A 43877-nucleotide genomic window follows, 5' to 3' on the forward strand; every position below is an offset into this window, starting at 1 on the left:
TGATCCCTTTCGGCAAACGGTGTCATGACAGCAACAAAGGAGCGATCGTACCCTTCTGCCGTTGCCCGGCTGGAGGCTGCCCTTGCGCGCATCCGCTCGCCGGAAGCAAACAACGTCTTCACGACTGTGCTCGCGGATAACGCCCGCTGGGAGGCTGAGGCCGCGGACCGGCGCGCCGCCACAGGTCGCTCTCGCGGTCAGCTCGATGGCCGCATCGTTTCGGTGAAGGCGTTGTTTGACGTCGCCGGAACGGTCACGAGCTCTGGATCTGCTGTGCTGCGTCATCTGCCGCCCGTCGTTGAGGACGCTGAAGTCGTGAAACGGTTGCGGGCTGCGGGCGCCATCGTCATCGGTAAGACGCAGATGACCGAGTTTGCCTTCTCCGCGCTCGGTACGAACCCGCACGACGGGATGCCGGCCAATCCGCGAGACCGCACCCGCGTTTCCGGAGGTTCGTCGTCGGGCGCTGTGGTATCCGTGATTGGCGGCATGGCCGATATCGCCATCGGCAGCGACACCGGTGGCTCGATCCGAATCCCGGCCGCGCTGTCGGGTGCGGTCGGCTTCAAGCCCACCAGCAGCTTCGTGCCGACCACCGGCGCGTTCTCATTGTCATCGAGCCTCGACACGATCGGTCCGATCGCCTCGAACGTCGAAGACTGCTTCGTGGCTGACCAGGTGCTTTCCGGGGAAGGCGCGCCGCCGCGGCTAAGGGCAGCCCCTCCAGGCACTTTCCGTCTCATCGTGGCCCGCGGACGCCTGTTTGACCGCTGTGAACCCGAGGTGATCAGCGCGTTCGAGAATGCCATGGAGCGGCTTCGGTCAGGTGGCTTGCAGATCAAGGACGGATCAATCGAGGCGGCACTCGATGATGTCGCACGAATCGACAGGATCGGCACGTTCCCATCGATCGAGGTCGGCGCAACCTTGCGCAGTTTGGGGCTCTCGGATCTGGACGGTGTCGATCCTCGAACGCGCCTACGCATCGAAGCCGGGGCCGGCATCCTCGGCACGGACTATGTCCGCATGGTGCGGCTCCGGCAGGCTGCGATCCGTTCCTTTGAACAGTCTTTCGGCAACAATGAGGTTTTCATCCTGCCGACGGTACCAATCCGTGCGCCGCTTCTCTCCTCTGTTGCGGACGACACCGCGTTCCATCAGCTCAATGCGCTCGTGCTGCGCAATCCTCGTGTCGCCAACATGCTCGACTGCCCGTCGATTTCACTGCCTCTGCCGGCAGGCGATCTTCCCGCCGGACTGATGCTGATCGGTCGCAGGAACGCCGATCGGCACTTGCTAGAGATCGCATCCAGTGTGGAGACGATGCTTCGAAGCTATTCGCATGCTCTTTAGCCTTTTCGCGCGAAAGGGTCGTCGACCTATGATTGATTGGAGAGGTCGTGGCGGGGGCGCGACAGGTGACCGGATCCTGGCGGCCATCGCGCAGGCAGCGGGAAGCGCGGGCTGATTCAATCCAAGGTCGGACATGGGGCCTTCGTGCGTGACAAGCCGCGAGACAGGCGCGCCCGGGCGAGGTCTTCGTCGAGCCCGCCGGACGGGACCAGCGTCTTCGTCAGGCGGCTGACCGAAGAGCGCGGCAGGCCGGTTCGCTCGGCTGTCTCGCCATTGCCGAGCGCATCGACGCCGGGCCGGAACGCGCGCAGGTTTCCGATGCCGAAGTCGGCTTGGCGCGCTTCGTGATCAAGTCCAATTTCGGATGAGCGGCGCGGCAGTCGACGTCGATCCTGATCCGCTCGAGATTCGCGCTCGCGCCATCGTACTTGCGGGCCATCAGCTCAATTCCTTCATTCGGGAATAACGAAATTCGCCGTGAATGTTTGTTTGCGCGATACCAGCAAAAATGCCAGCAAACCGGACGGCTGCGGTGAATTTTTACGGGTGTTTTCAACGTGTCGCGAAAACTCTGCCGTGAAAACCGGAATCGAGCCAACGATTTAAGTTATTGTTATTATTGGTATTTTTCGTGGTGCCCCTGGCCGGCAGTCGCTCATTCCCGTAACCATCTGAATTTTATGTCATTTTGTCTGTTAGTTGCTGCCGATACCAGCACAAATACCAGCAACGTGAGATCCGTATTAGCTGGCAAAAAATAAGTGCGCGGCTTCCCGACAGCGCCCGCTGCCGCTCCGGCTTCCACAAGGGCTTGGACCGAATCGGGACTAGCTCTGGCTCCCCGCTGAGACAGACGCCGAGCGCGCGAGAACGGTCCGCGCCCTCGTGAACCGCGGGATTACTTGCGGTCCGGCTCCTTAATAGCAGGCCCACTCTTGTTGCCCGGCAGGCCTTTGACATTTGACGTGTCCTGCTGCTGGACAGTCGAATTGCGCTGAGCGTCGCCGGAGGCGCCAACCATTTGGCCGGGTTTGGCTGCGGGACCGCTTTTTCCGCCGGGCTGACCGGCTATTCCCGTGCCTGAACTCTGCGCGCTAGGTGCCCCCGAAACGTCTGACTTACTCGTCTGGGCAAACGCAAACGCCGTAGAAAGAATGAACGCGATCGCGAGGGTAGCCGAGGTCCACCTCATGTCGTGTCTCCTCCTGGAATTGTTTTCCGCTCACGCTCGATGAGGGACCTGAACCCGCAACGCCGAGATACGCGGCCCGTTCCTCGCGCACCACCGAATGCAGCGAAGTCACGCCTGCGACGGGGCTGCAGGTCCAAGGACTGCCCCGGTGCGCCATCAGCAGAGCACGCGCTGACGCATAGGAACGAGGCCATGTCGGACATGGTTGTCCTTCATCGACAATCCAAAGCGGAGCCCACCATGGAAACGGAACGACGGGAAACAGGAACACTGATCGGCAGCGACAAAGTCGAAGGCACCGCCGTCCACGGCGCCGACGCCCAAAAGATCGGTTCGATCGAGCGCGTGATGATCGACAAGATCAGCGGCCAGGTATCGTATGCAGTTCTTGGCTTCGGCGGCTTTCTCGGCATCGGCGACGATCACTATCCGCTGCCTTGGCAATCGCTGAAATACGACACCGGCCTCGGCGGATACCGAACCAGTCTCACCGCCGACAGGCTCAAGGGCGCGCCAAAGTACGGCAACGACAATGCTTGGGACTGGAATGATCCAGGACGCGCAAGAGCGGTCAATGATTATTATGCCGGTTTCTGACGCGTCCCGCGCAAAACACGTGTGAGAAGAAGACCGCGATTTGAGCACGAAGAAGATGTCGCCCGCCAAGCCCGACAAGGATCGGGAGCGCGAGATGGGACAGGCCGTCGTCGAGGACGCCGACAAGACGGAAGGCAAGGATCGCGACCTCGAGCATGGCGACGGCGGGACGCTCGGACTTGACGACGGCGAAAGCCTCAACAAGGACGATTAGGATATCGACATGAAGGATCGCTTCGAAGGCAAGGTCGTCATCGTGACGGGCGCGGCGTCTGGCATCGGCGAGGCGACGGCGCGCCGCTTTTCGTCCGAAGGCGCGAAAGTCGTGCTCGTCGATCGCGAGGGCAAGGCGCTCGAAAAGGTCGCCGGCGAGCTCCCATCCGACCGCACGCTCATGCAGATCGCCGATGTGTCGGACTCGCGGGCCGTGGACGACATGGTGACATCGGCCGTGAAGCGTTTCGGTCGACTAGATGTGCTGGTGAACAATGCGGGCGTTCACGAAGGCGGCGATCCGGCCGAAATCACGAACGAGCAGTGGCGCAAGGTGATGGCGACCGATGCCGACGGCGTATTCTTCGGCTGCCGCGCCGCCATCCGTCATCTCGAAAAGACCAAGGGCTCTATCGTGAACACTGCATCGGTCTCCGGGACGGGCGGCGACTGGGAGATGAGCCCTTACAACGCCGCGAAGGGTGCTGTCGTCAATCTGACGCGCGCGCTCGCGATGGACCTCGGCAAGAAGGGCATTCGCGTGAACGCGGTCTGCCCCAGCCTGACGCGCACCGGTATGACCGAGGATATGATGGGCGACAAGGATTTGCTCGCGAAGTTCGCCGAGCGGATTCCGCTGGGCCGCGTCTGCGAGCCTCGGGAAGTCGCGGCCGTGATCGCCTTTCTCGCGAGCGAGGACGCCAGCTTCATGACCGGCGCGAACGTCGCGGTGGATGGCGGCGTGTCCGCATCGAACGGTCAGCCGCCGCAGTAGCGGCAGGCAGGATCGTCGTTTCCACTCCCTTGCGGACATGCCGCGCATTGGCCCGTAAACGGAATTGTTCCGCCAACTCAAACTGGCGCCACATTGAGGGCGAAGCCCGATAGGAGCCAATGGGTCGTCTAAGCGTTCCAAATTCATCGATTAGAGATCAATCGGGAGAGCACGGAATTAGCGTCAAGGGCGAGATCAAGGAAGGTGCCGACTACATCAAGGAAGAGTTGAACGAGCACGGCAAATCGCCGGAAAGCCAACGCAAGGCTCAGGAAGGTCGCGACCTGCGCAACCAAGGCAGGGTGGAGGACGGCAAGACGCCGAAGACCACACCGCCCGGCAGCGGCCATCCCGAGAAGTGAGCCAGAGACGCCGCCTCGCTAAAGCGAGGCGGCGTGAGTTCGTTGCGTCAATAACGTAAATGGAGGCGACCATGCCCCGTGGTGACAAATCGAGTTACACCGACAAGCAGAAACGCCAGGCCGAACACATCGAGGAAGGCTACGAAGGCCGCGGCGTTCCGGAAAAGGAAGCCGAGCGGCGTGCCTGGGCAACTGTGAACAAGGAAACGCACGGGGGCAAGAAGAGCGGGGCCGGCCGCGTTACGAAAGAGGATCACTCTCCCTCGCGCAAGGGCGGGCGACTCGGCGGCGCCGCGTCGGCCAAACGGCCGGCGGCGGAACGGTCGCGATCGGCGAAGAAGGCCGCGAAAACCCGAAAGCGGCGTGCCGCCTGAATTCGTCGAGGGAGATCGAGATGGGCGAAATCGTCTATTTCATGGGAGCGTTCGTACTATTGGCGGCCTTGATCTACGGCACCTTGAGCTATCGCTATCGAAACCGCGCGTTGGATCACGTGGCGGAGGAAGTTACGCGCGAGCGGTATCGCAGGAATCAGACTTAGCGAGCGGACATTGGACCAGAGGCGTACCAAATCCGCGGCGCTATACCGAATGGTGACGCCGGAGCACATCTGTCCGTTCGGCCTCAAGTCGCTTGACCTCCTCGAGCGCCGAGGGTTCGAAATTGAGGATCACCAGCTCAAGAGCCGAGCCGAGACTGACGCGTACATGGCGCGCGAAGGCGTCGACACAACGCCCCAGACCTTCATCGGCGGCAACCGAGTTGGTGGCTACGACGATCTCCGCCGCTATTTCCATGAACCGGTCGCCGATCCGGTGGCGACCAGCTATCAACCCGTCATCGCGGTCTTTGCAACAGCGCTGGCGATGGCTCTGGCAGCGACCTGGGCCGCGAGCGGAACCTTGGCTACTCTGCGCGCCGCAGAATGGTTCGTTGCCTTCAGCATGTGCATCCTCGCGATCCTGAAGCTGCGCGACCTCGAGACCTTCTCGAACATGTTCCTGGGTTACGATCTCCTGGCCCAGCGGTATGTGCGATATGCGTACATCTACCCGTTTGGTGAGGTGATCGCCGGCGTCCTGATGATCGCGGGCGGCCCGCTGAAGTGGATCGCCATTCCGATCGCCTTTGTCATCGGCAGCAGCGGGGCGGTTTCGGTTTTCAAGACGGTCTACGTGGATCGACGCGAACTCAAATGCGCTTGCGTCGGTGGCGACAGCAAGGTCCCTCTCGGCTTCATTTCGCTGACCGAGAATCTCATGATGGTGGCTATGGCCCTGTGGATGGCGATTCGGTAATCGTCCAAGACGGCAAGCGAAGCCTGTCATGCAAGCGCGGCCGCCTCTTCGTTATTTACCCGGCTTGGGAGGCCGTAAGCGCAAGTGCCTTGCGCCGAGGCCGTTTCGGCACCTCAACGAAGAACTCCGGCAGGATGGCTGAATATCTCGAAATCACTTCCGCGTGCGATTCCGATCAACGTCACCTGGGCAGCTTGAGCGGTGCGAATTGCAAGCGCAGTTGGCGCGGAGACTGCGATGACGAATCCGGCATCGATCGCAGCGGCCTTTTGCACCATCTCGACCGATATCCGGCTCGTGAGAACGACGGCGCCAGTGCGGCCGGAAATGCCCTCAGATGCCAGCGCGCCAGCGAGCTTGTCGAGCGCATTGTGGCGCCCGACGTCTTCGCGCAGGATCATGTCATGATCGCCGGGTCTGAAAAGGCCGGCGGCGTGAGTAGCGCGGGTCGCGCGGTTCAAAACTTGAGCTTCGCCAAGACTTTCGATCGACATCCGGATCTGTTCCGGCGTGAGGCTGATCCGCCGCTCAACGGGGCGGCGTGTCCGGTTGGCCTCGGCGAGGCTTTCGATGCCGCATAAGCCGCAGCCTGTCGGGCCAACCAGTCGCCGGCGCCGATCCTTCAGGAGACGCCCCGCACCCGGGCGCAACCAGGTTCGGACCTCAATGCCGTCCAAGCCGGGAACGACCGACAGTTCCGCGATCTCGCCAACATCTTCGATAATTCCTTCCGTCAGACTGAACCCGAGCGCGAGATCGGTCAAATCGGAAGGCGTGGCCATCAGGACGGCGACAGTTGTTCCGTCATAGACGAGCGCGACGGGGCATTCCTCGGCCACCACCCGTTCGTCCTGCGTCCCGTTCGAGGTCAGGCGCGGCAGTTTCACTGTCGATTCGTACGCGCAATCGCGCTGCGCGAAGTGGGAGCCGTGCATGAGGTCCGTCCAGCGACGACGTATCGACGCGCGAGTGGATGCTATGTTCCTGTTGCGGAGGAACCAGCGATGCCGGCTCCGGTTTCCCGTTGGGGGCTTGCAATCGAAGGGCCCGCCATGCGGCAAAAAGCAAAAGTCGAAACCTATGATGCGCCGGCTGGTGGCTGGGGCTCGCTCAATGCCGTCATGCACATTCTCACGCAGGAAGAGGTCGCGATCCTCGGCAGCGAGATCCTGCTGAAACAGAACAAGCCCGGCGGCTTCATGTGCGTGAGCTGCTCCTGGGCCAAGCCTGCAAGCCCGCATCCGTTCGAGTTCTGCGAGAACGGCGCCAAAGCGACTGCTTGGGAAATAACAGGCAAAACCGTCACGCCGGAGTTCTTTGCACAGCATACGCTCACCGAGTTGAGGAACTGGTCCGATCACCAGCTGGAAGAGCAGGGACGGCTGAGCCATCCGATGCGCTACGATTCGGCCAGCGACAAATATGTGGCGGTTGATTGGTCCGAAGCATTTCGCGAGATCGGCAGCGAGCTCAACAGGCTCGATCCCCGCTCGGTCATCATGTACACGTCCGGCCGCGCCTCGTTGGAAGCGAGCTACATGTACCAACTGTTCGGCCGCATGTACGGTACGAGCAACTTTCCTGATAGCTCCAACATGTGCCACGAGACGACGTCGGTGGCGCTGCCGCAGGTGATCGGATCTCCGGTCGGTACGGTGCTGTTGAAGGACTTCGAGCACACCGATTGCATCTTTTTCTTCGGCCACAACACCACCACGAATGCGCCCCGCATGCTGCATCCGTTGCAGGAAGCGGCCCAGCGCGGCGTGCCGATCGTGACCTTCAACCCGCTCCGCGAACGTGGGCTGGAGCGTTTCGTCAATCCGCAAAGCCCCGTACAGATGATCGCGGGCGGTACGCGCATCAGCTCGCAATACCATCAGGTTCGGATCGGCGGAGACGCTGCGGCAATCGTCGGCATCTGCAAATGGGTGATCGAGTCCGACGATCTGGCTCTGGCAAACGGAAGCGCGCGCGTCGTTGACGTCGATTTCATTCAGCAACACACCGCCGGATATGAGGAGTTTGCCGCCTTCTGTCGCGCCCAGGATTGGCACGAGATCGAGCGCGTATCGGGGCTCTCCCGGGGGGCCATGCTCGACGCCGCGAACACCTACATGGCTGCCAATGCGGTGATCGCCAATTACGGGATGGGGGTGACCCAACACAAGCACGGCGTGGAGACTGCCAAGATGATCGTGAACCTGCTGCTGCTCCGCGGCAATATCGGCAAGCCCGGGGCCGGCATCTCGCCGATCCGCGGTCACTCCAACGTCCAGGGTCAGCGCACCGTCGGCATCTCCGAAAAGACAAAACTCGTGCCACTCGACAAGCTCGCCGAGCTCTATGGGTTCGAACCGCCGCGATGGGATGGACTGACGACCGTGGACGCCTGCCAGGGCATTTTGAAGGGAGATGTGCGCGGCTTCGTCAGCCTTGGCGGCAATTTTGTGCGCGCCATCCCGGAACGGTCGCTGATGGACCCGGCCTGGTCCGGCCTGCGCCTGTCGGTGCAGATCGCGACCAAGCTCAATCGCAGCCATATCGTGCCGGGAGAAGTCACCTATCTCCTGCCGTGCCTTGGCCGCATCGAGATCGACGAGCAAGCAAGCGGCGCCCAGGCGGTCTCGATGGAGGATTCCACCGCGTGTATTCATGGCTCGCGTGGTCAGCGCAAGCCGGTGGCCAAAGACGCTCTGTCCGAGCCGGCAATCGTCGCAGGCCTCGCCAAGGCGACGCTGAGGCCCAATCCAAAGATCGACTGGGACGCCTGGACTGGCGATTATTCGAAAGTGCGTGATGCCATAGAGCGGACCTATCCCGACCAGTTCAAGGACTTCAACAAGCGCATGTTCGAGCCCGGCGGCTTTCCACGGCCGCTGGGGGCGCGAGAACGCAAGTGGAAGACGCCAAACGGCAAGGCGAACTTCACCGTTCCGAAGACCGCCTTTGCGCCGCCACAGGAGAGCGACGGCGTCTATGAATTGATGACCATGCGCGCCGACGGGCAGTTCAACACGACGATCTATAACGAGGACGACCGCTTTCGCGGCATCCAGGGCAGCCGCTACGTCATCCTGATGAATTCCGCCGACATGGAGGCGGATGGCCTGAAGTCGGGCGATACCGTCACCCTCGTGACTGAGGCTGGTGACGGCGTCGAGCGCAGCCTGAGCGAGCTTCAGGTCGTGCCTTACGACATCCCGCGCAGGACGATTGCAGGCTATTACCCTGAATGCAACGGCTTGATCCCGTTGTGGCACTACGCGGCAGGCAGCAAGGTGCCTGCGGCCAAATCGGTTCCGGTACGGGTTTTCAAGGATGTTCCTCCGGAGATCATCGAAGGCGGAGAGATTCCTATCGCGACCGACTGAATGCCAGCCTCCAAGATGGAATGCCCGATGAAATCAAAATCGTTCAATGACGGCGCCGAGCGAACCTTCGTTCTCGTGCTCGATCCAGGTGAGGAAGCCTTCAAGTCGATCACGGAGTTTGCGGAGCGTGAGAAGATCACGGGCGCGTCCGTGTTCGCGATCGGAGCCTTTTCGCAAGCCAAAGTGGGCTGGTTTGACTTTGCTGCAAAAACCTACAAGCCGATCGAGGTCGGCGAGCAATGCGAGGTGTTGAGCCTGCTCGGTGACGTCGCACAGGGAGACGATCGCAAGGCCAGCCTGCATCTTCACGCGGTGCTTGGGCTGCAGGACGGCACGGTGCGCGGTGGCCATCTTCTCTCCGGCCTGGTGCAGCCGACGCTCGAGGTGACGATCACGGAGACGGTGGTGCATTTGCGTCGCAAGAAGCGTCCTGAACTCGGCATCGCGCTCATCAGCATCTAGCCATTGGAGGCATTATGTACGCCTTGTTTGAAGGAGATCGGCAGATCGGCAATCCGTTCGCGACCGAAAAGGAAGTCTGGGAGGCGGCGTTGATCGAAGGCCTTGTGACGGATGTTCCCGTCGCAGATGAGGAAGGTGGTCGTCTGCTTCCAGCCGGCTATCACGTCCAACAGGTGAACGACAAGTCGCCCCCTCAGGCTCAACGGGACTAGAAGCGGTGAATTGTGAGATCGATCTACTGCGCGGTAGGCGCGAACGAAGGAAGCTGATCCGGAATTGGTCAGGTCCGACTAAAGACTGGGAATGGCGTAGGAACGGGCGCGCCCCGGTTTCGTTGGCGGAACAGCTCACTGGATCCCCCCAATGCGGCGACGGACATTTCTGGTTTCGCTGGCGGCCTGCCTTGCCGGCACAACATCGCTCACGCGGGCTGGCGTCATTCACGGTCATGTGCCATGGTCGCCTTATCCCAGTTCGACGCCCGAATGGGTCCGGCCAGGCCCGTGGCAATTCTTCAGTCTGGACGAGGCTCGTGCGATGCAGGCGATCGCGGATCGGATCATTCCATCCGATCCGGATACGCCGGGCGGCAAGGATGCAGGCTGCGCCGTCTTCATCGACCGTCAGCTCAAGGGGCCCTATGGCGCAAGCCACGGCCTCTACACGCTTGGACCTTTTGTTAAGGGCACAAAAGAGCAAGGCTCGCAATCGGAGCTGACGCCCGGCGAGCTCTATCGCAAGGGATTGGCGGCCCTCGACAGGCACTGCAAGTCAACGCAGAGCGGCAAGACCTTTGCGGAGCTTGATTCCGCTGCGCAGGACGACGTGTTGCGGAAGATCGAGGCGGGCGAGATCAAGTTCGACGGTGTCGACGCCCAAGGCTTCTTCTCCGCGCTTCTGAAGGATATTCCGGAGGGCTTTTTCTCCGACCCCATTCATGGCGGCAATCGCGACATGGTCGGTTGGAAGATGATTGGCTTTCCCGGCATCCGCTACGACTATCGCGACTGGGTCGGTCGCCACAATGAGCGCTATCCGCATCCGCCCGTCAGTATTGCCGGGCGAGCCGATTGGACTCCAGCCAAATCGTGAGTGTTTCAGATGGGCCGCAAGCTTCCGCGCAAGGACGTTGCCATCATCGGACTGGGCTGGACCGGCTCGATCATGGCCTATGAGCTCGCGGATGCCGGCCTGGATGTGATCGCGATCGAACGCGGTCCCTGGCGTAATACGGCCACAGATTATCCACCCGGCTATGCGGCCGACGAATTGCGCTATCGCATTCGCCACGAGCTGTTCCTCAGTCCAAGCCAGACCACGTTTACATTCCGCAACAAGATGGACCAGACGGCGCTGCCGATCAGGAGTTGGGGTGCGTTCATGCCGCCGAACGGCGTCGGCGGAGGCGGCGTGCACTGGAATGCGGAAACTTGGCGCTTCCTGCCGTCGGATTTCGTTCTGAAGACGCATCTGACCGAGCGCTACGGTGCGGGCTTTTTGCCCGAGGACATGACCATCCAGGATTTGGGCGTCACCTATGACGAGCTCGAACCGCACTACGACCGGTTCGAATATCTCTGCGGCACGTCCGGCCAGGCTGGTAACGTCAAGGGCACAATCATGGAGGGCGGTAATCCCTTCGAGGGACCGCGCTCGCGGCCCTATCCAAATCCGCCGCAGGAGCAGCCGTTCGGACACACGCTGTTCGGCAAGGCGGCCCGCGATCTCGGCTACAAGCCGTTCCCGCAGCCTTCAGGGAATATGTCTCGCCCATACCAGAATCCGTTAGGTGTCCGACTTGGGCCATGCACTTATTGCGGCTTCTGCGAATGGTTTGGCTGCGGCAACTACTCGAAAGCGTCGCCGCAGACGACGGTGTTGCCGGCGCTGGTCCGCAAGGTAAACTTTACGGCGCGGGACAACAGCGAGGTCACGCGGATCAACCTTGACAGTTCGGGCAAGCGCGCGACCGGCGTGACGTTTGTGGATGCCGCAGGCGAAGAGTGGCAGCAGCCGGCTGATCTCGTCGTGCTATCCGCATTCGCGATCTTCAACGTCCAGCTCCTTCTGCTGTCCGGAATCGGCAAGGCCTACGACCCAGTGGCCAACACAGGGGTGGTCGGCCGCAATTTCACCCACCAGACGATTTCCGACGTCGTCAGCTTTTTCGACCCTGCCAAGTTCGTCTTCAACCCTTTCATTGCGTCCGGTGCGATCGGGATGTGCATTGACGAGTTCAACGGCGACAATTTCGACCATGGTCCGCACGGCTTCGTGGGCGGCGGCTATATGGGACAGATCCAGACCAATGGCCGGCCGATTGAAACGACCCCGGTGCCGCCGGGAACGCCGCTGTGGGGCGCGCAATGGAAGAAGGCCGTGAAGGAGAACTATCAAAGCGCGATGAAGCCCGGCACCGGTGTCCATGGCAGCATGTACAGCTACCGGGACGTTTATGTGGATCTCGATCCGACCTACAAGGACCGCTTCAACCGGCCGCTGGCGCGGATCACGATGGATTTCCACGACAACGAGATCAAGCAGAACAAATTCCTGACCGACAAATTCGCCGAGATCTTCCAGGCGATGGGCGCAAGACAGGTCGTGAAGGAATACCGCAAGGCGCCGTACGACGTCACGAAGTACCAGACGACCCATCTGTGCGGTGCTGCGATCATGGGAAACGATCCCGGAACGAGCGCGCTCAATCGCTATCTCCAGAACTGGGATGTGCCGAATCTGTTCGTGCTCGGTGCCAGCGCTTTTCCGCAGAACGCCGGTTACAACCCGACCGGAACGGTCGCTGCGCTTGCCTATTGGGCCGCGGATGCGATCCGCTCCAAATATCTCAAGAACCCCGGGCAACTGATCAATGCGTAGAGCCGCGAAGTTCGCCCTCGCCACGCTCGTGCTCGCTTCGGGCATTTGCGGGGCCATGGGCGCGGGCTTGCAGGATTTCGCCGCCGTGAAACGCGGGCGCTATCTCGCCAGCGCAGCGGACTGCGAAAGTTGCCATACCATTCCCGGCAGTGATCATCCCTTCAGCGGCGGTCGCCCGATCGAGACACCGTTTGGCGTGCTGGTCGCACCCAACATCACACCGGATCGCGAGACAGGGATTGGAGCCTGGAGCGACAAAGAATTCGACGCGGCGGTGCGCAACGGACGCCGCCGAGACGGCAAGCGGCTCTACCCGGCGATGCCTTTCCCGTATTTCGCGCGCATGACATCGGAGGATGTGAAGGACATTCGGGCTTACCTGTCGACGATCGATCCGGTGCGCAATCCCGTGACCGTGAACCACCTGCCGTTTCCGCTGAACCAGCGAATGGCCATGGCTGTCTGGGACGAGCTCTATTTCACGCCAGGCACGTTCAAAGACGAGCCGTCGAAGTCGAAGCAATGGAATCGGGGAGCCTATCTGGTCCAGGGCCCCGGCCACTGCGGCGCCTGCCACACGCCGAAGAGCATTCTGGGCGGGGACGAGAGCTCGAAGCCCCTGCAAGGCTATACGCTTCAGGGCTGGGTCGCCCCGGATATCACCAGCGGACAAGGACCGCTCGCGCAATGGTCTCCTGACGATGTCGCGCAATACCTCAAAACCGGTCACAATCGATTTGCCGCCGCGGCAGGACTTATGGGTGAGGTGGTCGAGCTCTCGACGTCCAAGCTGACGGACGACGACGTCAAGGCGATGGCGACGTACCTGAAAGATGTGCCCGGACCCAAGCCCGCGGCCGGCAATTCGGCCGGCGCCAAGGTGCTGACCGCAGGCGGCGCGATTTACCAGGATCTCTGCTCCGCGTGCCACAAGTCGGATGGCACAGGCGTGCCCAACCTCATTCCGGATTTGACCCATGCCGCCACCGTCAACACCGGGGATCCGACGACGGTGCTGCGCGTGATCCTGCAAGGTGCGAAAAGCGTTGCGACCGACCGTGAGCCGACTGGCCCTGCCATGCCGGCCTTTGGCTGGCAATTGAACGATGAGCAGGTGGCTGCCGTGGCAAGCTATGTTCGCAATCATTGGGGCAAGGCCCCGCCGGTCAGCCAGGATGACGTCGGGAAGGAACGCGCGGCACTGGACGCGCGAACCAACTGAAGCTTTACGTCCGCGTCATGAAATCCATCAACCCGAGCCAGAGCATTATGCCGAGCCAGAACAGCCCGGCGCCCGCGAAAACGAGCGTCAAGCCGTTCCGGTGCCGCAACTCCATGAAGATGGCGGCGACCAGCCCTGCCTTGATGGTACCGATACTCAGCGCCACGACAGCATTGCCAGCCCCGAGCGGGACATAGGCGAGTGCGACCGTCAGTGCCAACAAGGCCAGCAAGCCGAGCCACGCACCGACGAGCGCCAGAGGTGGTCGCCATTGTGTCATGGCGCACCTCGCCCGGGCAGGTAGATCAGCGCGAACAGGAAGATCCAGACGACGTCGACGAAGTGCCAATAGAGCGCCGCGCTGTGGAGTGCCGTGTGATGGCGTGTCGTTGGCGCCCTCCGGCTGATGATTGCAAGCGTGAGCAACATGCAGATCCCGATCAGCATGTGCACGGCATGGATCGCCGTCGCGATGAAGTAGAAGACGAAAAACAGCTGGACGCCATTGGCGAGAGGGCCCGCGAACTGGAAATCGACGCCGGGAATCAGATGCTCGTGATATTCCTTGCCGTACTCGATCCCCTTGAGCGCGATGAACGCGAGGCCAAGGCACGCGGCGCCGACGAGAAGCCACGTGACGATTTTGACGGTGGCGGGCGAGAAGATCTCGACGGCCCATGCCACCAGGAAGCTGGATGTTAGGAGAACGGCCGTGTTGATCGTCCCGATCAGGATGTCGGTATGCCGGCTGCCCTCTGCGAAGGCTTGGGGAAACGCGTGCCTGTAGACGAAATAGGCAAGGATGAGACCCCCGAACAACAGAATTTCGGTCGCAATGAACACCCACATGCCGAGCTCGGCACTGTGGTCACGATGAGGCATGGAGACATATTGGGAGGCGAAGGCGCGCGGCTCAGGCATTTTGCGGCTCCGCCTCAAACGCTTCGTTGTATTGGTACGGTTCGCGCGTGACCACGGGCTGTGTCGCGAAATTCTCCTCGGGCGGCGGCGAGGACGTCTGCCATTCCAGTCCGGGTGCGTTCCAGGGATTTGCCGGCGCGCGGGCCCCGAAGAAGGCGGAGTAACCAAGATAGACTAGCGGCATCAGATAGGCGACCGCGAGAATCACGGCGCCTCCCGACGACAGCACATTCCAGACTTGAAATTCCGGCGGATAGACATGATAGCGTCGGGGCATTCCTTCCGCGCCCAGGATGAACTGCGGAAAGAAAGTGAGATTGAAGCCGAAGAAGATCAGGACGGCGGCCGTACGCGCCCAATATTCCGCATAGAGGCGGCCCGTGATCTTCGGCCACCAATAATGCAGGCCGCCGAAATAGGCGGTCACCATGCCCCCGACCATGATGTAATGGAAATGCGCCACGACAAAATAGGTGTCGGTCGCGTGGACGTCGAAGGCAAGGCAGGCTAGAAACAGACCGGTGAGGCCTCCGATCGTGAACAGGCCGATGAACGCCAGTGCATAGAGCATGGGTGCATCGAAACGCAGCGAGCCCTTATGCAGCGTCGCGGTCCAGTTGAACACCTTGATGGCGGAGGGCACCGCAACGATGAAGCTCATGAAGGAAAACACCAGGCTTGCGATCAGCGACTGGCCGCTGACGAACATGTGGTGGCCCCACACCAGGAAGCCGACGCCGGCAATTGCGAGGCTCGCCCATGCCACGAACTTGTAGCCAAACACCGGCTTGCGCGAGAAGCACGAGATCAGCTCGTTGATTACGCCCATGCCCGGCAGGATCATGATGTAGACGGCCGGATGGGAGTAGAACCAGAACAAATGCTGGAACAGCAGCGGATCGCCGCCGATCCGGGGGTCGAAAATGCCGACGCCGAAGAAGCGTTCGGTGGCCATCAGGAGAAGTGTGATCGCCAGCACCGGCGTCGCCAGCACGAGGATGACGGAGGTCGCATAAAGCGACCACAGGAACAGAGGGAGCCGATACCAGGTCAGGCCTGGAGCGCGCAGGCGGTGGATGGTGACGATGAAGTTGAGCCCGGTCAGGATCGATGAGAAGCCTGCGATGAACACGCCGGCCGCCGCGACAATCACATAGCTGTTGGAGTAAAGGCTCGAAAACGGCGTGTAGAACGTCCAGCCGGTGTCGATTCCGCCGGCGAAAATTGCGAACAGAGCGGTGCAGCCACCAAGCATGAAGATGTACCAGCTCAACAGGTTGAGGCGAGGGAAGGCGAGATCGCGCGCGCCAATCATCAACGGGACAATGAAATTGCCGAGCGTATTGGGGATGGACGGGATCAGGAAGAACCACACCATGATGATACCGTGCATGGTGAAAAGGCGGTTGTAGATGTCCGAGCTGACGAGATCGGCTTGTGGAGTGGCGAGCTCGATCCGGATGGCAGTGGCGGCCGCACCCCCGATGAAAAAGAAGAAGATGAGGCTCGCGAAATAGAGGATCGCAATACGCTTGTGGTCCGTGGTCAGGAACCAGGATCTGAGCGTGTAGTCGGTCGTGAGATAGTTCTTCTCGCTCATGATGGGCGCCCCGCGAGCGATTTGATGTAGACGACAAGCCGGAGCAGCTGGTCCTCGGTGACCTTGCCCTCGAATGAGGGCATCAGCGGCTGATAGCTGGCGACGATCTGGCTGCGCGGCAGCAGGATCGAATCCCGGATGTACTTGTCGTCCGCGATCACCGTGCTGCCGTCGGAAAGCGGAACGGGCTTGCCGTACAGTCCTTCCAATGGCGGGGCTCGCACCTGGCTGCCATTGCCGTGGCAGCTGCTGCAGCCGAGCTGACGAAACAACGCGCCGCCTTCGTCGGCAAGCGGGCTTGCGGGGGCCTGCTGCTTCAACCAACGGGAATAATCGGCCGGCTCCATGGCCACGATCTCGCCGATCATGCCGGAGTGATCCGTGCCGCAATATTCCGCGCAGAAGAGATGATAGCTACCCGGTCTGTCGACCTCGATTTCGATGTCCTGATAGCGGCCGGGGACGACGTCATGCTTGAGCCGCAGCGCCGGAATGAAGAAGCTGTGAATGACGTCCTGCGACGCCATGACGAGACGGACCGGCCGCTTGACGGGCAGATGCAGCGCATCGATCTCGGATTGGCCACCGGCGTGTTGCGTCTTCCACATCCACTGCTTGGCGACGACGAAGACCACCAACTCGTCTGTTGGTGTCTTGTACATCTCGAAATAGACGCTCGCGCCCCACACGAACAGGCCGAGAAAGCAGATGAAGGATGCCGCGGTCCAGCTGACTTCCCAGTGCCAGCTCTTGGAGGTGCGGTGCCCACGGTCGATCTCATTGCCGGCGCGATATCGCACGCAAAACAATATGAGCAGGAAGAACAGCAGGCCGAGGACGAGCGCGCTTGCGATCAGAAGGCCGGCAAACAGCAGGTCGACGTCGCCGCTTTGCGGCGACAGCCCGGGGCGCCAGAACGGTATCCATTCACGCCACATTTAAGATGAGCTCCGGCAATACGCCTGGGATCGCGTCATTGCGACGGCCATCCAGCCAAACCTTTCCGTAGCAGGATATCGATCGCGCGGTCGACGGGGATCCGGACAGCTCCGCGCTGGCGATCGCTCCATCCGTAGCTTTGCGCAAAATGCGCATCATCCTCACGCGATCGCCGGAGCGCGTCGCGGGGATCGACCTCGAGCGGCGGCGCGCTCGCGCTCAGCGCGGGTCGGCCCGCAGGCGTGGTCGTTGTCCTAGAAAGGGGAAACATCCACGGCAGCATGAGCGGGGTGACGACGATGAAGATCGCAAGGCCGCCTGCGAGCCATCCGACAAGGCGTATCCCAACGTCCGACCGCTCGTAGTCGAAGCGCTTGCTGTCCGCCATGTTGCTGCCCTCGATCGCGGCAGGACAATGCCGGGGGTCGAATAGCGTTCCTAGTTAGGAACTAACGGGCGGCGGCGGCATTGCCGCCCCGACAACTCGCCACCGGGTCACAGCGGGAATGGTCCAGTTATTCTCTCCTGTGGCGGACACATGGATGCGCCTCTTTCTGATCGGCGGCCTGTCGCTGGTCGGCGGCAGCACAGTTGCTGTCGTCGGCTTTGCGCGCTCGGCCTACATGACCGAGACCGACATCCGTCCGCAGCAACCCGTTCCGTTCAGCCATCGCCATCATGCCGGGGAACTCGGTATCGATTGCCGCTATTGCCATAGCAATGTCGAGACGGGCCCAAGAGCCGGCCTCCCACCGACCGAAACCTGCATGACCTGCCACTCGGAAATCTGGACCAATGCGGCCATGCTGGAACCGGTGCGGGAGAGCCTGGCTCATGACATCCCGATCCAATGGACACGTGTCGCAAAACTCCCCGACTACGTCTTCTTTCGTCACGACATCCACATCGCCAAGGGCGTCGGATGCGAGAGCTGCCATGGTCGCATCGACCAGATGGCGCTGACCTATCGGGCGAAGGCGTTCACGATGGAGTTCTGCATCGATTGTCATCGCGATCCGGCGCCGCGTCTGCGTCCTTCCGATCACGTCACCGACATGGCCTGGCGCCCGCCGGCAAATGCGCGCAAGGAAGGGGAAGCGATTGCGGCCCATGAAGGCATTCGGTTCGGTGAACTGACCCATTGCTATGTGTGTCATCGATGAAGCGCCGCATCGACAATCTATCCCAGGCGACAGCCGAACCGCGGGTCTGGGCAGGCATCGAGGAGCTCTCCAACGATCCCCAGTTTCGCGCGTTCATCGAAGCGGAATATCCCGCCGCCCTGGAGTTACCGACAACGGCGCGCCGTCAATTCCTGAAACTGATGGGTGCCTCTTTCGCGCTGGTCGGACTGACCGGATGCGAGAAGAGCTCGTTTGTCGCCGCGCTGCCCTATGTCGACCAGCCCGAGAGCGAAATGATCGGGCTGCCGCGCTATTACGCGACCGCTGTCTTGCTCGACGGCTACGCGCAGCCTGTGATCGCAACGACCCATGCGGGACGGCCGACCAAGCTCGACGGCAATCCGGATCATCCGGTCACCCGCGGCCGCAGCGACGTCTTCATGCAGAGCGCGGTGCTGCAACTCTACGACCCGGATCGCGCGGCCGCACCGAGCCGGCATGGCGAGCCCGCGAGTTGGGCCGATGTGGAATCGGCAATCGGAACACTGCGCGAGAACTGGCGGGCCGATCAGGGTGATGGGATGCGCCTGCTGCTCGGCCCCACCACGTCGCCGACACTGCTGCGGCAGATCGATGCCTTCCAGAAGCAGTTTCCAAAAGCCCGCGTTCACATCCATGCGGCGACGGGACCTGAAGCCAGGCGGCAGATCACGACTGCGGTCTATGGGCAAGTAGTCGATCTGCATTACGAGCTCTCTAACTGCGATGTCGTGGTCGGCTTCGATGAAGACTTTCTTGGGCCGGGCCCCGACCAGGTACGCAACGCTTTTGGCTGGTCGCAATCTCGGCGACGGTTTGGCGATCGGCCGGGCAACCGGTTGTTCATGGCCGAAAGTGTCCCGTCGGCAACCGGCGCATTGGCAAACCAGCGCCTGATTGCCGACGCGAGGCGAATGCCGGCCCTCGCGCAAGCTCTTGCAGGCGCACTCGGCGTTGCCGACGCATCGAGGCCTGAATTGACGGAAGTCGAAGCCAACTGGATCGCGCGCGTCGCCGATGCCTGCAAGGAGAAGACGGGGCGGTCACTGTTCGTCTCGGGATTGAGCGGCGGCGTTACAACCGCCCTCTGGACCGCCCGGATCAATCAACAGCTCGGCAATGGTGGCGAGACGTTGAAGCTGACTGCGTCGCTTGGGGGCCCCCCGGACACCGGAACGTTGGCCGCGCTGGTGTCGGACATCAATGCCGGACACGTCACCTCTCTCATCGTGCTCGACTGCAATCCGGCTTACACCGGTCCGGGAGAGCTGGAGCTTGGCGCGGCTATCACGCGTGTCCGCTCGTCGCTCCACATAGGGTTGCAGCGGGACGAGACTGGTCAGAAGTGCGAGTGGCAGCTTCCCCTGGCGCATGCGTTGGAGAGCTGGAGCGATGCGAAGGCCCTCGATGGCACTGCGACGATCCTTCAGCCGGTCATTTCGCCGTTCTACGACGTCAGGACGGCGCATCAGATTTTCGCAATGCTGCTCGGGGAGACTGATCCGTCTTCGGATGCCGCTGTCCGCGAGACCTGGCGGCAAAACTTTGGCGACACATTCGAGCTGCGCTGGAAGCAGGCGTTGCATGATGGCTTCGTGGCGGGCGCAGCACCGTTCGTCGCGGTGCCGCCGCCTGTGGCCGACGCGATGGCGCCGCCCGGTACTGCTGGTGACCTCGACATCGTATTCAAGCCGGATCCGACGACCTGGGATGGCCGGTTCGCCAATGTCGGCTGGCTTCAGGAGCTTCCCAAGACGCTCACGACAGTGACATGGAGCAATGTCATCGCGGTAAGTCCGGCGCTGGCAAAGCGCCTTGCGGCGACCAATGGCGACCATGCCGTGGTGGCAATCGGAAAGCGTCGCATCAACGGGCCCCTCTGGGTCATGCCAGGGCAGGCCGACAATACGGTCGCGCTTTATCTGGGTTACGGCAGGACCCGCGCGGGACGCGTGGGTGATGGGCTTGGTTATGATGCCTACCAGGTGCGTCCCGACGCCGACCCGTGGCTGACGCAGGGGAGCCTGCGCAAGCTGGATACGCGTGAGGATCTCCCTGTGACGCAGCTGCATCGTCGCATGGAGGGCTTTGATTTCGCGCGGGAGGTTAGCCCTGGTGAAGTGAAGCAAGCATCCGAGCAGTCGCCGACCGGTCAGGCAAGTCTCTATGCCGCCTGGCCTTCGGCAAAGAATGCCTGGGGCATGGTGATCGACCTCGATAGCTGCATCGGTTGCAACGCCTGTGTGGCGGCCTGCACGGCTGAGAACAATGTGCCTGTCGTAGGGGCGGACCAGGTGAGAGCCGGCCGCGAAATGCACTGGCTGCGCATAGCGCGTTACTACACCGGCGACATCGCTGAGCCTCGCAGCTTCTTCGAGCCCGTGCCCTGCATGCATTGCGAGGATGCGCCTTGCGAGATGGGTTGCCCGGTCCATGCCACGACGCACAGTCCGGAAGGCGTAAATCAGATGGTCTATAACCGCTGTATCGGGACGCGGACCTGCTCCAGCTACTGCCCGTACAAGGTGCGGCGCTTCAATTTTTACGATTATCGCGCGCCAGCGGATTCGCCGACGCATGCTGCGCACAACCCCGATGTCACCGTGCGCTCGCGTGGCGTCATGGAGAAATGCACCTATTGTACCCAGCGCATCGAGGCAGCGCATGTCGCCGCGGACAAGGAGAACCGGCCGATCCGTGATGGCGAGGTCGTCACTGCCTGCCAGCAGGCCTGCCCCACCAAGGCGATCGTGTTCGGCGACATCAATGATCCGAACTCGGAGGTCGCGCGTCTGAAGCGCGATGGACGGCATTACGTCCTGTTAGAAGAGCAGGGAACGCGGCCGCGGACGACTTATCTGGCGCGCTGGCGCGAGGACGAGACGGAATCGAGGCAGGGATGAGCGAGCAATCGGACATTCTGCCGACGCGCCAGAGCATGGGTGGCATTGCCGACCAGCTCACCGGCATTCCCCTTCATTTCCCCGCCGAGCAGCGCTGGCTCATCGCCATGCTGTTTGCGAGCGCCTTGCTGCTGTTGTTGCTGGTCTCAGCGGTCGAACTGTTCGCGCGCGGTGTCGGCATCTGGGGCATCAACATCCCCGTGAACTGGGCTTTTGCGATCCACAACTATGTCTGGTGGCTCGGCATCGGCCATGCAGGCACGCTGATCTCTGCGCTGCTGCTTCTCACCGGCAGCGAATGGCGCAACTCGCTCAATCGTTTCGCGGAGACGATGACGCTATTCGCCGTGGTCTGCGCCGGCATTTATCCGCTGCTGCATCTCGGTCGTCCCTGGTATGTCTATTGGATGTTTCCCTATCCCGCGACGATGGGCGTGTGGCCGCAATTCCGCAGCCCGCTGGAATGGGACATTTGGGCGGTGATGACCTATCTCATCGTGTCGCTCGCCTTTTGGTACACCGGCCTGATCCCTGATCTTGCTGCCGCGCGTGACCGGGCGACCCGACGTGGCTGGCAGATCTTCTTCGGCATCACAGCGCTCGGGTGGCGCGGATCTGCCAAGCATTGGTCGCGCTGGTCGCAAACTTATCGGCTGATGGCCGGGCTCGCTGTCCCACTGGTTGTGTCGGTCCATAGCGAAGTCTCGCTGCTGTTTGCGGCCGGGCAGATCCCGGGCTGGCATTCGACGATCTTTCCGCCGTATTTCGTCCTGGGAGCTGCGTTTTCCGGATTCGCTGTCGTTTCCATCATTGCCGTGACGCTACGCTCCTGGTTCGGTCTCGAAAACCTCGTGACCGACGATCATCTCGATCTGCTCGGAAAAGTCCTGCTGGCGACCGGATTGATGACGGCCTATGGCTACGTCTTCGAAGTGTTCGATGTCTTCTATTCCGGAGACAAGCACGAGCTCCAGACCCTGGCCGACCGCTTTACCGGCGCTTACTCTTGGACTTACTGGGGCGCAGTCATCTTCAATTTCATTCCGCTCCAGGCCCTTTGGTGGCAAACCGTGCGGCGGACGGGATGGGTGCTGCTGCTGATCTCGGTGTCGGTTGCGGTCGGGATGTGGCTCGAGCGCTATATGATCCTCGTCACCAGTCTCTATCGCGACTTTCTGGTTTCCTCCTGGAGCCATTTCACGCCGACGTTCTGGGACTGGTCGACCTATTTCGGCACGATCGGCCTGTTCCTGATGCCATTCCTAATCGCGATCAGGGTCATTCCCATGATTTCGATCTTTGAGACGAAAGAGCTTCTCCACGAGGAACAGGAGGAGCAACATGGCTGATATCGCGTACGGCCTGCTTGCGGAGTTTCGTACGCCCGAAGCGTTGATGTCCGCAGCCCGGGAAGCGCGCGAGGCCGGTTATCGTCATCTCGACGCCTTCACGCCGTTTCCGGTCGAGGGACTGGACCGCATTCTGCACATGCCGCGTCCAGGCATTTCCTTCGTAGGCCTGGCGGGGGCAATTGCCGGGGCGAGCACTGCGCTGCTGATGCAGCTCTACGTCAATTACGATTACCCGCTCAATGTCGGCGGTCGGCCCGTCTATGCGATCTCGGCCTTTGCGGTCGTCACGTTCGAGCTCACGATCCTGTTCTCGGCACTGTCCATGCTGATCGCGATGCTTTGGCAGAACGGGCTACCGAGGCTCAATTACCCCGTGTTCGGCGCGGAACGGTTCCACCGCGCCAGCAGGGACCGCTTCTTCCTTTGCGTGAATGCGGATGATGACCAATTCAGCGCAGGTGAGACGTCGGACTTTCTAAGGGGGATCGGCGCGCTCTCGGTGGAGTTTGTGCCGAAATGACCAGACTTGCGCTCGTCGTTGTGCTGGCCGGACTGGTTGCTGGATGTGACCAGAACATGGACGAGCAGCCGCGCTACAGCGACTATGCCCGCGCGCCCCTATTCCGCGGCAGCGTGCTGCGCCCACCGCCAACCAATACGATCGCCCGCGATGACCCCGAGCGGGAGAAGGCCGCTCAGACCAAGCCGGCGCTCACGCCTGAGCTGCTTGCGAGAGGAAAGGAGCGTTTTGGCATCTTTTGCTCGCCATGCCACGGCGGTGGCGGCGATGGAACTGGCATCATCGTGCAACGCGGCATGCCGCGTCCGACCAGCTATCATGACGAACGTTTGCTTGCCGCTGACGACCAGCACTTCTTCGACGTCATCACCAACGGCTATGGCGCGATGTATTCCTACGCTGCGCGGGTGCCGGCGGCCGACCGCTGGGCGATCGTCGCCTACATCCGCGCGCTTCAGGTCAGCCGCCATGCTTCGCTCGACGATGTGCCGGCGGACGAGCGGTCCAAGCTGGAGGCCGCGCCGTGAGATATCGCGGTAGCGCAACGATTGCAGCCGTGGTTGCGGGTCTCGTGCTGATCGCCGGCTTTGCGGTCGACGCCCGATCGACAGTTGCGGCCTATCTTGTTGCCTGGATCGCCTGGGGCTCAATTCCGATCGGATCGCTGATCCTCTTCATGACCAGCTATCTGGTGCGGCGTCGCTGGACCGAGGCGCTGCATCCCGTCTTCGTCGCGGCGACCGGCCTTTTGCCGGTCGTTGCGCTGACCTTCATTCCGGTTCTGCTCCTCATGAAGGATATTTATCCCGCAATCGCCGATGGAGCTTCCTTGCCACCGTTCAAGGCGCACTGGTTCACGCCGTGGTTCTTTGTGCTGCGGACCGTGTTCTATTTTGCCGTCTGGATCGGGCTCTCTGCATGGCTTAGGAGATCCTGGCGCAATGATGAGGCGATGGTGCGCGCGGCATCGGCTGGTGTGATCGTCGGGGTGCTGCTCATATCGTTCGCCGGCATCGATTGGGTCGAATCTCTGGAACCCGAGTTTCACTCGTCGATCTATGGCCTGATCTATCTCAGCTTCACATTAGTGAACGGAACAGCTTTCGTCGTAGCGGCCGGCTTGTTGTCGCCGCGTCCCATCGGGCCGAGCCGCGGCTATAGCGGCCTGCTGCTCGCGGTGCTGCTGCTGTGGTGCTACATCCATGCCATGCAATACATTGTCATCTGGTCGGGTAACATTCCCAAGGAAGTCACCTGGTATTTGGCGCGGTCGGAGCATGGTTGGCAGTTCGCCCTGGCGGTACTCTCCCTCGGTCAGTTCGTCTTTCCATTCTGCGCGATGCTCAGCAGCAAGGTGCGATCCGATCCGCACTGGCTGCTGGCTCTGTGCACGCTAACGTTGGCGATGCGGGGACTTGAATCGGCGATCCTCATCCTTCCTGCCATTCACGGGCTGTTACCTGCTGTGACCGCTGTAATGCTGATCGCCGCAGGAGTTTTCCTCGGCTTGGTATTCTGGCTGGCGTTCGAAGCGGTCCTCGCGCGAGCGCCGGAAGAGAATGGGCCGATCGTGGCTATCTGGCCGCGAACTCGCGGCGAAACAGAAGTCCGATCAACAGGGCAAGGACAATGGCGCTGATCGAGGAGACGGCGAGCAGCAGCCGGCTCGCTGCCAGCGTGTAGACGCCGCTTGCGGGGTCGAATCCATAGCAGAGCAGGTGGATCTGATCGGTCCAGCGCCCGACGCGCCCTTGGCTCGCCTCGACCAGTGCGAGGCGCAGGCTCGCCGCATCAACCGAGAGGGCCGAGAGAGCGCGCGAGATCCGCCCTTCCGGCGTGACGACGAAAGCTGCCGCGGGATGGGCGAATTGATCATGCTCGCGATCATAGAGTGTCTGAACCCCAAACGCATCGCTCAGCGTCCCGATATCTGGCGCGGCAGCACGCAGGAAATAGCTGTGCTCGGGCAATCCACCCCTCGGGCTTACCTGTTTGCTTTTCATAGTCCGTGCTTCAGCCGCCCCGTCCTTGGGATCAAAGCCGACGACAATCAGCCGATAGTCCTGACCGGCCCTCAGGCCGGTGTCTGCCAGCGCATTGGAAACGATCGATATCGCCGGTCCGCAAAGCGTTTCGCAGGTGAAGTCGGCCAGTATCCAGACGGTCGGGACGCCTCCGAGCCAGCTACGCAATGGCGCGATGCGACCGCTCTCGTCGCTCATGGGAACAAGCAAGGGAAGCAACGCGTTTGCGCGGGGAGCGAGAGCGACCTGGCCGAGCTCGGAGCTGGCGACACCGGCTTGCGCTGGCAAAGAAACGGCCAAGCAGGCGCTGACCATCATGATCCACGTCAAGATCTGGGAGCGGCCCTGCCTGTCAGAAGCCTCGATTGGGCATTCGGTCGGCAAAATTCCCTCGGGATTGCGGATTACCGCGTGACGATGGTTCCAAACGCGCGGCTTTGGAACGCCTCTTTGTCGCGCAGGTTCCTAATTCCGGCCGCGCAGACACCCCCTCAAATGCCGCACGCGCTCATGGTGGAGGACGATGAGAGACACCAAATCCGAGGTCGCCGAAATTCGGAACGCGGTCCATCTCTGCATCGACATGCAGAATATCTTCGCTCCGGGCGGGCTCTGGGAGACGCCGTGGATGGAGCGCGTTCTACCGACGATCGTCGACATCGTCTCGCGGCATCAGTCGCGGACGATTTTCACGCGCTTCATCACACCGCAACATCCAGAAGACCGTCCAGGACAGTGGCAAAATTACTTCCGGCGCTGGCGCCAGGCGACCCGCGATCATCTTCCGCCGTCCGCACCCGAGCTTGTGCCGGCCCTTGCGCGCTACGTGCCCCCGTTGCGCATCGTCGACAAGCCCGCCTACTCGGCGTTCAGCAATCCCGCCCTGGCAAGTCTGCTGGTTGAGCTTGGCGTGGGAACGGTGGTCATATCAGGCGCGGAGACCGACGTTTGCGTCCTGTCGACCGTGTTGAGCGCCGTCGATCTCGGCTTCAGGGTGGTGATCGTGGAGGATGCTTTGTGCAGTTCGTCCGATGTCGGTCACGACGCCCTGATGACGATGTACCGCACGCGCTTCCACGGCCAAGTGAATCTGGTAACTTCCGAAGAGCTGGCCGAGTATTGGCACGAATAGCTATACCACGGGTTGCTTGTCTTTTCGCAGCTTCTCGATCACCGCGCGATCGATGTTGAGATGCGCGGCGACGAGTTCGGGCGGAGTCAGTGCCATCCATTGCGTGAGCGATACATCGACGAAACGTGGTGCCTTGAACAGCTCGAGGAACCGGAGCGGTTCATTGCCGGTGTTTTCGATGAAGTGGCTCATCGACATCGGGACGTAGCCGACATCGCCGGCGCGGTAGTCGAATGTCCGTGCCCTGGCCTCGGCCGCGAAAACCGTCATCCGCGCCTGCCCAAAGATGTAATATTGCCATTCATCGGCATTCGGATGCCAGTGCAGCTCGCGCATGTGACCGGGATTGACCTCGACCAGCGCCGCGGCCACGTCGCTTGAAATCGGAAAGTTGCGCATATCGGCGATCCGGACATTGCCGCCCGCCGATTGGGTCGGCGGCTGCTGGGTCAGGTGGAACACCATGTCGAGCGGAACTGCGCCAAGGGGATCGTGAACCTCGTCCGAAGGCAACGCCGGCGGCGGCTCTGCCTGAAAGATGAAGCGCTCTTCTTTGGGGATATGGTCGAGGTTTTCCCGCTCAACGCCCAATGTTTTCGCCAGCACGCCGGGATCGTTGTGGGCGAACAAATCGGTGATCGCAAAAGTGCTGTCCTCGGAGAACTCGCCGTCCGGAAAGGCCAGCAGGAATTCACAACCTTCATCCGGCAATCCTTGTATCGAATGGGGGATGCCGGAAGGGAAGTACCAGAGGTCGCCGGCACCCACGTCGGCAATGAAATTGTGGCCGTCGTTGTCGACGGCCGTGATGCGTGCCTTGCCGGCCAGCATGAACGCCCATTCGGCCTGCTTGTGCCAGTGCATCTCGCGGACGCCACCGGGCGTCAGGCGCATGTTGACACCGGCCATGGTGGTGGAAATCGCCAGCTCTCGCTGCGTGACCTCGCGCGACCAGCCGCCCTCGCGGATCTTCATATGGGCATCGGCAAACGAGAACCGCAGATTCGGCATCGAGCCGTGATCGGTGGACGGCGGTCGCAGAATGTTGGGGTTCTGGCCTTCACGCTGTGGGTTGCGGGGACCGATAATGGTCGCGCCCTTGTTGCCGATGATAGGCTCGCTGCTCTGAGCTGAGGCCGCCGCGGTCGCACCGAACGCGGCTGCGGCAGCGAGCACGGAGCGTCGATCAGGTAAATTCATCGCTTGCTCCGTTTAGGCACAAGTCAGCACGACCTTGCCGGCCGTATGGCCGCGCTCGACGCTCGCAAGCGCTTCGGCTGCCTGCTCGAGCGGGAAGGTTGCCTGAATGTGGGGCTTCAGCTTGCCTGCATCGGCGAGACGTCCGATCTCAGCCAGCTCTTCGCCGTCGGGCTCGACAGTGTAACGCATCGCGGTGACACCGAGCGCTTTGGCGCTGTCTTGCGATGGCTCCGTCAGTGTCGAGATCAGTCGCCCGCCTTTCTTGAGCAGATCCCACGAGCGCCCACGGGTTTCTCCGTCGATCAGGTCGAACACCATGTCGAGGTCCTTGGCGACCTCTTCAAAGCGCTGGGACTTGTAATCGATCACCATGTCGGCCCCGAGCGATCGCGCGAAATCGACGTGTTCGGTCGACACCGTCGTCAACACGCGAGCGCCGACGGCTTTGGCGAGCTGAATTGCGAAATGTCCGACTCCTCCGGAGCCGCCGTGGATCAAGATCGTCTCACCCGCCTTGAGCTTGCCGCGCCGGAATAGACCTTGATACGCGGTCTGCCCTGCGAGCGGGATGGCTGCCGCCTGGACATGATCGAGCCCCACCGGCATGTCGGCAACAGCGCGTTCGTCCAGGACAGCCCGCTCGGCGTAACCGCCACCGAAGACGGGCACCATGCCGAAGACGGCGTCGCCCGGTTGGAAGCGGGTCGCCTGCGCGCCGCACGTCTCCACGATGCCAGAGACATCACGGCCAAGCGTGTAGGGAAGGCGATCGCCCTTTACGGAGGGATATTTGCCCGACCGGATCTTGAAGTCGACCGGATTGACGCTCGCGGCACGCACGCGGATCAGAATCTGGCGTGCATCGGGACCCGATTGCTCGAGCCTTTCAACGCGCAGCACGTCATTGCCGCCGAACTCGTGAAACCGGACTTTCATGATCTGTGTCATGCCGGCTGACGCCTGAGCACAGCTTCCGTTCCTATCTGATCGATTAAGCGTCAGTCTCGCCAAATGGCATTCCAAGGCAGGAACTGGCGACGAGAACCCCGGTTACTGAACTGATTTGTCGAGGAGGCACCATGACGGAACCGGACGTTCGCAAGGGGATGCCGCCCGTCGAAATAGCGCGTGAAGAGTTCGAGCGCCGCTACAGGAGCCAGTTCGCGGATCCCGCTTTTGTCTCCCTCCAGCACGAACTCGATGCCATAGTCAGTGCTGCCTGGGATGCCTACAGCCATTCGCGCAAATCGCCGGTGACACGAAAAGCTGGCGCGGGGTTTGCCGACCCTGATTACGAACTCTCTGTTGACTGGCTGGCGGCACGCACCGCCATTCTTGAGGCTCAGCGGCACGATGATGCCCGGGAAAATCCGCGCATCCTGATCATCAATGGCTCGGCCCGCAGCGAGCACACTTGTCCCGGCGAGATGTCGAAAATCCCGGCGAGATGTCGAAAACCTGGCGTATGGTCAAGCTCGCCGAGCCTGTCTTCTCTGGGATGGGCTTTGCCGTCGACATCCTCGATCTCTCGCGGCTCACCGCCGAGTTCGGCAAGAACATCCACCCCTGCAAATCCTGCGTTTCCACCGCCATGCCGCTCTGTCACTGCCGTGCAGCTGCTATCCGAACTACTCACTAGGCCAGACCAGTGACTGGATGAACGAGATCTATCCGCTCTGGGTGGCAGCGCACGGCATTCTGATCGTGACGCCGGTGAATTGGTATCACGTGCCGGGGGCCTCAAGGCGATGATAGATCGTTTGGTCTGCGCCGACGGCGGCAATCCCGATCCGACGTCAACGCACGGCAAGAACGCGGTTGAAGCCAAGGCGTTGGAGCTGAAAGGTTGGCCTTATCCGCGACATCTCGCCGGCCGCCACTTTGGTCTCATCGTTCATGGCGACAGCGTCGGAGCCGAGGGCGTACGCCGAACCCTGTCAGACTGGTTGACCGACATGCACCTGATCTCGGCCGGCCGTTTCGGTGAGATGGATGGCTACATCGGCTACATGGAGAAATATGCCACCTCGCACCAAGAGCTGGACGAAGATCATGCGTTTCAGCGGGAAGTGCTGAATACGGCCATGGCATTGGGCCGTGCCGTACAACTCGCCCGCAGCGGTCAGTTTGGCGACCCCGGGGCTGAACTCTCGGATCCGGCTCCGAAATGACTAAGGATCTCGGTGGGTGACCAAGACGGCGGAAGGATCGTCCAAAACCATCGTCTACGCCGCACTCGTCGGCAACGCTCTCGTTGCGGTCACCAAGATCGGAGCTGCCGTCTGGACCGGCAGCTCCGCGATGATGAGCGAAGCCGTGCACTCCGTGGTCGACACCACCAATGAAGTGCTGCTGCTCTACGGTTACCGTCGCGCCAGCCGTCCGCCTGATGAATCCCATCCGCTCGGCTATGGGCGCGAGCTGTATTTCTGGAGCTTCATCGTCGCTCTGTTGATCTTCGCGCTTGGGGCGGGCGCCTCGCTCTACCAGGGCGTCCTCCATGTCACGGCTCCCGAGCCGATCGAGGATCCCGTCGTCAGCTTTGTCGTGCTCGGCCTGTCCTTTGTGTTCGAGGGCATCTCCTGGTTCTTCGCCTGGCGGCGGTTCCGCTCGGAGACTTCGCGCCTCGGATGGTACGAGGCCTTCGTCCGCAGCAAGGATCCGCCCGCCTTCATGGTGCTGCTTGAGGACAGCGCGGCGCTGGTCGGTATCGTCATCGCTGCTGCAGCGACCGCTGCGGCTGTGCTTTTCGCTCAGCCGGTCTGGGATGGGGTCGGTTCGATCCTGATCGGCGTTCTGCTGGGGATCACATCTATCGGGCTCGCCAGGGAGAGCAAGAGTCTGCTGATCGGCGAGCCCGCTCATTCCGATCTCTCGCGATCCATCCTCGACGTCGCGCGTCATTCGCCGGGCGTGCTCCGCGCCAACGGACTGTTGACGGTGCAGCTGTCGCCGGCCGAGGTGGTCGCTGCGCTGAGCGTCGAATTTGCCGACGACAAGCGCGCCGACGACATCGAGCAGTGCGTCATCGCAATCGAGACCGAGATCCGCAGGCAGCATCCGAGCGTCGCGGCTCTGTTCATCAAGCCGCAGACCAATGCGCGATTTCACGCCGTTCGCGCAAGGCGTTGGGGTACCGGGGCCTGAAACACCTTCGCGCTCGGCCAGGAACCAAGGGCGCAGCGTCGTTTTAGTTGAAGGGAGAGGGGGGCGACACCCAAGGCCAATGGGAGTGATACGAGATGACGCATACCGGACAGATGACGGGCTGCAGTGGCTACTGGACCTGTCTTGTCACGGCGATGAATCATTGCCTGGAAACGGGCGGAAAGCATGTCGAGCCCAAGCACTTCCGCTTGATGATAGCCTGCGCCGAAATGTGTCGGACTTCAGCGCATTTCATGCTGATCAACACCCCCACCACAAGCATACCTGCGGTGAATGCGCCGAGATCTGCGCCGAATGCGCGGACGACTGCGAACGGATCAGCGGCATGGACGAATGCGTCGCCATGTGCCGCTCATGCGCGGCGTCCTGCCGCGCCATGGCCGCGTGAAGGAGAGACACATGCTGGAGGAGAAGCTCAGGGACGCCATCCTTAACGAGCTCAAGCGCCAGGCGGCCAACCAGCCGCAAGTATTGAAAGTCGAAGGCTCTGCGGAAGAGCTGACGGTCAACGGAAAGATCGATCTTGCCGACCTTGTCATGGTGATTGCCGGCTCGGTTGCCGGCGGGCCGTAGTGTTAGAGCATCGCCTTCAGCTTTAACGCATCGGCAGGCGCGGCGCTTTTCTGGTCGTTGTCGAAATAGACGTAGACGTCGCAGCCCTGCCGCTTCCAGGATTTGATACGTCGCGCCCATTGGGTCAGCGTCGGCTTTGTGTAGTGACCGTAGTAGCGTCCGCTCGGGCCATGCCCGCGCACATAGACGAAATCGGCGGTGCGCTTCCAGGGAGCCGGCGCATCGTGATGATCCGACAGGCAGAGCGAGATGTTTTCGTCCGCCAGCATTCGCAGAATACGGGGCTGATACCAGCTTGGATGACGAAATTCGAAACTGTAGCGGCGCTTCTTCGATAGCAGCTTGAAGAAGGATGCAAGTCTGTCCTCATTTGCCTCGAATTGCGGCGGCAGTTGAAACAGGATTGGTCCGGCCTTGCCGCGCAGGAACGAGATGCGGTCCTCCAATAGCTCGAGGCTGTTTTTACTGGTGTCAGACAGACGCTTCCAATGCGTGATGAATTTAGACGCCTTCCAGGCGAAGATAAAATCGCCGGCGGTCTGCTCTTGCCATGCCTTCACGGCTTCTGCCGTCGGCGTGCGGTAGAACACGCCGTTGAGTTCCGTGGTCTCGAATTGGCTGGCGTAGTAGCGAAGCTGCTCTTTCAAAGGCAAGCCTTTTGGGAAGAAGGGGCCGCGCCAGGAGTCGTAGTGCCACCCGGAAGTTCCAATCAGGACGCGCGCCATATTTCGGCATTTCTCCGTTAGTCTTGAAAACGCGGAGCTAGAGGACGCGATCCTGGCGAGCACGCTGGTCTGCATAAAATTTGCCTGTGAACCCGTCGACCGACCCGTCACCGGGCGCCGACTGCAGTTGCTTCGAAAACTAAGTCGGGCGTTCCAAATTATTACCCCTGGGTAAGGCGGCAGTTTTCGGCCCCCGGGAACATGCGGAGGAACATCGTACCAAACGAGCTGTTCTCGTTGCTTACGTCTACAACCGGGGAGCCCCCCTAATGGCCCAGACCGTCTCCGACTTCATCGTCCAACGTCTGCATCATTGGGGCATACGTCACATTTTTGGTTACCCCGGCGACGGCATTAACGGTGTCTTTGGTGCGATGAATCGGGCGGAGACCAAGATCAATTTCGTGCAGGCCCGCCACGAGGAGATGGCGGCGTTCATGGCGAGCGCCTATGCGAAGTTTTCCGGCGAGCTTGGCGTCTGTATCGCGACATCGGGGCCCGGCGCTTCGCATCTCATCACCGGGCTCTACGATGCGCTGCTCGATCACCAGCCGGTGCTGGCGATCGTCGGCCAGCAGGCGCGAAACGCGCTCGGCGGGAGCTATCAGCAGGAACTTAATCTCGTCTCGATGTTCAAGGACGTCGCAGGCGCCTATGTTGCGCAGGCGTCATCATCAGCCCAAGTGCGACATCTGATCGATCGCGCCGTGCGCATCGCACTCGCACGCCGGGCCCCCACCGCCATCATTCTGCCCAATGACCTTCAGGAAGAGCCCTATGAAGCGCCGCCCCGCGCGCACGGCACGCTGCATTCCGGCGTCGGCTATAGCGCTCCGCGCGTGATGCCGCGCGAGGCCGAGCTCGATCATGCCGCGGAGGTGCTGAACGCCGGCAAGAAGGTCGCGATGCTCATCGGTGCCGGCGCGCTGCACGCCACGGACGAGGTGATTGCGGTCGCTGATCGCCTGTCGGCCGGCTGCGCCAAGGCGCTGCTGGGCAAGGCGGCGCTGCCGGACGACCTGCCATGGGTGACGGGCTCGATCGGCTTGCTCGGCACCGAGCCCAGCTACACCATGATGATGGAATGTGACACGCTGCTGATGGTCGGCTCGGCATTCCCTTACGCAGAATTCCTTCCCAAGGAAGGTGCCGCGCGCGGCGTGCAGATCGATATCGATGCCGGCATGACTTCGATCCGCTTCCCGATGGAGGTCAACCTCGTCGGCGATGCTGCCGAGACATTGCGAAGCTTGTTGCCGCGGCTCGCGCCCAAAAAGAGCGACGGCGCTTGGCGCAAGAGAATCGAGGACGACGTCGCTAAATGGTGGAAGACGCTGGACGATCGTGCCCATCAACCGGCCGCTCCGATCAATCCGCAGCTCGTGGCCTGGGAACTGTCGCCGCGCCTGCCCGAGCGTGCCATCATCACCAGCGATTCCGGCTCCTGCGCCAACTGGTTTGCGCGCGACCTCAAGATCCGGCGCGGCATGACGGCCTCGCTCTCCGGCGGCCTCGCCTCGATGGGCGCGGCAGTCCCTTACGCGCTGGCGGCGAAATACGCGCACCCGGACCGGCCGGTGATCGCACTGGTCGGCGACGGCGCGATGCAGATGAACAACATGGCCGAGCTGATCACCGCCGCAAAATACTGGCGATCCTGGCGCGATCCGTGTTTCGTCGTCTGCGTCTTCAACAACGAAGACCTCAACCAAGTGACCTGGGAGCAGCGCATCATCAATGGCGATCCGAAATTCGAGGCCTCGCAGCGCATCCCCGACCTGCCTTACGCGCGTTTCGCCGAGATGATCGGCCTCACCGGCATCTTCGTCGACAGCCCGCAGCTGCTCGGCTCGGCCTGGGAACAGGCGCTGGCCAGCGAGAAGCCGGTCGTGCTGGAGGTGAAGACCGATCCAGAGGTGCCGCCGCTGCCACCGCACATCACCTTGCAGCAGGCGAAGAACTTTTCCCTTGCCCTCATGAAGGACGACCCCAACGAGAGCGGCGTTATCAAGGGTGCAGCACGGCAGGTGCTCGAAAAGATCCTGCCTGGGAAGGAATGAGGTGAACCATGAGCGACTTCCGTGACATTCAGCATGGCGTCAACGATCCCGTCGACGGCGTCGATGTAAAGCACCAGATCAACGCCAACCAGACGCCGCATGAGCGGGCTCAGCATCATGCCGACGTGCGTGCCGAGCCGACGGCCTCGCCGTCCGAGCCATTCCTGCCGGAACGCTTGCGTCGGAAGCCAACCGATCCGATCAATCCACGCACCGGCCGCCGCCCGACGGATTAGGAACCTCGGTCCTGAAGCCGTGTTGGTCGCCGCAAAGACCTGCGCGGCAGAGGCCGCTTGGCCAACCAGAGGGATCCGACCATGAAACGTACCGTCATCGCCATCGCCTGCGTGCTGCTCGCAGGCCCCGCACTCGCCCAGTCGCTCGGTGAGAAGACCGGCGTCAATTCGGCGCTGGGGGTCGCGCCAACGACCGCCGATTTCGTCAAGGAGGTCGCCGTCAGTGACATGTTCGAGATCGAATCGAGCAAGCTCGCCGAGCAGAAGGGCAATGCGCAGGAGAAGAGTTTTGCGCAACAGATGGTCACCGACCACACCAAGACCAGCAGCGAGCTCAAGGCCCTTGTCGGCGATGGCAAGGTGCAGGCGACGCTGCCGACGGCGCTCGACAGCTCGCACCAGAGCAAGTTGGACAAGCTGAAGGGTGTTTCCGGCAAGGACTTCAGCTCGGACTACGACTCCTACCAGGTCAGCGCCCACGAGGACGCGATTTCGTTGTTCGATCGCTACGCCAAGGGGGGCGACAATGCGGCGCTGAAGGACTGGGCCGACAAGACGCTGCCGGCGCTCAGGCATCATCTCGACATGGCCAAGGAGCTGGGCAAGGCGCCGAGCGTCGGGCAGGCGAAGTAAGGCTTTGCGGAGGACGCCGGCCCTGCTGGCGTCCTCCGTTAGCAACATTGCGGCTCTCCGCGGATTGAGATTGCAAAATCGCGGAGGCCTCCATGGCACAAGATAAAACTTCAGTATCCCGCCGGCACATCGTTCAGGCGGCAAGCGCAACGCTTGCCACAGCGTCGCTGGCAACCTCGACAGCGAAAGGAAACGCCATGGCCGAGCAGGACCTGATCAACCCCGTCACCCGCTATCCGAAGCCTCCGTTCAAGAAGCAGTCGCAGCCCTGGCCCGGCCTCGCCGGCAAGATGGAGCCGCCTCCAGATCACGGCGAGAGCAGCTACAAGGGCTCGGGCCGTCTCGCTGGCCGTAAGGCGCTGATCACGGGCGGCGATTCCGGCATGGGCCGCGCAGCCGCAATTGCATATGCGCGCGAGGGCGCCGACGTTGCCATCAACTATCTACCGGCGGAGGAGCCCGATGCACAGGAGGTGATTGCGCTGATCAAGAAGGAAGGCCGCACCGGCCTCGCGGTCCCCGGCGACCTCAAGGATGAGACCTTCTGCAAGAAGCTGGTCGACCAGGTCGTGCAGGGCCTCGGCGGTATCGACATCATCGTCAACAATGCAGCCCGACAGCAGACGCGCGCGTCCATTCTCGACGTCTCGTCGGAGGATTTCGACGCGACCATGAAGACCAACATCTACGCGCCGTTCTGGATCATCAAGGCCGCGCTGCCCCATCTCAAGCCCGGCTCCTGTATCATCGGCACGACATCCGAACAGGCTTACGATCCTTCTCCAGATCTCTACGACTATGCGCAGACCAAAGCGGCGACGATGAACTACGTGAAGTCGCTGGCGAAGCAGCTTGCCTCCAAGGGCATTCGCGTCAATGGTGTCGCGCTGGGACCAATCTGGACACCGCTCCAGGTTTCGGGGGGCGCCACGATGGAAAAGCTTGAAAAATTCGGTGGCATGACCCCATTGGGCCGCCCCGGCCAACCCGCCGAGCTTGCCTCCATCTACGTGCAGCTTGCCGCTGCTGATGCGAGTTACGCGACCGGCCAGGTCTATGGCTCCGCGGGCGGATCAGGACAGCCGTAACGCCGCGGCCTCAACCGATGGCGCAAGCCAACGCAAGTCGATATCGAGATCGCGAGTAGGGGCGCGGATTATACCAATGTGGCGATCGCCGTATCTTTGAACTTGCTGCTGGCAGGAAGGTGGGCGGCGCGGCAGTCGACGTGTTCGCTTGGCGCTCACGCCATCGTTCTTGCGGGCCATCTGCTCGATGGCTTCATTCGGAATACCGAAAGCCGCTGATGACGTCTGTTCGCCCGATACCAGCAAAAATGCCAGCAAGCCGGACAGCCGTGGCGAATTTTTACGGGTGTTTTCAACGTGTCGCGAAAACTCTGCCGTGAAAACCGGAATCGAGCCAACGATTTAAGTTACTGTTATTATTGGTATTTTTCGTGGTGCCCCTGGCCGGAATCGAACCAGCACTCCTTGCGGAACTCGATTTTGAGTCGAGCGCGTCTACCAGTTCCGCCACAGGGGCATTCGCAATGGTCCCGGCCGGGAAGGCCGGGGTCGCGAAGCGCGGCGGACTATAGCGGGCGGCCCGTCACGGTCAACCCGCGCGGACGGGATGTCCCGCGCCACGGCAGTGGAATTTCGGGGTGTGTGACCCCAAGGTCGACGCAAAGCCGTTGCTTGTCCATATGGCGATGACAGCAGAGTTTGCCTGGCGGCCGCCGCTGCCACGGTCCCCATGCCCGGCCGCGGCTGCAACAACCTACTCCGAGACGGAGGCGCGAGCGCAACGGTATGGTCCGGTTCATCGATCTCGATGACGCACGGGGGCACTTGAAGCACTTGAACATGGTGTGGGGATGGTACGAGCGCAGCCAATTCGGCGACACTTCCCGAACGGCGACTATGTGGGCTGGGAGGAAGGCCTCAAGCAATATTTCGACGAGCAGATGTCTGTGGAGCAAAGGGCGGCGCTGAACAACTGGCACGGCGCCTATATCGGGCAGCCTGATGGTCTTGAAGAGTGTCAGCGCTGGCGCCCACCTCTGGCATGAACGCAGGCTGCTCAACCCGAGCCTTCTCTTGTCCGACGAGTTGCAGGCGGAGATGAGCCGGTGGCGCCTGCGCGTTCCCACGCATCATCGACTGAACGCGATCTGACCGCGGCGGACGGCGGCCGTCACGGTCAACCCGCGCGGATGTGATTGTCCCGCGCCTCGACAGCGGTATTTTCACGCGATACGACCGCAATCGACGACCTTGGAGCAGGGCCCATGACCCTCCCGAACGATGCTCGCAGGAGGACCGACGTGACGATCGCCACCGCCCATCCGTCGCATGCTTCCGCCGCCGGCAATCCGGCGCTGACCTCGGCGCTGGCGATTGCCGTGATCGCGGCGGCGACGCTGGCCGGCGCCTGGTTCTTCCAGCTCGTGCTGGAGATCATGCCCTGTCCGCTCTGCCTCGAGCAGCGCTATGCCTATTACCTCGCGGTGCCGCTCGGCGCCCTGGTCGCGCTCGCGGCGGCCCGCGGCGCGCCGCGTCCGGTGCTGCTCGCGGGCCTTGCGATCCTCGGCCTCGCCGCGCTCGCCAATGCCGGGCTCGGCACCTATCACGCCGGTGTCGAATGGGGGTTCTGGCCGGGGCCGACCGATTGCACCGGCCCGATGGTGGATTTCGGCAAGGCCGGCTCGCTGCTGGACCAGCTCGACAAGGTCAAGGTGGTCCGCTGCGACGAGGTGCAGTGGCGCTTCCTCGGCATTTCGCTGGCCGGCTACAACGTGCTGATCTCGCTCGTGATGGCCGCGATCGCCGGCTGGGGCGTGGCGAAGGCGGCCAGGGCCTGAGGTTGATGAAGCATGCATGGCCACCGGCCGGGCCGTTCGCCCTTCGAGACGCGCTTCGCGCTCCTCAGGATGACGGGATCAACGGATTCTCCGTCTAGTCAATCGTCGACGTCGTCCTGCGGCCGGCCGAACAGATGGATGATGCCCGGCGTCGAGATGGTGACGAACAGGAAGCGCGACAAATGATGCGCGCCGACGAAGATCGGGTCGATGTGCAGCGTCAGCGCCAGCGCCAGCATCGCGTCCATCGCGCCCGGCGCGAAGGCGACCACGACGTCGGCGAGCCGCACATGGGTGGTGAAGCCGATCACCGCGACGAACACGGCCGAGATCAGGATGGCAATCGCAAACGAGCCGAGCCCGGCATTGACATGACTGAGCAGGGTCGAGGTTTTCATCCGCGCGAAGCGGGTGCCGATGATGGCGCCGATGCCGACCAGCGCGACGTTGCGCAGCCAGGGCGGCAGGCCGCCATCGACCAGCCCGGAGCCGTGCAGCAGGCTGGAGGCGAGCATCGCGCCGAACATCCAGCTGGCGGGGAATTTGATCCAGCGCAGCAGCAGCGAGACGCCGATCGATAGGGCGACCAGCGCGACGAGGCCGAACGGCGAGGCGACCGAGGTCGGCAATGGCGGCGGCGCGGCATGCGTCACCCCGGTCAGCGCCAGCACCAGCGGCAGCGCCGCGGTCAAAATGATCACGCGCATGGTTTGCACCACCGCGATCGCCGCGACGTCGGCGCCCTTTTCCGCGGCGAGGATCGTGATCTGCGACAGCGCGCCGGGGCTGCCGGCGAGGAAGGCCGAGGTCTGGTCCCAGCCATGGATGCGTTGCAGATAGAGGCTCGAGCCGAAGGTCGAGCAGAACGTCGCCAGCGCCAGCAGGCCGATGGTGAGCGGATAGGAGCTCATGTGCTGCAGCAATTGCTGCGACATCAGCGAGCCCAGCGAAATGCCGAGCAGCAGCAGCACCGATTGCGTCAGCAGCGCCGGCACCGCAAGCGGCCGTCCGGCCAATGCGGCGATCGCGACTGCGACCATCGCCCCCGAGATCAGGCCGCCCGGCAATTCTGCCCACAGAAACAGCAAGCCGCCGACGGTGCCGATGACGAGGGTCTCGAGCCCGTTCAGGACTTTGCTGCGGTCGGGAATGGCCGTTGCCATCGAAGCGCGGATCAGGGTCACGCCGCCTTATGGCAAATTCGCGTGAGCGCGACAAATGCATCTCGCGATTGCAGCATTGCACCGCGGCTCGCCCGGCGCACAGATTTTCACCCTTCGAAGCGAGCCGGGGATTGCGATCAGTATCGCCACAAACTCGTCATGACCGGGCAAAAGCGCGAAGCGCGTTTTCGCGCACGTGTCCCGGGCATTCACGTCTTTGTTTCGGTGGAAAGAAAGACGCAGATGGCCGGGACAAGCCCGGCCATGACGGAGCGGAAAGTCAGCTGGCTCCGAGTGCGACGGCCCTCCGTGAAACGGGGGGCATGCGCATCAAACGTGTCTGCGGGTTACTTCGTCGCCGCGGGCGCAGCGGCGGCGCCGCCGCCCGACTTCTCCTTCTTGCACTCGGCGCGGAATTTCTTGCGCTCCTTGCCGTGCAGCCCCTTGGCGTCGGCTTCCTTCGAGCATTCCAGCGACTCGGCGGTGCGCGGCTTCTTCTCGGCCGGCGCCTTGGTCTCGGCCTTCGGAGCGGCGTCCTTGGCGGCGGGCGCGGCCGTTTGCGCGAAAGCTCCGCCCATCAGCAGCAGGGAGGCAAGGGCGGTTGCGGACGCGAGCGTGGAAATCGTCTTCATGGGGCACCTCGTGAGGGAAAGAGGGTCGAAACGTCGCGCGACGATGCTGAACCGTGGATGAACATGCAGCGGTCCCGCCGCCACAATATTTTAACGCGCAGGCGCGCTGATGCGTTGTCGCAAGTCGGGGTTGCGCTAGGATAATGGCCTTACGCCAATGCCCCCCAAGGGAAACCAACCAAGGGAAACCAAGGGGAAACCAGGGATGACGGGAGACCAGGGATGACCATTCAGACCAGATTGTTGTGCGTGATTGCGGTGTCGGGCTTTGCAGCCTTTGCGGCGAGCGCGCCGGCGCAGGCCCTGACCGCGCAGGAATGCAGCGCCAAGTACCAGGCGGCCAAGTCGGCCGGCACCCTCGGCGGCCAGAAGTGGAATGATTTCCGCAAGGCGCAGTGCGGCGCCGACGCGACCCCGGCCGCGGCGCCCGCTGCTCCGCCGCCGGCAGCCGCAGCGCCCGCTCCGGCCGCGCCGAAGGAAGCCAAGCAGGCGCCCGCCGCGGCACCGGCGGCGCCATCAGGACCCGCCGTGTTTCCGAACGCCATCGATCCCAAATACGCCAAGGAGTCCGAAGGCAAAGGACGCATGCACACCTGCGTCGACCAGTACAACGCCAACAAGGCCACTGGCGGCAATGGCGGCCTGAAGTGGATCCAGAAGGGCGGCGGCTATTACAGCGAATGCAACAAGCGCCTGAAGGGCGCCTGAGTCAGCCTCCGGGTTCGGCGAGCGGCCGGCGTTAGCCGGCCGCTTTCCGTTTGCGCCGGCTCTATTGGCTGCAGCCCTTTACTGCTTTTCCGCCAGCAGCTTTTCCGCCGACTGCGCCAGCAATTGCGCGCGCTTGCGCGGGCCGCGCTCGAGGAACAGCAGGCTCTGGCCGAAGATGAAGCAGTAGAACAGGAAGGCCTGCGCATCGGCCTCTTCAGTCGGCAGCCCGGTGGCGCGATAGAGCTGGGCGACATTCTTCAGCCGCGCGGCATCGACGCTTGCGGCGGCGTTGGCAGCGGCCTCATCGGTGCGCGCCCATTGCCGGATCGCGAGCTCGACCGCCATCGCCTCGGTGTTCATGCGCTCCGAATACAGCGTGATGATCGCCTTCAGCCGCTCGCGCGCGCTGGCGCCGTCGAGCGCGGTCTGCTTCTCGATCGATGCGATGCGGCCGTCGCGCCAGCGCGTCAGCATGGCCTCGAGCAGCGCGGCGCGATCCCTGAAGCGGCGGTAGAAGCCGCCCTTGGTGACGCCGAGATTCTTCGCCAGCACCTCGACCCGTACGCCGTCGACCCCGCTATGCGCGAGTTCGGCAAAGCCCGCCGCGACCCAGACGTCGCCCTTGCTTTCAGTCATGTGATCTCCGCGTACCTAGTGCGCGATCAGATCGTTATCGCGCACTAGTCGCTTGTTTGAGCATGATCTTTTCGGCAAACCGCTTCGCACTTTTCCGGATCATGCTTTGATACGGTACCGTATTGCTAGCCTGCCTCGATCTTGATACGCTACCGTATCAGCAATCGAGGAGCGGCAGGATGGAAGGCGAGGCGACCTATCGCGGCACGGTCTATCCCTGGCACTGCGACCACATCGGCCACATGAACGTCATGTGGTATGTCGGCAAGTTCGATGAGGCGAGCTGGAACATGTTCGCGCGGCTCGGCCTGACGCCTAGCTATCTGCGCGAGTCCGGCCGCGGCATGGCCGCCGTGCAGCAGAACGTCTCCTACAAGCGCGAACTGCTCGCCGGCGACCTTGTCGAGGTCAAGAGCCGGCTGGTCGAGTTCCGCGACAAGTCGATCCGCATCCTGCACGAGATGCGCAATGCGGAAACCGGCGAGGTCGCCGCGACCTGCGAGATCGCGGCCGTGCATATCGATCGCGCCGCGCGCAAGGCGACGCCGTTTGCGCCCGCGATCCGCTACGCCGCGATGCCGCATCTCGTGCCGTCAGAACCCGTGAGTGCGTGACCGCGATGCCCCGCTTCGAGCCGAAGAATCCCGATTATCACGCGGTCGCGACCGATACGTTCGCGCGCCAGCGCGCGATGCAGACGCTCGGTATCTCGATCGCGCGCATGGAGCCCGGCGAAGTCGATCTCGCGATGCCCTACGCGCCGGAATTCTGCCAGCAGAACGGCTTCGTGCATGCCGGAATCATCACCGCGGGCCTCGACAATGCCTGCGGCATCGCCGCCTTCACGCTGATGCCCGAAGGCTCCGACATCCTCACCGTGGAGTTCAAGACCAATCTGCTGGCGCCGGCCCGCGGCGAGCGGTTCGTGTTCCGCGGCGTCGTGGTCAAGCCCGGCCGCACGCTGACGGTCTGCGACGGCCGAGCCTATGCGATCCAGGACGGCGTCGAGACGCTGGTCGCGACCATGAGCGGCACGCTGATGGCGCTGCAAAGGCGGCAGTCGCGTGTGGTCGTGGCGGAAGGCCAATCCCGTCATGCCGAGGAGCCGTGTAGCGGCGTCTCGAAGCATGCACGGCCCGGCTAGCGGCTGTCCATCCTTCGAGGCTCGCTCCGCTCGCACCTCTGGATGACGGGACTGAAAGCAGCGGCGCCCAAGATCTGCGCACGCATCCAAGACCGGCGCATTGACAAGGTCCCGCCACACCGACCTGATAGGCGGATGTGTCGCGTGAGCTTCCTGCCATGATCGCCAGCCTCAGCCTGATCCTGCTCTGCCAGCTGGTCGGCGAGGTCGCCGTGCGCGCGCTGGCGGTGCCGGTGCCGGGCCCGGTGGTCGGCCTCGTACTGCTGCTGTTGCTGCTGTTGGCGCGCGACCGCTTTCCGGCGCTGGCACGCGGGCCGCTCGGCGATGACGGCGTCGAGAGCGCAAGCCGCGGCATGCTCGCCAATCTCTCGCTGCTGTTCATTCCGGCTGGCGTCGGCGTGGTGCAGAAGCTCGATCTGCTCGCCGAGCACGGCATCGCGGTCCTCGTGATCCTCGCGGTTTCGGTGATCGTCACCCTGCTGGCGACGGTTGCGACTTTCGTTGCGGCGAGCAGTCTGTTTTCGCGCGAGGAGGAGCGGCCGTGAGCGACAATCCGTTCTCGCTCTGGGTCTACCTCTCGCAGTCGCCGCTGCTCTGGCTGACGGTGACGCTGTTGACCTATGCGGTGGCCGACGCGGTGTCGCTGAAGACAAGGCGGCACCCCCTCGCCAATCCCGTGCTGCATTCGGTGTGGATCATCGGCGTATTCCTGCTGCTGACCGGGACCTCCTACACCGCCTATTTTGCCGGCGCGCAGTTCGTGCACTTCCTGCTCGGGCCGGCGACGGTGGCGCTCGCGGTGCCGCTCTACGAGAACCGCAGGCGGGTCGCGGCGGCGATCGTGCCGATGCTGGTTGCGCTCGCGGTCGGCTCGCTGACGGCGATCGTCTCGGTGGTGCTGCTGGCGCAGGCGTTCGGGTTGCCGCGCGACGTCATCCTGTCGCTGGCGCCGAAATCGGTCACCGCCGGCGTTGCAATGGGCATCAGCGAATCCCTGCATGCCGATCCCTCGCTGACCGCGGTGTCGGTGATCCTCACCGGCATCATGGGGGCGATCATCGTCACGCCCCTGATGAACTTCACCGGCATCACGGACTTTCGCGCCCGCGGCTTTGCGGCGGGGATCGCCGCCCATGGCATCGGCACCGCGCGCGCCTTCCAGGTCGATGAGGTCGCCGGCGTGTTTGCCGGGATCGCGATGAGCCTGAATGCGCTGGTCACCTCGCTGCTGGTGCCGCTGGCTGTGACATATCTGCTGCGCTAATCCGGGCTGCAGGGCAGTTTTGTGCTATTGATCTGGCGTCAGACAGCAAATCCTTCTAGGGTTGCGGCCTCAAACGCGAGTCTGTTCCCCTTGGTCTTCTCCGCAACTCAAAGCATGCTTGGGCTGGCATCGGGCATGCTGGTCGGCTTTTCGCTGGGCTTGGTCGGCGGCGGCGGGTCGATCCTTGCCGTGCCGCTGATGGTCTATGTGGTCGGCGTGCCGGAGCCGCATGTCGCGATCGGCACCTCGGCGATCGCGGTCGCCGCCAACGCGGCGGTCAATCTCTCCAACCACGCCCGTGGCGGTACCGTGATCTGGTCCTGCGCGCTGGTATTCGCGCTGTCGGGCATGCTGGGCGCGTTCGGCGGCTCCATCCTCGGCAAGATGCTGGAGGGGCAGAAGCTGCTCGCGCTGTTCTCGGTGGTGATGCTGGTCATCGCGGGCCTGATGCTGAAGAACCGCGCGCGGATCGGGCTGACCGACGTCAAGATCTCGATGTCCAACATGCCCGCGATCATCGGCCTCGGGCTTGCCACCGGAACCATGTCCGGCTTCTTCGGCATCGGCGGCGGCTTCCTGATCGTGCC

General features: G+C 62.4%; 51 protein-coding genes, 1 tRNA gene and 2 pseudogenes (1 of these 54 only partly in view). 38 read left to right on the top strand and 16 right to left on the bottom strand.

Annotated features, from left to right (window positions below; genetic code table 11):
* Both E2I15_RS37545 and E2I15_RS37550 read left to right on the top strand, forming a co-directional pair.
* Positions 1–3, top strand: the end of a protein-coding gene (locus tag E2I15_RS37545) for a DUF2848 domain-containing protein (RefSeq protein WP_137476793.1). Its footprint begins 681 nt before the window's first position; 3 of the gene's 684 nt are visible here — the last part of the coding sequence; the start codon falls outside the window, past its left edge; the stop codon is at positions 1–3.
* A 21-nt stretch (positions 4–24) separates the two neighbouring features.
* Positions 25–1353 carry an amidase family protein gene (locus E2I15_RS37550; protein WP_137476794.1) on the top strand — a complete coding sequence of 443 codons (1329 nt, stop codon included), beginning with the start codon at positions 25–27 and terminating at the stop codon, positions 1351–1353.
* 116 nt (positions 1354–1469) lie between these two features.
* Here the strand turns inward: E2I15_RS37550 and E2I15_RS37555 are convergent, their stop codons facing one another.
* Positions 1470–1733 (bottom strand): helix-turn-helix domain-containing protein, encoded by a 264-nt coding sequence (locus tag E2I15_RS37555; protein WP_137476990.1) that lies wholly within the window; start codon positions 1731–1733, stop codon positions 1470–1472.
* Positions 1734–2785: 1052 nt separating this feature from the next.
* On the opposite strand from E2I15_RS37555, the gene E2I15_RS37560 reads away from it, so the two are divergent.
* The 7 genes from E2I15_RS37560 to E2I15_RS37590 all read left to right on the top strand — a co-directional run bounded on the left by E2I15_RS37560 (position 2786) and on the right by E2I15_RS37590 (position 5790).
* Positions 2786–3142, top strand: a complete 357-nt coding sequence (locus E2I15_RS37560) for a PRC-barrel domain-containing protein (protein WP_137476991.1) — start codon at positions 2786–2788, stop codon at positions 3140–3142.
* 40 nt (positions 3143–3182) lie between these two features.
* The gene (locus E2I15_RS37565; RefSeq protein WP_155262775.1) at positions 3183–3356 is read left to right on the top strand and encodes a hypothetical protein; all 174 of its coding nucleotides are present in this window, start codon (positions 3183–3185) and stop codon (positions 3354–3356) included.
* A 9-nt stretch (positions 3357–3365) separates the two neighbouring features.
* The gene (budC, locus tag E2I15_RS37570; RefSeq protein ID WP_137476796.1) at positions 3366–4130 is read left to right on the top strand and encodes a meso-2,3-butanediol dehydrogenase; all 765 of its coding nucleotides are present in this window, start codon (positions 3366–3368) and stop codon (positions 4128–4130) included.
* 119 nt (positions 4131–4249) lie between these two features.
* Positions 4250–4492 carry a hypothetical protein gene (locus tag E2I15_RS37575; protein ID WP_155262776.1) on the top strand — a complete coding sequence of 81 codons (243 nt, stop codon included), beginning with the start codon at positions 4250–4252 and terminating at the stop codon, positions 4490–4492.
* Between the two features lie 71 nt (positions 4493–4563).
* Positions 4564–4866, top strand: a complete 303-nt coding sequence (locus tag E2I15_RS37580) for a plasmid stabilization protein (protein WP_137476797.1) — start codon at positions 4564–4566, stop codon at positions 4864–4866.
* Between the two features lie 20 nt (positions 4867–4886).
* Positions 4887–5033: a hypothetical protein gene (locus E2I15_RS37585; protein ID WP_155262777.1), complete on the top strand. Its 147-nt coding sequence runs from the start codon at positions 4887–4889 to the stop codon at positions 5031–5033.
* A gap of 49 nt (positions 5034–5082) precedes the next feature.
* Positions 5083–5790, top strand: coding sequence for a MauE/DoxX family redox-associated membrane protein (locus E2I15_RS37590; protein WP_137476798.1), 708 nt, complete (start codon positions 5083–5085; stop codon positions 5788–5790).
* 113 nt (positions 5791–5903) lie between these two features.
* Here E2I15_RS37590 and fdhD read toward each other — a convergent pair whose 3' ends face one another.
* Entirely contained in the window at positions 5904–6725 is an 822-nt protein-coding gene (gene fdhD, locus E2I15_RS37595) for a formate dehydrogenase accessory sulfurtransferase FdhD (RefSeq protein WP_137476799.1), read from the bottom strand.
* A gap of 117 nt (positions 6726–6842) precedes the next feature.
* Between fdhD and E2I15_RS37600 the strand changes: the two genes are divergently transcribed.
* From E2I15_RS37600 to E2I15_RS37625, 6 genes are all read left to right on the top strand, one after another.
* Complete coding sequence (locus tag E2I15_RS37600) at positions 6843–9164, top strand: FdhF/YdeP family oxidoreductase (protein ID WP_137476800.1); 2322 nt, start codon at positions 6843–6845, stop codon at positions 9162–9164.
* 27 nt (positions 9165–9191) lie between these two features.
* Positions 9192–9626, top strand: a complete 435-nt coding sequence (locus E2I15_RS37605; protein ID WP_137476801.1) for a PPC domain-containing DNA-binding protein — start codon at positions 9192–9194, stop codon at positions 9624–9626.
* A gap of 14 nt (positions 9627–9640) precedes the next feature.
* On the top strand, positions 9641–9838 hold the full coding sequence (locus tag E2I15_RS37610; protein WP_137476802.1) for a hypothetical protein: 198 nt from the start codon (positions 9641–9643) through the stop codon (positions 9836–9838).
* 151 nt (positions 9839–9989) lie between these two features.
* A complete protein-coding gene (locus E2I15_RS37615; RefSeq protein WP_137476803.1) occupies positions 9990–10718 on the top strand; it encodes a gluconate 2-dehydrogenase subunit 3 family protein in 729 nt (242 codons plus the stop codon).
* A gap of 9 nt (positions 10719–10727) precedes the next feature.
* Positions 10728–12506 carry a GMC family oxidoreductase gene (locus E2I15_RS37620; RefSeq protein WP_137476804.1) on the top strand — a complete coding sequence of 593 codons (1779 nt, stop codon included), beginning with the start codon at positions 10728–10730 and terminating at the stop codon, positions 12504–12506.
* Positions 12499–13728 (top strand): c-type cytochrome, encoded by a 1230-nt coding sequence (locus E2I15_RS37625; protein WP_137476805.1) that lies wholly within the window; start codon positions 12499–12501, stop codon positions 13726–13728. Before E2I15_RS37620 ends, E2I15_RS37625 begins: the two co-directional genes overlap by 8 nt.
* A 4-nt stretch (positions 13729–13732) precedes the next feature.
* Here E2I15_RS37625 and E2I15_RS37630 read toward each other — a convergent pair whose 3' ends face one another.
* From E2I15_RS37630 to E2I15_RS37650, 5 genes are read right to left on the bottom strand one after another with little or no spacing between them, the layout of a single operon-like run.
* Positions 13733–14008 carry a cytochrome C oxidase subunit IV family protein gene (locus tag E2I15_RS37630; protein WP_137476806.1) on the bottom strand — a complete coding sequence of 92 codons (276 nt, stop codon included), beginning with the start codon at positions 14006–14008 and terminating at the stop codon, positions 13733–13735.
* The gene (locus E2I15_RS37635) at positions 14005–14649 is read right to left on the bottom strand and encodes a cytochrome c oxidase subunit 3 (RefSeq protein ID WP_137476807.1); all 645 of its coding nucleotides are present in this window, start codon (positions 14647–14649) and stop codon (positions 14005–14007) included. Before E2I15_RS37635 ends, E2I15_RS37630 begins: the two co-directional genes overlap by 4 nt.
* On the bottom strand, positions 14642–16249 hold the full coding sequence (gene ctaD, locus E2I15_RS37640) for a cytochrome c oxidase subunit I (protein ID WP_137476808.1): 1608 nt from the start codon (positions 16247–16249) through the stop codon (positions 14642–14644). The genes E2I15_RS37635 and ctaD overlap by 8 nt, the downstream gene beginning before the upstream one ends.
* Complete coding sequence (coxB, locus tag E2I15_RS37645; RefSeq protein WP_137476809.1) at positions 16246–17187, bottom strand: cytochrome c oxidase subunit II; 942 nt, start codon at positions 17185–17187, stop codon at positions 16246–16248. The genes ctaD and coxB overlap by 4 nt, the downstream gene beginning before the upstream one ends.
* Before the next feature lie 35 nt (positions 17188–17222).
* A complete protein-coding gene (locus tag E2I15_RS37650) occupies positions 17223–17576 on the bottom strand; it encodes a hypothetical protein (protein ID WP_137476810.1) in 354 nt (117 codons plus the stop codon).
* A gap of 118 nt (positions 17577–17694) precedes the next feature.
* On the opposite strand from E2I15_RS37650, the gene E2I15_RS37655 reads away from it, so the two are divergent.
* The 6 genes from E2I15_RS37655 to E2I15_RS37680 are packed head-to-tail and all read left to right on the top strand — an operon-like array spanning position 17695 to position 24765.
* Complete coding sequence (locus E2I15_RS37655) at positions 17695–18351, top strand: cytochrome c3 family protein (RefSeq protein ID WP_137476811.1); 657 nt, start codon at positions 17695–17697, stop codon at positions 18349–18351.
* Positions 18348–21254 carry a TAT-variant-translocated molybdopterin oxidoreductase gene (locus E2I15_RS37660; RefSeq protein ID WP_137476812.1) on the top strand — a complete coding sequence of 969 codons (2907 nt, stop codon included), beginning with the start codon at positions 18348–18350 and terminating at the stop codon, positions 21252–21254. Before E2I15_RS37655 ends, E2I15_RS37660 begins: the two co-directional genes overlap by 4 nt.
* Positions 21251–22603, top strand: a complete 1353-nt coding sequence (nrfD, locus tag E2I15_RS37665) for an NrfD/PsrC family molybdoenzyme membrane anchor subunit (protein ID WP_170991397.1) — start codon at positions 21251–21253, stop codon at positions 22601–22603. Before E2I15_RS37660 ends, nrfD begins: the two co-directional genes overlap by 4 nt.
* Positions 22596–23126 (top strand): DUF3341 domain-containing protein, encoded by a 531-nt coding sequence (locus E2I15_RS37670; RefSeq protein ID WP_137476813.1) that lies wholly within the window; start codon positions 22596–22598, stop codon positions 23124–23126. Before nrfD ends, E2I15_RS37670 begins: the two co-directional genes overlap by 8 nt.
* Positions 23123–23653, top strand: a complete 531-nt coding sequence (locus E2I15_RS37675) for a c-type cytochrome (RefSeq protein WP_137476814.1) — start codon at positions 23123–23125, stop codon at positions 23651–23653. Before E2I15_RS37670 ends, E2I15_RS37675 begins: the two co-directional genes overlap by 4 nt.
* Positions 23650–24765 carry a hypothetical protein gene (locus tag E2I15_RS37680; RefSeq protein WP_137476815.1) on the top strand — a complete coding sequence of 372 codons (1116 nt, stop codon included), beginning with the start codon at positions 23650–23652 and terminating at the stop codon, positions 24763–24765. The genes E2I15_RS37675 and E2I15_RS37680 overlap by 4 nt, the downstream gene beginning before the upstream one ends.
* Here the strand turns inward: E2I15_RS37680 and E2I15_RS37685 are convergent.
* Entirely contained in the window at positions 24701–25468 is a 768-nt protein-coding gene (locus tag E2I15_RS37685) for a thioredoxin domain-containing protein (protein WP_137476816.1), read from the bottom strand. The two genes, E2I15_RS37680 and E2I15_RS37685, sit on opposite strands and share 65 nt — an antisense overlap.
* Positions 25469–25673: 205 nt before the next feature.
* On the opposite strand from E2I15_RS37685, the gene E2I15_RS37690 reads away from it, so the two are divergent.
* A complete protein-coding gene (locus E2I15_RS37690) occupies positions 25674–26282 on the top strand; it encodes a cysteine hydrolase family protein (protein WP_137476817.1) in 609 nt (202 codons plus the stop codon).
* Here the strand turns inward: E2I15_RS37690 and E2I15_RS37695 are convergent, their stop codons facing one another.
* Positions 26283–27482, bottom strand: a complete 1200-nt coding sequence (locus E2I15_RS37695; RefSeq protein ID WP_137476818.1) for an oxalate decarboxylase family bicupin — start codon at positions 27480–27482, stop codon at positions 26283–26285. It lies immediately after the preceding gene.
* A 12-nt stretch (positions 27483–27494) separates the two neighbouring features.
* Positions 27495–28430 (bottom strand): NADP-dependent oxidoreductase, encoded by a 936-nt coding sequence (locus E2I15_RS37700; RefSeq protein ID WP_137476819.1) that lies wholly within the window; start codon positions 28428–28430, stop codon positions 27495–27497.
* A 131-nt stretch (positions 28431–28561) separates the two neighbouring features.
* Here E2I15_RS37700 and E2I15_RS37705 point away from each other — a divergent pair.
* The 4 genes and pseudogenes from E2I15_RS37705 to E2I15_RS38975 all read left to right on the top strand — a co-directional run bounded on the left by E2I15_RS37705 (position 28562) and on the right by E2I15_RS38975 (position 31223).
* Positions 28562–29653: pseudogene (locus E2I15_RS37705) on the top strand (flavodoxin family protein).
* A gap of 16 nt (positions 29654–29669) precedes the next feature.
* The gene (locus E2I15_RS37710) at positions 29670–30629 is read left to right on the top strand and encodes a cation diffusion facilitator family transporter (RefSeq protein ID WP_137476820.1); all 960 of its coding nucleotides are present in this window, start codon (positions 29670–29672) and stop codon (positions 30627–30629) included.
* 95 nt (positions 30630–30724) lie between these two features.
* Positions 30725–31038, top strand: a pseudogene (locus E2I15_RS37715) (four-helix bundle copper-binding protein).
* A gap of 11 nt (positions 31039–31049) precedes the next feature.
* On the top strand, positions 31050–31223 hold the full coding sequence (locus E2I15_RS38975) for a hypothetical protein (protein WP_170991399.1): 174 nt from the start codon (positions 31050–31052) through the stop codon (positions 31221–31223).
* A gap of 2 nt (positions 31224–31225) precedes the next feature.
* Here the strand turns inward: E2I15_RS38975 and E2I15_RS37720 are convergent, their stop codons facing one another.
* Entirely contained in the window at positions 31226–31948 is a 723-nt protein-coding gene (locus tag E2I15_RS37720) for a DUF72 domain-containing protein (protein WP_137476821.1), read from the bottom strand.
* 269 nt (positions 31949–32217) lie between these two features.
* On the opposite strand from E2I15_RS37720, the gene E2I15_RS37725 reads away from it, so the two are divergent.
* The 4 genes from E2I15_RS37725 (at position 32218) to E2I15_RS37740 (ending at position 35965) form a co-directional block, all read left to right on the top strand.
* Positions 32218–34008 carry a thiamine pyrophosphate-requiring protein gene (locus E2I15_RS37725; protein ID WP_137476822.1) on the top strand — a complete coding sequence of 597 codons (1791 nt, stop codon included), beginning with the start codon at positions 32218–32220 and terminating at the stop codon, positions 34006–34008.
* Between the two features lie 8 nt (positions 34009–34016).
* Positions 34017–34244 (top strand): hypothetical protein, encoded by a 228-nt coding sequence (locus tag E2I15_RS37730; RefSeq protein WP_137476823.1) that lies wholly within the window; start codon positions 34017–34019, stop codon positions 34242–34244.
* A gap of 81 nt (positions 34245–34325) precedes the next feature.
* On the top strand, positions 34326–34877 hold the full coding sequence (locus E2I15_RS37735) for a DUF4142 domain-containing protein (RefSeq protein WP_137476824.1): 552 nt from the start codon (positions 34326–34328) through the stop codon (positions 34875–34877).
* Positions 34878–34969: 92 nt separating this feature from the next.
* Entirely contained in the window at positions 34970–35965 is a 996-nt protein-coding gene (locus E2I15_RS37740) for an SDR family oxidoreductase (protein WP_137476825.1), read from the top strand.
* Here E2I15_RS37740 and E2I15_RS37745 read toward each other — a convergent pair.
* Both E2I15_RS37745 and E2I15_RS37750 read right to left on the bottom strand, forming a co-directional pair.
* On the bottom strand, positions 35951–36223 hold the full coding sequence (locus E2I15_RS37745; protein ID WP_137476826.1) for a hypothetical protein: 273 nt from the start codon (positions 36221–36223) through the stop codon (positions 35951–35953). The genes E2I15_RS37740 and E2I15_RS37745 overlap by 15 nt on opposite strands.
* A gap of 114 nt (positions 36224–36337) precedes the next feature.
* Positions 36338–36422, bottom strand: a tRNA-Leu gene (locus E2I15_RS37750).
* Positions 36423–36756: 334 nt separating this feature from the next.
* On the opposite strand from E2I15_RS37750, the gene E2I15_RS37755 reads away from it, so the two are divergent.
* The gene (locus E2I15_RS37755) at positions 36757–36951 is read left to right on the top strand and encodes a hypothetical protein (protein WP_155262778.1); all 195 of its coding nucleotides are present in this window, start codon (positions 36757–36759) and stop codon (positions 36949–36951) included.
* A gap of 219 nt (positions 36952–37170) precedes the next feature.
* Positions 37171–37743 (top strand): disulfide bond formation protein B, encoded by a 573-nt coding sequence (locus E2I15_RS37760; RefSeq protein WP_246667911.1) that lies wholly within the window; start codon positions 37171–37173, stop codon positions 37741–37743.
* A gap of 98 nt (positions 37744–37841) precedes the next feature.
* Here E2I15_RS37760 and E2I15_RS37765 read toward each other — a convergent pair whose 3' ends face one another.
* Together E2I15_RS37765 and E2I15_RS37770 are read right to left on the bottom strand one after the other, a co-directional pair.
* Complete coding sequence (locus E2I15_RS37765) at positions 37842–38927, bottom strand: AbrB family transcriptional regulator (protein WP_137476830.1); 1086 nt, start codon at positions 38925–38927, stop codon at positions 37842–37844.
* 326 nt (positions 38928–39253) lie between these two features.
* Positions 39254–39538, bottom strand: a complete 285-nt coding sequence (locus E2I15_RS37770; protein WP_137476831.1) for a PsiF family protein — start codon at positions 39536–39538, stop codon at positions 39254–39256.
* 222 nt (positions 39539–39760) lie between these two features.
* On the opposite strand from E2I15_RS37770, the gene E2I15_RS37775 reads away from it, so the two are divergent.
* The gene (locus E2I15_RS37775) at positions 39761–40246 is read left to right on the top strand and encodes a hypothetical protein (RefSeq protein WP_018269666.1); all 486 of its coding nucleotides are present in this window, start codon (positions 39761–39763) and stop codon (positions 40244–40246) included.
* Positions 40247–40324: 78 nt separating this feature from the next.
* On the opposite strand, the gene E2I15_RS37780 is transcribed toward E2I15_RS37775, so the two are convergent.
* Positions 40325–40882 carry a TetR/AcrR family transcriptional regulator gene (locus tag E2I15_RS37780; protein ID WP_137476832.1) on the bottom strand — a complete coding sequence of 186 codons (558 nt, stop codon included), beginning with the start codon at positions 40880–40882 and terminating at the stop codon, positions 40325–40327.
* Between the two features lie 179 nt (positions 40883–41061).
* On the opposite strand from E2I15_RS37780, the gene E2I15_RS37785 reads away from it, so the two are divergent.
* From E2I15_RS37785 to E2I15_RS37805, 5 genes are all read left to right on the top strand, one after another.
* On the top strand, positions 41062–41496 hold the full coding sequence (locus E2I15_RS37785; protein ID WP_137476833.1) for an acyl-CoA thioesterase: 435 nt from the start codon (positions 41062–41064) through the stop codon (positions 41494–41496).
* Positions 41497–41501: 5 nt separating this feature from the next.
* On the top strand, positions 41502–42026 hold the full coding sequence (locus tag E2I15_RS37790) for a PaaI family thioesterase (protein WP_246667926.1): 525 nt from the start codon (positions 41502–41504) through the stop codon (positions 42024–42026).
* Between the two features lie 158 nt (positions 42027–42184).
* A complete protein-coding gene (locus tag E2I15_RS37795) occupies positions 42185–42571 on the top strand; it encodes a CidA/LrgA family protein (RefSeq protein ID WP_137476834.1) in 387 nt (128 codons plus the stop codon).
* Entirely contained in the window at positions 42568–43290 is a 723-nt protein-coding gene (locus E2I15_RS37800; protein WP_137476835.1) for an LrgB family protein, read from the top strand. Before E2I15_RS37795 ends, E2I15_RS37800 begins: the two co-directional genes overlap by 4 nt.
* A 135-nt stretch (positions 43291–43425) precedes the next feature.
* Positions 43426–43877, top strand: a 452-nt coding sequence (locus E2I15_RS37805; protein WP_155262788.1) for a sulfite exporter TauE/SafE family protein, incomplete at its 3' end; no start/stop codon positions are given.

Source organism: Bradyrhizobium sp. BR2003 (assembly GCF_009720285.1).
GTDB classification, from domain to species: Bacteria; Pseudomonadota; Alphaproteobacteria; order Rhizobiales; family Xanthobacteraceae; genus Bradyrhizobium; species Bradyrhizobium elkanii.

Excerpts from the sequence above, each read along its gene's own strand:
- E2I15_RS37550 (WP_137476794.1), top strand. The coding sequence starts at position 25 with ATGACAGCAACAAAGGAGCGATCGTACCCTTCTGCCGTTGCCCGGCTG.
- E2I15_RS37560 (WP_137476991.1), top strand. The coding sequence starts at position 2,786 with ATGGAAACGGAACGACGGGAAACAGGAACACTGATCGGCAGCGACAAA.
- budC (WP_137476796.1), top strand. The coding sequence starts at position 3,366 with ATGAAGGATCGCTTCGAAGGCAAGGTCGTCATCGTGACGGGCGCGGCG.
- E2I15_RS37575 (WP_155262776.1), top strand. The coding sequence starts at position 4,250 with ATGGGTCGTCTAAGCGTTCCAAATTCATCGATTAGAGATCAATCGGGA.
- E2I15_RS37580 (WP_137476797.1), top strand. The coding sequence starts at position 4,564 with ATGCCCCGTGGTGACAAATCGAGTTACACCGACAAGCAGAAACGCCAG.
- E2I15_RS37585 (WP_155262777.1), top strand. The coding sequence starts at position 4,887 with ATGGGCGAAATCGTCTATTTCATGGGAGCGTTCGTACTATTGGCGGCC.
- E2I15_RS37590 (WP_137476798.1), top strand. The coding sequence starts at position 5,083 with ATGGTGACGCCGGAGCACATCTGTCCGTTCGGCCTCAAGTCGCTTGAC.
- fdhD (WP_137476799.1), bottom strand. The coding sequence starts at position 6,725 with ATGCACGGCTCCCACTTCGCGCAGCGCGATTGCGCGTACGAATCGACA.
- E2I15_RS37600 (WP_137476800.1), top strand. The coding sequence starts at position 6,843 with ATGCGGCAAAAAGCAAAAGTCGAAACCTATGATGCGCCGGCTGGTGGC.
- E2I15_RS37605 (WP_137476801.1), top strand. The coding sequence starts at position 9,192 with ATGAAATCAAAATCGTTCAATGACGGCGCCGAGCGAACCTTCGTTCTC.
- E2I15_RS37610 (WP_137476802.1), top strand. The coding sequence starts at position 9,641 with ATGTACGCCTTGTTTGAAGGAGATCGGCAGATCGGCAATCCGTTCGCG.
- E2I15_RS37615 (WP_137476803.1), top strand. The coding sequence starts at position 9,990 with ATGCGGCGACGGACATTTCTGGTTTCGCTGGCGGCCTGCCTTGCCGGC.
- E2I15_RS37620 (WP_137476804.1), top strand. The coding sequence starts at position 10,728 with ATGGGCCGCAAGCTTCCGCGCAAGGACGTTGCCATCATCGGACTGGGC.
- E2I15_RS37625 (WP_137476805.1), top strand. The coding sequence starts at position 12,499 with ATGCGTAGAGCCGCGAAGTTCGCCCTCGCCACGCTCGTGCTCGCTTCG.
- E2I15_RS37630 (WP_137476806.1), bottom strand. The coding sequence starts at position 14,008 with ATGACACAATGGCGACCACCTCTGGCGCTCGTCGGTGCGTGGCTCGGC.
- E2I15_RS37635 (WP_137476807.1), bottom strand. The coding sequence starts at position 14,649 with ATGCCTGAGCCGCGCGCCTTCGCCTCCCAATATGTCTCCATGCCTCAT.
- ctaD (WP_137476808.1), bottom strand. The coding sequence starts at position 16,249 with ATGAGCGAGAAGAACTATCTCACGACCGACTACACGCTCAGATCCTGG.
- coxB (WP_137476809.1), bottom strand. The coding sequence starts at position 17,187 with ATGTGGCGTGAATGGATACCGTTCTGGCGCCCCGGGCTGTCGCCGCAA.
- E2I15_RS37650 (WP_137476810.1), bottom strand. The coding sequence starts at position 17,576 with ATGGCGGACAGCAAGCGCTTCGACTACGAGCGGTCGGACGTTGGGATA.
- E2I15_RS37655 (WP_137476811.1), top strand. The coding sequence starts at position 17,695 with ATGGTCCAGTTATTCTCTCCTGTGGCGGACACATGGATGCGCCTCTTT.
- E2I15_RS37660 (WP_137476812.1), top strand. The coding sequence starts at position 18,348 with ATGAAGCGCCGCATCGACAATCTATCCCAGGCGACAGCCGAACCGCGG.
- nrfD (WP_170991397.1), top strand. The coding sequence starts at position 21,251 with ATGAGCGAGCAATCGGACATTCTGCCGACGCGCCAGAGCATGGGTGGC.
- E2I15_RS37670 (WP_137476813.1), top strand. The coding sequence starts at position 22,596 with ATGGCTGATATCGCGTACGGCCTGCTTGCGGAGTTTCGTACGCCCGAA.
- E2I15_RS37675 (WP_137476814.1), top strand. The coding sequence starts at position 23,123 with ATGACCAGACTTGCGCTCGTCGTTGTGCTGGCCGGACTGGTTGCTGGA.
- E2I15_RS37685 (WP_137476816.1), bottom strand. The coding sequence starts at position 25,468 with ATGATGGTCAGCGCCTGCTTGGCCGTTTCTTTGCCAGCGCAAGCCGGT.
- E2I15_RS37690 (WP_137476817.1), top strand. The coding sequence starts at position 25,674 with ATGAGAGACACCAAATCCGAGGTCGCCGAAATTCGGAACGCGGTCCAT.
- E2I15_RS37695 (WP_137476818.1), bottom strand. The coding sequence starts at position 27,482 with ATGAATTTACCTGATCGACGCTCCGTGCTCGCTGCCGCAGCCGCGTTC.
- E2I15_RS37700 (WP_137476819.1), bottom strand. The coding sequence starts at position 28,430 with ATGACACAGATCATGAAAGTCCGGTTTCACGAGTTCGGCGGCAATGAC.
- E2I15_RS38975 (WP_170991399.1), top strand. The coding sequence starts at position 31,050 with ATGCTGGAGGAGAAGCTCAGGGACGCCATCCTTAACGAGCTCAAGCGC.
- E2I15_RS37720 (WP_137476821.1), bottom strand. The coding sequence starts at position 31,948 with ATGGCGCGCGTCCTGATTGGAACTTCCGGGTGGCACTACGACTCCTGG.
- E2I15_RS37725 (WP_137476822.1), top strand. The coding sequence starts at position 32,218 with ATGGCCCAGACCGTCTCCGACTTCATCGTCCAACGTCTGCATCATTGG.
- E2I15_RS37730 (WP_137476823.1), top strand. The coding sequence starts at position 34,017 with ATGAGCGACTTCCGTGACATTCAGCATGGCGTCAACGATCCCGTCGAC.
- E2I15_RS37735 (WP_137476824.1), top strand. The coding sequence starts at position 34,326 with ATGAAACGTACCGTCATCGCCATCGCCTGCGTGCTGCTCGCAGGCCCC.
- E2I15_RS37740 (WP_137476825.1), top strand. The coding sequence starts at position 34,970 with ATGGCACAAGATAAAACTTCAGTATCCCGCCGGCACATCGTTCAGGCG.
- E2I15_RS37755 (WP_155262778.1), top strand. The coding sequence starts at position 36,757 with ATGGTACGAGCGCAGCCAATTCGGCGACACTTCCCGAACGGCGACTAT.
- E2I15_RS37760 (WP_246667911.1), top strand. The coding sequence starts at position 37,171 with ATGACCCTCCCGAACGATGCTCGCAGGAGGACCGACGTGACGATCGCC.
- E2I15_RS37770 (WP_137476831.1), bottom strand. The coding sequence starts at position 39,538 with ATGAAGACGATTTCCACGCTCGCGTCCGCAACCGCCCTTGCCTCCCTG.
- E2I15_RS37775 (WP_018269666.1), top strand. The coding sequence starts at position 39,761 with ATGACCATTCAGACCAGATTGTTGTGCGTGATTGCGGTGTCGGGCTTT.
- E2I15_RS37780 (WP_137476832.1), bottom strand. The coding sequence starts at position 40,882 with ATGACTGAAAGCAAGGGCGACGTCTGGGTCGCGGCGGGCTTTGCCGAA.
- E2I15_RS37785 (WP_137476833.1), top strand. The coding sequence starts at position 41,062 with ATGGAAGGCGAGGCGACCTATCGCGGCACGGTCTATCCCTGGCACTGC.
- E2I15_RS37790 (WP_246667926.1), top strand. The coding sequence starts at position 41,502 with ATGCCCCGCTTCGAGCCGAAGAATCCCGATTATCACGCGGTCGCGACC.
- E2I15_RS37795 (WP_137476834.1), top strand. The coding sequence starts at position 42,185 with ATGATCGCCAGCCTCAGCCTGATCCTGCTCTGCCAGCTGGTCGGCGAG.